This is a genomic window from Novosphingobium silvae (genome assembly GCF_009856825.1).
Lineage (GTDB): Bacteria > Pseudomonadota > Alphaproteobacteria > Sphingomonadales > Sphingomonadaceae > Novosphingobium > Novosphingobium silvae.
The window spans coordinates 1-57,671 of the sequence record NZ_WVTD01000014.1 but is presented as its reverse complement, the minus strand read 5'-3'; the positions used below and the strand labels follow the sequence as shown (position 1 = coordinate 57,671).

The following is a 57,671-nucleotide window of genomic DNA, read 5'->3' as shown; positions in this document are numbered from 1 at the left end:
ACACCGTGCACAAGACTTTCGCGGGCCTGCTCGACGTGCATCAGGCCTGGGGCAACGAGCTTGCGCTGAAAGTGGCCATCGGGCTGGCCGGGTACTTCGAGGGCGTCTTCTCGGCGCTGGACGATGCCCAGATGCAGGAAATGCTCGGCTGCGAGTACGGTGGCCTCAACGAAAGCTATGCCGAGCTCTACGCCCGCACCGGCGACGTGCGCTGGCTCAAGGTGTCGGAGCGCCTGTACGATCGCAGAGTGCTCGATCCGCTCGTCGCGCAGGAGGACAAGCTCGCCAACTTCCACGCCAACACGCAGATCCCCAAGATCATCGGCCTTGCGCGCATCCACGAGCTGACCGGCAAGGAGGCCCCTGGCCGCGCCGCCCGCTTCTTCTGGGACCGCGTGACGAACCATCACAGCTACGTCATCGGCGGCAATGCCGACCGCGAGTACTTCTTCGAGCCCGACCAGATTGCGCTCCACGTCACGGAATCGACCTGCGAGCATTGCAACACCTACAACATGCTCAAGCTGACCCGGAAGCTCTACTCGTGGCAGCCGGACGCGGCGCTGTTCGATTACTACGAGCGCGCGCACCTCAATCACGTGATGTCGGCGCAGAACCCGGCCACCGGCGGCTTCACCTACATGACCCCGCTGATGAGCGGCACCGCGCGCGGCTACTCCGAGCCGGGCGGAGAGGAGTTCTGGTGCTGCGTGGGTTCTGGCATGGAAAGCCACGCCAAGCACGGCGAATCCATCTTCTGGGCCGGTAACGACCCCGCAGGCGGCGACACGCTCTTCGTCAACCTCTACATCCCCGCCACCGCGCAGTGGAAGAAGAAGGGCGTGGGCCTAACGCTCGACACCGAGTATCCCTTCAAGCCGGAAGTGAAGCTCACTCTCGATGCGGTGAAGCAGGGCGCCTTCACGCTTGCCCTGCGTATCCCGGCATGGGCGAACGGCCGCGGAGCCATCACCGTCAACGGCGTGCCCGTGCCCCAGCGCACCGCTAACGGCTATGCCATGATCGAGCGGCGCTGGAAGAAGGGCGACGTGATCGCGCTCAACCTGCCGCTGGACCTGAGGCTCGAAAGCGCGCCGGGCAGCGAGGATCTGGTCGCCGTGGTGCGGGGCCCGATGGTCATGGCCGCCGACCTTGGCCCCGCGGAGATGGAGTGGACCGCAGTGGAGCCTGCGATGGTCGGATCCGACCTCCTTGCCGGTTTCCGCCCGCAGGTCTCCGACCGGCCACGCTATCTGGCGCAGGGGGTTATCCGCCCCGGCAACCTCACCTTCGTTCCGTTCTACAGCCAGTACGACCGTCGCAGCGCGGTATACTTCAAGCGCTTTTCCGAAAGCGGATGGAAGCAGGAGGAGGCCTCCTTCCTTGCCGAGCAGGCCCGTCAGAAGGACATCGCCGCCCGCTCGATCGACGTCATGCATCTTGGCGAGATGCAGCCGGAGCGCGATCACAAGCTGACTTCGGACATCTCGTACCCTGTCTCGTATCGCGGCCGCAACGGACGCGACGCGCGCTCGGGCGGCTTCTTCGAGTTCACGATGAAGGTGAAGCCCGGACCGCTGGTGCTCCAGGCAAGCTACTGGGGCGATGAGCGTCTTCGCAAGTTCGACATCCTGGTCGACGGCACGAAGATCGGCACGCAGACCCTTGATCATGACAAGCCGGGCAAGTTCTTCGATGTCGATTACCCCGTCCCCGAGGCGGTGACACGCGGCAAGAGCACGGTCCAGGTGCGCGTGGTTCCCCATGACCGCAATTCCGCCGGGCCCGTCTTCGGGATGCGCATGGTCACCGCGAAGAAGTAAGCGATCATGAGCCCCGACGACACCGTATCTCTGTCCATAGCGGAAGCGGGCGAACTGGCCCGCACCGTGCTTGGCGCCTGGGGCCTCGCGCCCGACCATGCCTCTGCCGTCGCCGAGACGATGGTGCGCGGCGAACGTGACGGATGCACCTCGCACGGGCTTTACCGCCTGCTCGTGGCCGCCAATTCGGTGGAGCGCGGGGTGGTGGTGCCCGATGCGGTGCCGCAGGTCAGCGAACCCGCGCCGGCGCTGGTGCGGGTGGACGGCCAGGGCGGGTTCGCGCAGCTTCCTTTCGAACAGGGCATGCCGCTGCTGGTGGAGAAGGCGCGCCGCTACGGCATCGCGGCGCTGGCGATCAACAACGCGGTCCACTTCGCCGCGCTCTGGCCCGAGGTCGAGGCGCTGGCCGAGCAGGGGCTTGTCGCGCTCGCCTTCACGCCCAGCCACTCGTGGGTCGCGCCTGAGGGCGGGACGAAGCCGGTGTTCGGCACCAACCCGATCGCCTTCGGATGGCCGCGCCCCGGCAAGTCGCCCTTCGTGTTCGATTTCGCCACCAGCGCCGTCGCGCGCGGAGAGATCGAACTGCACCGCCGCGCCGGCAAGGCCATTCCCGACGACTGGGGCTACGATGCGCAGGGCAATCCCTCGACCGACGCAGCGGCCGTGCTGGCAGGCGCCATGCGCACGTTCGGCGCGCACAAGGGCTCGGCGCTCGCGGCCATGGTGGAACTGGTCGCCGGCCCCCTCATCGGCGACATGACCAGCGCGGAATCGATGGCGGCGGACGAGGGCCGGGGTGGATCGCCCATCGGCGGCGAGCTGATCCTAGCGATCGACCCGGCCGGGTTTCTCGGCGCCGGCGTGGAAGAGCACCTGCGCCGCGCCGAGGCGATGTTCGAGGCCATCGAAGGGCAGGGCGCGCGCCTGCCGGGAACCCGTCGCCTCATTGCCCGCGCCCGCTCGGACGCGGAAGGGCTGCGCATCCCGGCAAAGCTGCACCAGGACATTATGGAAGTTCTCGAAAGGGGAAATGAAGTGAGGAATGCACTCGGACGCGCCGTCCTGCTCGCAGGAGCGGCCATGGTGGCGACACCTTCGCCAGTCATGGCGGCGCCCGCTGCACAGGTGGCGAAGGCTGAAAGTGCGGACGCCGGGTTCGAGAAGATCTCGACCGCCGAGTTCTCCTGGCGACAGAAGCAGACCGCCCCGTGCGAGGACACGCCCAAGGACGCCAAGGTTTCGCTGCCCGACCTCGGCCCCAAGGCGCAGGCCGAGCGGCTCGCCTGCTGGGAAAGCGTGGAGAAGCAGCTTGCCGCGATCCCGCAGGACCAGCTCTCGCCGGCCAACAAGGTGAACTTCGCGGTCTACAAGGGGCAGATCGACGCGCTGCTCGCATCGCAGCGCTACCGCGATTACGAGAAGCCCTTCAACGCGGACACCAGCTTCTGGGGCGATCTCACGGAGTGGGCGCGCAATCCCCTGCGCAACCGCGAGGCTGCGGACGATTACCTCGTCATGCTGCGCGAGATCCCGCGCTACTACGACCAGCAGATCGAGAACATGCGCGCGGGCCTGAAGCGCGGCTTCACCGCGCCCCGCGTGACGCTGGCGGGCCGCGACAAGGGTATCGAGACGGTGGCCCTCGCCAGAACGGCGGAGGAATCGCCTTTCTACGCGCCGCTCAAGGCCCTGCCCTCGACCATTCCCGCCGCCGAGCAGGAGAAGCTGCGCGCCGAGGCCCGCAAGCTCATCGCCGAGGGTGTCACTCCGGCGCACGCCAAGCTCCTGGGCTTCATGCGCGGCGAGTACGAGAAGGGCGCGCGCACGACGCTGGCGGCCTATGACCTGCCGGACGGCAAGGCGTACTACGAGTCCAAGATCCGCGAGTTCGTGACTCTCGACAAGAGCGCAGAGGACATCCACCAGATCGGCCTTTCCGAGATGGCGCGCATCCGCTCGCAGATGCAGGACGTCATGAGCGAGGTGAAGTTCAAGGGCGATCTCAAGGCGTTCCTGCACTTCCTGCGCACCGATCCGCAGTTCTATCCCAAGACGCCGAACGAACTGCTCTACCGCGCGGCCTGGATCGCCAAGACCTTCGACGGCAAGGCCGATGAGTTCTTCGGCCGCATGCCGCGCAGCCGCTTCGCCATCAAGCCGGTGCCCGACGAGATCGCTCCGTTCTACACCGGCGGCCGTGGCGGACCGGGCATTTACCTCGTCAACACCTACGACCTGCCGAGCCGCCCGTTCTATTCGCAGGTGGCGCTGACGCTGCACGAGAGCGCGCCGGGTCATGCGATGCAGATGCCGCTCGCGGCCGAGAACAAGGACCTGCCGGACTTCCGCCGCGAGACCTACCTTTCGGCCTACGGCGAGGGCTGGGCGCTTTACTGCGAGGCGCTGGGCGAGGACATGGGCATGTACGAGACGCCGTACGATCGCTTCGGCATGCTGAGCTACCAGGCCTGGCGCGCCTCGCGCCTCGTCGTGGATACCGGCATCCACGCCATGGGGTGGAGCCGCGAGCAGGCGCAGGCATACCTGCGCGACAACACCGCCCTTTCCGACCACGAGATCGAGACCGAGGTGGACCGCTACATCTCATGGCCGGGACAGGCGCTGTCCTATTACATGGGCCAGCTCGCCTTCGTGAACGGACGCAAGAAGGCCGAGGCAGCGCTTGGGGCCAAGTTCAACATCCGCGCCTTCCATGACGCGGTGTTGGAACTGGGCGGCGTACCGCTGCCGGTGCTGGGAGAACGGATCGACAAGCTGATCGCGGATGGTGGCAAGGGCCCCTACCCGGACGAGGAGTGAGCCGGTGACAAGGCTGGTCTTCCGCCGGAGGATTCGGCCTTTCCTCTGGCAAGTGCATAGCGGAGCCGGGCGGCCAGCCCGGCTCCATTCGTTTGGGGATACGAGAGCAGTTGCAATGACACACATGGATGGATGCATACTTTGCAATTGCCGTAAGTTACCGCATATCGTATACGATATTTTAAATCACAACGTAGGACGGAATATCTAATGGCAATCGGTTGGAAGGGCGTTTTCCCGGCAGTTACCACGCAGCTCCGCGCGGACCTGTCGATCGATCTGGCAGACACCCAGCGTGTCGTCGACGATCTGATCCGCGACGGCGTCACCGGCGTGATCGCACTGGGAACGGTGGGTGAAAACAACTCGCTCGAATATGACGAGAAGGTGCAGGTTCTCTCCGCCATCGTCGAAGTCGTGGACGGCCGCGTTCCCGTCATCACCGGCTGCTCGGAATACGACACGCGCCGCGCCGCGCGTTACGCGCAGGCTGCCGAGAAGGCCGGCGCCGACGGTCTCATGCTGCTGCCTCCGATGGTTTATGTGCCGCAGTCGCACGAGCTGGTGAACCACTTCAAGGGCGTTGCCGAAAGCATGGATCTGCCGATCATGCTCTACAACAACCCGCCCGCCTACCGCACCGTCATCAACAAGGACGTGCTCTCGGCGCTGGTGGACGTGAAGAACATCGTCGCCGTCAAGGAATCCGCTCCCGACACGCGCCGCTTCACCGATTTCCGCAACGAGTTCGGCGATCGCTACGTGCTCTTCGCCGGTCTCGACGACGTCGCGCTCGAAGGCCTGTACCTGGGAGCGCAGGGCTGGGTCTCGGGCCTCACCAACGCCTTCCCGAAGGAATCGGTCGAACTCGTCAACGCCTTCGAGCGGGGCGACCACGCCAAGGCTCTCGAGATCTATCGCTGGTTCATGCCGCTCCTTCACCTCGATGCCGAGCACGACCTCGTGCAGTCGATCAAGCTGGCCGAAGAGGTCATGGGTCGCGGTTCCGAGCGCGTCCTGCCTCCGCGCTACGTGCTCCAGGGCGAGCGCCGCGCCGAGGTGATCGCGATGGTCGAGAAGGCGGCAGCCACCCGGCCGGACCTTACCCCGACGGCCGCCGCCACCCCCGTTCTGGCCTGAAGGAGCGTCGATGCGGCATACGTTCTTCTGCATCGACGGCCATACGGCAGGTAACCCCGTCCGCCTTGTGGCGGGCGGGGCGCCGCTGTTGAAAGGCGCCTCGATGTCCGAGCGGCGGCAGGATTTCCTCGCCCGCTTCGACTGGATCCGCACCGGGCTCTGCTTCGAGCCGCGCGGCCACGACATGATGTCGGGCGGGTTCCTCTATCCGCCTGTCGATCCCGCCAACGACATCGGCATCCTGTTCATAGAGACCAGCGGCTGCCTGCCCATGTGCGGGCACGGCACCATCGGCATGGTCACGTTCGGGCTCGAGCACGGGCTAATCCAGCCTGCGGTGCCGGGCCAGCTCAAGGTGGAAGTGCCCGCCGGCACCATCGAGATCGCCTATGAGACGGACGGTCCCAAGGTCACCTCGGTGCGCATCATCAATGTCCCCGCCTATGTCGCCGCGCGCGGCATCGAGGTGTACGTGGAGGGCATCGGGCCGCTTTCGATCGATGTCAGCTATGGCGGCAACTACTATGCCATCATCGAGCCGCAGGGCGCCTATACCGGCCTCGACGACCTTGGCGCGGCGCGCATAGTCGACCTGTCCGGCCGGGTGCGCGAAGCAGTGCGGGCGAAGTTCGAGCCGGTGCACCCGCTCGATCCCACGATCCGCGGCGTCAGCCATGTGCTCTGGGCCGACAAGCCCGTGCACGAGGGCGCGGACGGGCGCAACGCGGTGTTCTACGGCGACAAGGCGATCGACCGCAGCCCTTGCGGAACCGGCACTTCGGCGCGTCTTGCGCATCTTGCCGCCACCGGCCGCCTGTCCGTCGGGGACCGATTCGTCCACGAGAGCTACATCTGCTCGCGCTTCGTCGGCCGTGTGGAGAAGTCGGTCATGCTGGGCGACGTGCCCGCGATCATCCCCTCGATCGAGGGATCGGCAGTGGCCACGGGCTTCAACACCATCTGGATCGATCGGGAAGACCCGTTCTGGGCGGGCTTCCAGGTCAAGTAACACCCTCCCTGTGCCACCGGGCCGGTCCGACCGCGCCCGGCGGCGCTTTTTTGCTTTCCTGAAGAGGCCTGCCATGTTCCCTGCGCGTCGCCGTTTGCCGCTGTCCGGCGTTCTTGCGGGCCTGTTCCTCCTTGCACCCCCGGCTGCGGTAGCGGCGCCGACGGCGGAAGAGATCGCGCGCTCGGTGCACCTGCGGGCCGACTGGCAGTACCTCACGCGCGAGATCGCCTGGCCCGCCACGTGGAAGCCGGACGGCAAGTCTTTTACCTACCGCAAGACGGTGGAGGGCGGCTTCGCGTTCGAGACGGCGGATGCCGCCACTCTCGCCAAGGCCCCCGCATTCGATCACGCGCGCCTTGCCGCAGCGCTGACGAGCGTCATGGGGAGGCCAGTCCGCCCGCTCGATTTGCCGTTCGCCGAGTTCCGCTATGAAGGCGCGGGCGACGCGATCCTGTTCTGGACGGGTGAGGATGGCTGGCGTTGCACGCTTGTCGACTATGCCTGCGCGCCGCAGGAAAGCCGCCGCCGCCCACGCGGCTTCGGCGTCGTTCGCGACCTTTCGGTTCCTGCCGACAACACCCCCCGCGTCTCGCCAGACGGTCGCCGGGAAGCGCTGGTGGAGGATGACAATCTGATTGTGCGCGCCAAGGGCGGGGGCGAGGCGGTGCGCCTCAGCACCGATGGTTCGCCCGGCGACTTCTACGATCCCGAGACGATTTCCTGGTCCCCCGATGGCCGGCACCTGATGATCTACCGCGTGCGCCCCGGCTACGCGCGAGAGGTGCTGCGCGTGGAGGCGGCGCCCGACGGCCAGATCCAGCCCACGCTGCGGCGCCAGCTCTATCCCAAGCCGGGCGACGCGGTGGACATCGAGCAGCCGGTGCTCTTCGATGTCGACACGGGCCGGCAGACGGTGGTCGACAATGCCCTGTTCCCCAATCCCTACGAGCTTTCCGAGCCGCACTGGCGACCGGACGGGGCGTCCGTCTCCTTCGGCTATGTCGCGCGCGGGTTCCAGAGCGCAAAAGTCATCGCGGTCGATGCCGCGACCGGCAAGGCGCACGCCGCCGTGAGCGAGACCGCGCGCACTTTCGTCTATGCCGACCGCCGCTTCGCGCAGGAGATCGGCAAGTCGGGAGAGGAGATGGTTTGGGCATCCGAGCGGGACGGTTGGAACCACCTCTACCTCGTCGACACTCGCACGGGCCGGGTGAAGAACCGCATCACCACCGGCGACTGGGTGGTGCGCGAAGTGCTGAAGGTGGACGAGGCGAAGCGCCAGATCTGGTTCACCGCCAGCGGGATGGAAGCAGCCAGGGGCGAGGATCCCTACTTCCGCCATGCCTACCGCGTCGATTTCGACGGGCGGAACCTGACGCCGCTGACCCCGGGCAACGGCGACCATGCAGTCAGCCTTTCGCCCGACGCGCAGTTCCTTGTCGATACCTGGTCGCGCGTGGATATGCCGACACTTGGCGTGCTGCGCCGCGCGAGCGACGGTAGCGAGGTGGGTACCGTCACCAGGGGCGACATCTCGCGCCTCACCGCCGCCGGTTTCGGCGCGCCCGAAGTGTTCAAGGCGAAGGGGCGCGACGGGAAGACTGACATCTGGGGTCTCGTCGTGCGCCCGCGCGATTACGATCCGGCGAAGAAGTATCCGGTGATCGAGAACATCTACGCCGGCCCGCACGACAGCTTCGTGCCCAAGCAGTTCTGGCCCTTCGGCTACCATTCGGGCGGCGACAAGGTGATCGGGATGCAGGCGCTCGCCGATCTTGGCTTCATCGTCGTCCAGATCGACGGCATGGGCACGGCCAACCGCTCCAAGGCGTTCCATGACGTCGCGTGGAAGAACCTGCAGGACTCCGGCTTTCCCGACCGCATCCTGTGGCACAAGGCGATGGCCGCCAGGGATCCCGCCTACGACATAGGCCGCGTCGGCATCTACGGCGCGTCGGCGGGTGGGCAAAGTACGCTGAACGCGCTGCTGTTCCATGGCGATTTCTACAAGTCGGGCGTCGCCTACGCCGGCTGCTACGACAATCGCATGGACAAGATCAGCTGGAACGAACAGTGGCTGGGCTGGCCGGTGGACCAGAGCTATGCGGCCGCATCGGGCGTGGACAACGCCGCGAAGCTCAAGGGCGACCTGTTCCTGATCGTGGGTGAGCAGGACAGCAACGTGGACCCGGCCTCCACCATGCAGGTGGCCGACGCGCTCATCAAGGCGGACAAGGACTTCGACCTCCTGGTCGTTCCCGGCGGGGAGCACAGCGTCGGGCGTTCCACCGGTCCCATCGACTACGTGACGCGGCGCCAGTTCGAGTTCTTCGTGCGGACGCTGCAAGGCAAGTGACGACCGCTTTTCGCCGCAGCCCCACCACAAGGGGCCTGACGGCAGGGCGAGGATGATAAAGGGGGAAGACGATGCGCATCACCATACAGGCCAGCATGGCGGCGCTTGCCGTCTCCCTCGTCGCCATCCCGGCGCTGGCACAAGCCGGGGCCCCAGACGGAGCGCAAGCTCCCGCCGCCGAGTGGGAGCAGCCCGAGGTGGTGCGGCAGGGCGCCGAACCCATGCACACCACCTTCGACGGCTTCGAGAGCCGCAGCATGGCTCTTTCGCGCGATGTGGCGAAGTCGCGCTATCACCTTTCGCTGGATGGCGACTGGAAGTTCAGGCTTTCCCAGTCTCCCGAGGCAAGGCCTGCCGACTTCTTCAAGCCGGACTACGATGTCAGCGGTTGGGGAACCATGAAGGTTCCAGGCATCCTGCAGGCCGAAGGACACGGGCGGGCGGTGTTCGTCGGCAGCGGCTATCCCTTCCCGGCGGATCAGCCGCGGATCGACCACTCGCTGAACGAGGTCGGTTCCTACCGCCGCGAGTTCACCGTGCCTCCGCACTTTGCGGGGCGTCGCCTGCTGTTGACCGTCGGCGCTGCGGGAGCGGCCTACTACATCTGGGTGAACGGCCAACGCGTGGGCTACTCGGAGGATTCCAAGCTCCCCGCCGAGTTCGACGTCACCGCCTATGCGCGCCCGGGCAGGAACATCGTCGCCATCGAGCTCTACCGCTTCGCGGACGGCTCCTACCTTGAGGACCAGGATTTCTGGCGCGTCAACGGGATCGAGCGCAGCGTGACGCTCTATGCCGCGCCGCAAACGCACATCCGCGACCTCGTGATCGATGCCGGGCTGAAGAACGACTACCGCGACGGCACGCTGGCGGTGAAGGTCGACCTTGGCGGGAAGCCCGCAGCGATGCGCGTGCGCGCCACCCTGCTCGACGGCAGGCGCGAGGTGCTGACGCGGGAGGAGACCGGGGCCGAGAGCGGGCAGGGCACGCTATCGCTGGCCGCCGAGATCCCTTCCGTCCGCACATGGACGGCGGAGGCGCCGAACCTCTACACGCTTGTGGTCGAACTGCTGGACTGGAACGGCAAGCTGGTGGAAGCGACGAGCCGCCGCATCGGCTTCCGCACCGTGGAGATCACGGGCGGCGAAGTGCGCGTCAACGGCAAGCGCATCATGATCCGCGGCGTCAATCGGCACGAGCATGATCCGCACACTTTCCGCATCGTTTCGGAAGAGACCATGCACCGCGACATCGAGCTGATGAAGGCGGCCAACGTCAACGCCGTTCGCACCAGCCACTATCCCAACGATCCGCGCTGGTACGAACTGGCCGACGAATACGGCCTCTACGTGATGGACGAGGCGAATATTGAGAGCCACGGCTATCTCTACAAGTCGCAAGTGGCGGACAACGATCCCTCCATCCTGCTGGGCAACGATCCCCGCTGGCGTGCCGGGCACCTCGACCGCGTGTCGCGCATGGTGCAGCGTGATCGCAACCATCCCTCGATCATCTTCTGGTCGCTTGGCAACGAGACCGGCATCGGCGACAGCTTCGAGGCGGCGGCGAAATGGGTGAAGCAAAGCGATCCCACCCGGCTCGTCAGCTTCCTTGGCTGGTCGATGAGCAACTGGCGCCACCCGGTGAACAGCTACGTCGACATCTTCGCCCCGATGTATGACGACGCGCCCAAGATGATCGATTACGCGAAGGATGCAGGCTTCACGCAGCCGCTCATCCTGTGCGAATACGCGCATGCCATGGGCAACAGCCTCGGCGACATAGCGGGATACTGGGACGTCATGCGCAGTCATCCCAAGCTGCAGGGCGGCTTCGTGTGGGACTGGGTGGACCAGACCATGCTGCTGAAGGACAAGGAAGGCCGCGAATACTGGGGGCAGGGGATCGACTTCGATCCCGATCCGAAGGCGCCGGGCGTCCATGGCGACGAAAGCCCCGTGGGCGACGGCGTGATCCAGTCCGACCGGACACCCGATCCCGAATACTACGAGCTGGCGCACGTCCAGTCGCCAGTCACTTTCGTGAAGGCCGATAGCGGCTACAGCGTCATCAATCGCCACGATCATCTCGACCTCTCGGGATTCACGCTCGACTGGGCGGTGCTGGAGGACGGCGTGGACGTGGCGCACGGCAGCCTGGCCGCTCCCGCCGTTCCGGCCGGGGCCAGTGCGCCGCTTTCCGTGCCCGTTCCTGCGGGCCGGACCACGCGGGCAGAGCGCATCCTCGTCCTTCGCGCGCGGGCCCGGGCGGGAACGGTGCCCACACAGCCCGCCGGGCACGTGGTGGGATGGGAGCAGTTCGTGCTTGCCCCGGGCGCGGCGCTTGCCGTGCCGCAGGGCGCGGTCACGCCGCAGGAAGGCGAGGGCACGCTGTCCCTGTCCAGTGGCGGGGCCTTGCTGGAGATCGAGCGCGGAACCGGGCTCGTCAGGCGCTACATGCGTGATGACAAACTTCTGCTGACGGGCGGCGCACCCAACTTCTGGCGCGCTCCCACCGACAACGACGTTGGAGCGGGCGTGCCCAAGACCCATGCGATGTGGCAGCACTTCTCCGAAAACCGCCGCGTGGAAGCGGTCGTGCGCGAGGGCAACGCCATCGTCGTGAGGCACGACATGGGCGTGGGCTCGGTCAAGACGGAGACGCGCTGGAGCATGGCCGCCGATGGTACCGTTGGCGTGACCCTGCGCTTCGTCCCCTTGCGCGACACGCTGCCCGACCCGCTTCGCCTGGGTCTTGCATTCGAGACGATGCCCGGCCTCGACCGCGTTGCATGGTACGGCCGCGGCCCGCAGGAGACGTATTCGGATCGCAGGAGCGGCGGCATGATCGCGCGCTGGAGCGGTGCGGTCGCCGAGCAGTTCCACGATTACGCGCGGCCCCAGGAAAGCGGGAACAAGACCGACGTGCGCTGGCTCGAACTGACCGGCTCGCGCCGGACCGGCCTTGCCGGGAGCGGGCTGCGAGTAACCGGCGCACAGCCGCTTTCCGTGAACGCGCTGGCTTTCCCGTACGCCGACCTTGCGCTGAAGCCGCCGGGCAAGGCCCATAGCTCCGACATCCGGCCGCATGGGAACGGCACCCTGCTGGTAGACATGGCTCAGGCAGGCGTGGGGGGCGACACGGGCTGGAACCTCGATGGCCGCGCGCACATGCCCTATCGCATTTCGCTGGAGCCGGTCACCTGGTCCTTCACGCTGGGAGCTCCCTCCGGCAAGTGAGCGCGCCCACACTCGCCAGCGGGCATTCGGCCTGTCCGGCGCACGCGTCGTCGGCGTGAGCACTGCAGCCTTCCACGAAAAACGGCCCACCCCGCGGGCGGGCCGTTTTCGCGTTCATGACTCCAAGCCGGTCAGCCGACGAAAGCGCGCTCGATCACGAAGTCGGCCGGCTTGTTGTTGGAGCCTTCGACGAAGCCCATTCCCTCGAGCATTGCGGCGATGTCCTTGTTCATGGCCATCGAGCCGCAGAGCATGACACGATCTGTCGCGGGATCGAGGCGCGCCTCGCCCGGGATGCCTTGGAACAGGCGGCCGCTGTCGATCAGGGTGTTGATGCGGCCGGTGGTGTGGAACTCCTCGCGCGTGACGGTGGGCACGTAGTGCAGCTGCACCAGCGCCTGGTCCTCCACCAGCGGATCGCCCGCAAGCTGGCTTTCCAGCTCCTCGCGGAAGGCGAGGTCGTCGACGCGGCGGACCGAGTGGACGACCACCACCTGCTCGAAGCACTCGTAGACGTCCGGATCGCGGATGAGCGAGAGGAACGGCGCAAGGCCGGTGCCCGAGCCGAACAGGAACAGGCGCTTGCCCGGCGAAAGCGCATCGGTGACGAGCGTGCCGGTGGGCTTGCGGCCAAGGTAAATCTGGTCGCCGGGCTGGATCAGCTGCAGCTTCGAGGTGAGCGGGCCATCCGGCACCTTAATCGAAAGGAACTCGATTTCCTCGGCCCAGGCCGGGCTGGCGATCGAATAGGCGCGCAGGAGCGGCTTGCCGTTCTCGCCCATCAGGCCGATCATGATGAACTCGCCCGAGCGGAAGCGGAACGAGGCCGGGCGCGTGATCTTGAAGCTGAAGAGATGCTCGTTCCAGTGACGGACGGACAGCACGGTTTCAACGGAAAGGGCGGAGGTGGGCTCAAGTACGGCCGCCTCGGCCTTGACGTCGGTCATCAAACTCTAGTCCTCGATACTATGCGGGGCGATCAGGGCGATCCCGAAGCCGGCAATGGTCATCGCGGCACTGGCGCGGGACATTGCCTGTGAGACCGCCGCTACGGTATCGACCGGCACGATGTGCGCCAGAGTCGCACGTACGTTCTCGCCGCGCCCTATACCGGTGTCACGCCAAAGTGCAAGCAGCATGGCCTCATGTTCGCTGATGCGCGGGCAGGCCAGCGGTGCAAGCATGATGCGCTCGCCCGCCCTGCGGCTGATCAGGGCCATGGCCATGTGGAAGTCGGGAAGAACCTCGCGTGCATTGAACCCCGTGAAGGCCCGGCCCAGCGCATGGGCCGGGCAGTTGCCCTTCGCGGCGGAATGAACCCAGCCCCGCATGGCCCAGAGCAGAAAGCGCCCGGCATTGTCGAGCGCGGTTACCGGGCGGTCGATGAAGTCGTACAAGGGCGCGCTCCTTCACTCATGCGGGTCACATGTTCCGCCGCTGCCATCGGGCCGAGCCGGCTGCGGACTATTGCGAGACATTCGCATTAGTGTGTTCTGCACGGACCGTGCATCCCCGTCAACCCAAGGCGGGCACATCGCGCTTCATCGCTCGAGAGCGTACCGGCGTGGGTGCCGGCGCGCGGACGGTGTGCGGCTTGCCGGACCAGCGCCTTTCCGGCGCTAAAGGAGCTTGTCCAGCGTGATGGGCAGGTCGCGAATACGCTTGCCGGTGGCGTTGTAGACAGCGTTCGCAACCGCGGCGGCGGTGCCGGTGATGCCGATCTCGCCGATGCCGCGCGCGCCCATGGGGGTATGCGGATCGGCGATGTCGGTCCAGATCAGGTCGATGTCCGGCACGTCCATGTGAACGGGGACATGATACTCCGAAAGACTGGCGTTCACGATGCGGCCGTTTCGCTCGTCGAACTGCGTCTCCTCCATGAGGGCCAGTCCGAGCCCCATGATGATCCCCCCACGCAGCTGGCTTGCTGCCGTCTTGGGGTTGAGGATGCGCCCGCAGTCGAACGAGCCGAGGAAGCGGGCGATGCGCACCTCGCCCGTCACGCTGTTGACCCGCGCCTCGCAGAACATGGCCGCGTGGCTGTGCATCGACCAGTGCTGGGTCTCCAGCGGCATCGGCGCTTCTCCCTCGGCGCTGATGGACCCCTTGCCCGCCCGGCTCAGGATCGAGACATAGGTTTCATGCCGGGCCGGGTCGTCGATCCTGCACAGCCCTCCGTCGCGACTGGCGACTTCGTCCGGCTTCAGCCCGGCGAGCGGGGAATCGTTGCCGGCCATCGCGAGCAGTTCCTTTACCAGCGCCCTGTGCGCGGCGATGACCGAAGCGCCGATGGAGGCGGTCTGCTGCGAACCGCCGGCAAGGACGACGCCGGGCAGGGTGGAGTCGCCATAATGGAACGAGACAGCGCCCATCGGCAGGCCAAGCCGCTCGGCGGCGACCTGCGTCTGCGCGGTTGCCGTTCCCATTCCCATCTCGTGCGCGGCGATGTCGATGCTGGCGCGGCCCTCTGCGTTGAGGGTGATGCGCGCCGCGCCGCCGGGCATGCGGTAATAGGGATAGGTCCCCGTCGCGCAGCCCATGCCGACCAGCCACTCGCCATCCCGCACGGTGCCGGGAACAGCGCTGCGCCGGCTCCACCCGAACCGCTCCGCGCCAGTGCGCCAGGCTTCGACCACGTTGCGCGAGGAGAACGGAAGCCCCGAGGTCGGGTCCATTTCGGGTTCGTTGCGGATGCGCAGTTCCACCGGATCGATGTCGAGCGCCTCGGCCAGCTCGTCCATCGCGCACTCCAGCGCGAAAGTGCCCACCGCCTCGCCCGGCGCGCGCATGAAGGTGTTCGCAAGCATGTCGAGCTCCACCACCTGCACATCCAGCTTGAAGGTCTCCGACTCGTACATGCTGCGGGTGGCGACGATGAACGGCTCGGCCATCATGTTGCTGGCGGTCTTCGCTGTGGTGCCGGTATGGACCACGGCCTTGAGCTTGCCCTCGGCATCCGCCGCCAGCGCCACGCGCTGCTCGGTGAGCGCGCGCCCGCCGACGATGCGGTAGACGCCCTCGCGCGAGAGCACCATGCGAACCGGGCGGCCGACCAGCTTCGCCGCCATGGAGGCAAGGACCTGGTGCTGCCACAGGCACTTGCCGCCAAACCCGCCGCCCACGAAAGGAGAGGTGACGACCACCTTGTCCTCCGGAATGCCGAACATCTGGCCAAGCGACCAGGCCGTGTGGGCCACAAGCTGGGAAGCGTCGTGAAGGCGAAGGACCCCGCCGATCCACGCAGCCGTGACGGCATGGAGCTCGATAGCGTTATGGCTGTGGCGCGGCGTGGAGTAGTGGGAATCCACGCGGAACGCAGCGGCGGCCAGCGCCTTTTCGGCGTCGCCGATCTCTTGGTGCAGCGCCTGCCCCATGAACACCGCCGTGCGGGTTCCCGCGTCCTTCGCCGACGCGAAATCGGTCATGGGCGTTTCAAGTTCATAGGAGACGGCGACCAGCGTGGTCGCATGATCGGCCTGCTCCTGCGTGTCGGCAAGCACGACTGCCACCGGCTCGCCATTCCAGCGAACGAAGTCCTCCTGCATGACCGGCAGGTCGTCTCCTCCCGCCGCCTTCTGGTCGGACATGAACACCGGCGGCCGGGCGATGCGCGGGGCGTTGCGGTAGGTCATGACGGCGCGCACGCCGGGCGCTGCCTCAGCCTGCGCGACATTGATGGCTAGGATGCGGCCCTTCGCGATCGTGCTGTAGACCAGCGCGGCGTAGACCATGCCTTCCATCGGGAACTCGGCGGCGAAGGGCGCCGCGCCTGCGACCTTGAGCGGACCGTCGATGCGCGACACCGGCTTGCCCACGTGGCCGTGCCTGACGCGGATCAGGGGATCGGGCTCGCCGCCCGGTATCCAGCTGTCGGGCGCCATCGCCACGGCCTTGCCCATCAGGCCCTGGAGCATTCCCTTGGCGAGGTCCTTGGCGTCCTTGGCGATGCTCATGCGCTGTCTCCCGCCAGTTCCCGAAGTACGGCGACGATGGTGCGCCGGGCCAGTTCGATCTTGAAAGCGTTACCGGGCAGGGGCCGCGCCTCGGCCAGTTCCGCGTCGGCTGCGGCGGCGAAGGCGGCGGCGGTGCCGGATCCGCCACGCAGCACGCTCTCTGCCCTCGTGGCCCGCCACGGCTTGTGGGCAACGCCGCCGAGCGCGATCCGAACGTCGCGGATCTCGCCATCGGCGATATCCAGCACTGCGGCCACCGACACGAGCGCGAAGGCGTAGCTCGACCGGTCGCGAACCTTGCGGTAAGTGGAGCGCAAGGTAGCGGGAAGCGGCGGCAGTTCGATCGCGGTGATAAGCTCCCCCGGCTCGAGGAGCGTGTCCACGTCCGGCCGCTCGCCGGGAAGGCGGTGCAGGTCGGTGACGGGCAAGCTGCGCACGCTGCCATTCCTGCCTTGCAGATGGACCACCGCGTCCAGCGCGGCGAGCGCTACCGCCATGTCGGAGGGATGCACCGCGATGCACGCGGCCGAGGCTCCCAAGATCGCATGGTTGCGATGGAAGCCTTCCAGCGCGTCGCAGCCCTGTCCCGGCTGCCGCTTGTTGCACCGCGATCCGTGATTGTCGTAGAAATAGGCGCAGCGGGTGCGCTGGAGAAGGTTGCCGCCCAAGGTCGCCATGTTGCGGATTTGCGCGCTCGCCCCCGCCACGATCGCGCGGGAGAGGACCGGATAGCGCGTGCGGACCGCCGGGTGTTCCGCAAGCGCAGTGTTGCGAACCGCCGCGCCGATCAGGAGCCCGCCTTCGGGTGTCTCCTCGATCTCGCCCGGCATTGCGGTGACGTCGACAAGCGCATCGGGCTGCTCGATCGTCTCGCGCATCAGATCGACGAGGTTGGTGCCCCCGCCAAGGTAGCGCGCGCCGGGACTTCCGGCCAAGCGAACCGCATCGGCCACATCGACGGCGCGGGAGTAGCGAAAGGGCCTCACTGTGCCGGCTCCGGAAGGAGGACATCGGCCGAGACGATTTCCGCGATGGCGTCGATGATGCCGTTGTGCGTGCCGCAGCGGCACAGGTTTCCGCTCATCCGCTCACGCAGTTCGTCGCGGGTCGGAGCGATGTCAGGCGCGGCGAGATCGGCGGTCACATGGCTGGGCACGCCGCGCCGGATTTCCTGCGCCATGCCGATGGCAGAGCAGATCTGCCCCGGCGTGCAGTATCCGCACTGGAAGCCGTCATGCTCGATGAAGGCCGCTTGCAGCGGGTGAAGGGCGCCTGGCGTGCCCACGCCTTCGATGGTGGTGACGGACCGGCCCTCGAACTGCACCGCCAGGGCAAGGCACGACAGGATCCTCTCCCCATCGACGAGCACGGTGCATGCGCCGCAGGCCCCCTGGTTGCACCCCTTCTTGGTGCCCGGAAGGTGCAGGTGCTCGCGCACTAGGTCGAGGAGGGATACGCGCGCGTCGTGGGGAAGCGACACGGGCGAGCCGTTCACGGTCATGGTCATGGTCATGGGTCAGGCCTCGCATTCGGCGGGCGTCCGGCGCGGTTGCACCCGCATGACACCGCAACTCGCCGCCGCAGGTTTTGTGCCATGCAGCATCCTCCCGCGCGATCAAAAACCGTGCGGGTCCGCAACGAGCGTCATCAGGCGAAGCGCACCTGCGGTCCGGCTCGTTCGAAATGGTCCTCGCGGATGACGCTTGTGGTATAGTCGCGCGAGAGCACGGTGCTCACCGCAACGAAGCTTGCCGTGCCGCGCTCGCGACCGAACCGGATGCGCACGTAGCCCTGGTGCATGTTGTCCGTCCAGACGACCTCGGGCATGTGATCGGCGTAGGCCTTGTCCAGTCTTACCGCCATGTCCGCGCCGAAGCCGCTATCGATGAAGTCGCCCGGGGAGGAGATGCCGGCCGTGCCGAACTCGATCCCGGCAGGCCGCCCGGCCGCGTCGGAAAGGTCGTTCGTCCAGAAGCTGTGGCTGTCGCCCGAGAGGAAGACGAGGTCGCCCGCGCCCGCGCGCCGCGAAAGCGCATAGAACTGCTCGCGCGCCCAGGGGTAGCCGCCCCAGGCGTCCGTATAGTCGGGAAGGCCCCAGCGCCCCCGCCACGCCAGCGAGACGTGCGGATCCGCAGCAAGCCGTGCCAGCTCCTCCTTCGACTTGGCAGCGGCGAGCCGGGGGAAGGGGTCTGCAAGGACGCCCGCTTTGACGAGATCCGGCACGTCCAGGCGGCCGATCACCATGGGGCTGCCGATCACCCGCCAGGGCTGGCCCGCCTTCACCGACCGGGCGAGCGCCGCCTCCAGGTCAGCTTCGAGTTCGGGCGAGATCATCGGCCGGTCCGGCGCGCCAAGGACATCCTTCCTGAAGCGGGCGGCGGAACCATCGTCGACGATAGCCGCCGCGTGGTCGAGATATTCGATCTGCCGGGCGCGGGCGGTGTGGCGGGTCTCCAGCGTATGGATTAGGGCAAGGTCGCCGAAGCTGTACGCGCGCCAGAACTGCACTCGGCTGCGGCCCTTTACCGCCAGCCACTCCGGCTCGCGCACGGGCATCCACTCGAAGTAGGCCTGGATCGAAGCCGCGCGGCGGGCCGCCCAGTCCCCTTCGGTGGCGGGCTGGTGGTTCTGCGCGCCGCCGGTCCAGGGGTTGTTCGCGCTTTCGTGATCGTCCCAGCAGGCAAGCAGGGTGTGCCGGGCGTGCATGGCCATCGACCCCGCATCGATCTTGTACTGCGCATGGCGGGTGCGATAGTCCGAGAGGCTGACGATCTCGTGCGTGGGCGAATGCTCGCGCCCGATCGTGCGGGCCACGGCCTCGCCCCATCCATCCTTGCCGCCATACTCGTAGATGTAGTCGCCTGTGTGCAGGACAAAGTCGACGGCGGGATCCCTGGCGATGGCGTCGTAGGCGTTGAAGAAGCCGAAGGCATAGTTGGAGCACGAGGCCAGCGCGATCCCCAGTGTGTCGAGCCGCCCCTGCGGAAGCGTGCGCGCGCGCCCGACCGGCGAAACCGCCTTGTCCAGCACGAAGCGATAGAAGAACGTGTCCCCCGCCGGGAGGCCGGCCGCAAGGACTTTCACCGTATGGTCGCGGGCGGCGTCGGTGGTGACGGTTCCGGACTTCAGGACCTTGTCGAATGCGGGCGAAGCGGCGAGTTCCCAGCGGACGGTGGCGGGCCCGCTCGCCTCGACGCGCGTCCACAGGACCACGCTGGAGGCGTCGGGATCGCCGCTGGCGACGCCGTGGCGGAATACCGGATTGACGGCCTTCGCCGCCAGCATGGCCGCAGGCACGGCCAGCATCGCGCCCGCTCCGGCCATCCCGGCGAGCAGCGCGCGGCGGGAAACCTGGGTCTTGGGGGAAGTGCCGGTCATGGAAGCGTCCTGTGGTTCTCTGAAGCCGGCACGATCCCGCAGGCCGCCGGTCTCTTGTCCAAAGCTGCTCCTCGCCGGCAGGGCTTTCGCGGCGAGGAGATGAGGGAAGGGGGGCAACCCCGCGCCGGAGCTGTCCCCCTTCCGGTCAGAAGTCCGCCGTCACGCTGAACACCATGGTGCGCGGCGTGCCGAGGAAGGCGTAGTTACCCGAGATGCCGCCGAGGTACTGCTCGTCCGTCAGGTTGGTGACGTTGAGCGCGAACTCGAGTGCTTTCAACGTGTCCGTCAGCGCCTCTCCCTTCACTGCGAGCGAAAGGTCGGTGAGGAAGAAGTTCTGCGACACCCAGTTATTGTCGGCATTGACGAAGCGGTTGCCGGTGTACTTGCCGGTGACGCCCAGAGTAACCGGTCCATAGTTGTACGTGCCCGAAAGCACCCACATGTGCTTGGGAATGCCGGCCACGCGGTTGCCCGCCGTAACGCCCTGTTCCTCGTCCAGCTCGACATTGCCGGTGCCGCGGTATGTCGCGTCGATATAGGTGTAGGCGCCGTAGAGGCTGAGGCCGTCCACCGGACGCACGTTGGCGAGGATCTCGAAGCCTTCGGAGTCGATGCCGCCGGCGTTGAAGAAGCGGCCGTCGCCCTCGGAAAGGTAGTCCGGCCCGGCCGAAGTGTTGCTCGGCACGAAGATGACCTGGTTGGAGAACTTGCTCTTGAACCAGGTGGCCGAGGCATTGAAGATCGGGTTGGTATAGCGAACGCCCGCTTCCCAGTTCTCCGCGGTTTCCGGCTCGATGTCGGCCAGGGCATCGGCGCTGTATTCAAGCAGGGTATCGGAAAGCGCCTTGAAGTTCTCGGAGTAGCCGCCGAACAGGTTGAGGCCCGCGAGCGGTTCGACCTGCACGCCGCCCGACCACAGGACCTTGGACTTGGATTCGGTCTTGAGATTGTCCGTCTCGCCGAACAGGTCCTCGCGGTCGATGTTGTTGATGAATTGCTTGGCGCCGATGTTGGCGCTGACCGGGCCGATCTTCAGCTGCTCCTCGACGTACCACTTGAAGGTGTCCTGCGGGTACTTGCGGTCGTACTGCGTCCAGTAGGGCGCGGCGTCATACGCGGGGCCAACGCGCGTGTCGGTGACCTTGTGCCAGTCGCGCCACTCGCGGCGGTTGGTGTCCTCGTACCAAAGGCCGCCGCGCAGCGTGTTCTCGGCCATGCCGAACTGTGCGTTCCAGGCAGCGTCCAGCGTACCGCCCAGGCGATCCTTGCGGTAGTGCGTGTGGCGGTAGGACTGCTGATAGAGCGAACCCGGCGTGCCGGGCGCAACGGCCTGTCCGGCCGCGTTGGTGGCGAAGTAGGTCGGCGTGCCGGTGCCTGCGGGCAGTGTTGCCCACCATGCCGGCGTGCCCTTGACCGAACCGCCGGAAACCTCGCTCTGCGGCCCGGTGCCGTCCTGGATCACGTCGACGATGTAGGGCGGCGCCCAGTCGCCCCGACCCGCCATGTCGTGGTAGTAGACAGAGGCGCTGAGGTCGATGGTGTCGGCAATGGATGTCTCGCCCTTGAGGTAGGCGAAGAAGTTCTTGCGCTTGGTGTTCCACACCTTGCGATACTGCTGGTCCGCCACCGGCACGCCGGTCCACACGCCCACGAGACCGTCGGTGTTCGGGTTGGCCTCGTACTGCGCTTCGGAATAGATCTGGTCGTAGTTGCTTTCGAACGCATCGTCGTAGTTGACGTAGCCGGTGATCTTCACCGGAGTATCGACGACGAACTTGCCGGAGAAGGTATCACGCCGGTTGTCGGCCGAACCCTCGATCCAGTCGGTCGCCTCCTGGTGCGCGTAGGAAAACCACGCCTTGAACACGCCGCCGACAAGGCCGGTGTCGACGCGGCCATAGTAGCGACGGGCCTCGTAGTCACCGACCGAACCCTGCGCGCGCACGTTGAGCTCGTCCATGGGGTCGGAGGTCACGAAATTGATCGTGCCGCCCAGCGCCTCGTTCGAGCGCGAGGCGATGTCGGCGGTGCCCTGCGACACCTCGACCGTGGCGATGTTCATGGTGTCGACGAAGCGGTTCGCCTTCGAGCCGCCGCCGTACCCCGAGCCGCCGTTGGGCAGACCATCGATGGTGAGGCCGACCTGCTGGGTGTCGAGGTTGGTCTGGTAGCCACGGATCGAGTAGGTGGTCGACCAGTCGTCGAAGCCGAAGGCGTCGCCCTCGTTCACCTGCACGCCGGGAAGAGTACCGATGAGATCGATCGCCGAGGCGATAGGCGACTTGTCGTCCAGCAGCGTCTCGTCGAGCGCGGCGTTGTTGTAGGTCGTGCGCTGGCCAGTAACCACGATGGCTCCGGCGTCGGCGTCGCTGGCGTAGTCCGCGGCCTCGGCGGCCTCCTCGGCGATCGCGGGCGTCGCCGCGACGATGGCGGCAAGGCTTGCGCCAAGGATGCAGAAGCTGCGGATCGAATTGGTGCGCATGGCGCGAAACTCCCTGTTGTTTCTTGTGCGATGCAGCATCTGGATGGTTTTTCTGACGCCTTGCAGACAGTTTTTGGGCACTTCGCTGTAACTTTTGCGACGATCGAACCATCCATTCACGACGGGGACCAGACCCGCCTTCGCAAGCCACTGATCCATTGCGTTTACAAGGCAGTTTCATGTCCGGCGGACGACCGCCAGCACTGCCGTCACAAACCCGAAATTATCGCACAATAGAGCGCCACCCCGTGAACCGGGCATTTTGCGACCGGGAATGGCGGGCGGGAATGCAGAAACCCTTGAGGATTGCCATACCCATTCACAGCCTCGAGCCGGGCGGCGTCGAGCGCGTGGCGCTTGGCCTCGCCACTTGCTGGAGCGCGGCCGGGCACGACGTGACGGTGGTTCTCGGCCGGCGCGGCGGGACGGATTTGTGCAGTGCACCACGTCTCGCCTACTGGAGCATCCCGACGCAGCTCTCGACGCGGCGCTGGCAGACGCCGTGGATGGTCCACTGCCTGTACAGCTTCCTGGTCGAGCAGCGCCCAGATGTCGTGTTCTTCCCCGGGAACACTTATGCGATCGTGGCGGCGGCGATGAAAGTCCTGCTTGGCCAGCACACGCCCGCGATGGTTCTAAAGGTCAGCAACGCGCTCCATCGGCAGGACATGTCGCCGCCGCTGCGTCTGGGATACGGCACCTGGCTGCGCGTGCAGGGACACCTGTTCGACTCCATCGTCGCTCTGTCGGAGCCGATGCGCCGGGAGGCTCGCGATCTCATGCTCGCGGAGCCCCGGCAGGTCAGCGTTATCGCCAATCCCGTGCTCACCCGCGAGCGGCTCTCCCGGCTTCTGACAATTGAGCGTCGTCCGCCTTCCGCATGGGGCATGCGCTATCTGGCGGCCGGCCGACTGGTGCCGCAAAAGGACTTCGCGATGCTGCTGCGCGCCTTCGCGGCGGCGGCCCGGGCGGAGGATCGCCTGACCATCGCAGGCGATGGACCCGAGCGCCCCCGGCTCGAAACGCTGGCCTGGGAGCTGGGCATCGCCGGGCAGGTCGATTTCCGCGGGCACGTCGCCAGCATCGATCCGCACCTGGCGGAGGCGGATGCCCTGGTGCTGAGTTCGCAGTACGAAGGGCTTCCCGGCGTGGTGGTGGAGGCGCTGGCGGCAGGGCTGCCGGTCCTCGCCACGGACTGCTGCGTCAGCATGACCTCGCTGGTCGAGAACGAGCGCACCGGCATCGTGGTCGAACCGGGCTGCGTGAACGCCTTCGCCGCAGGGCTTCGCGCCCTTCGCACCCTGTGCCCCGATCCCGCGCGCGCCCGCGCCACCGCCGCCATCTACGAAGTGGAAAGCGCCGCGGACCGCTACATCGATCTCATGTCGGAAGTCCTTCGCCGCCGCGACCGGGACCGCCGGCAGGACCTAGCCCTGGGCGCGCTCGCGCACCGTGGCTCGATGCGCCGCTTCCAGTGACCTTGACAACCATGGAGACGTCCTTGCCACCATCCGCGGCACTCGGCACCCTAGAGCTTCCGGCCATCCAGCTGAAGCCGCAGGACCGCTCCCACCGGGGGCGCAACGCGATCTTCTCGCTCCTGCTCTCGCTGGCGGTGATCGCGGCGGTCGTCCACGAGACGAGCAGCGTCGAGCTGCGCAGGCTTCCCGCGATGATCCCCGCATCGCCCGGGTTCTGGATCGTCTTCGCAGCGTCCTACCTGATCACCCCGTTCAGCGAGTGGCTGATCTTCCGCAATCTCTGGGGCGTGCCCGCAGCGGGCTTCTTCGCGCTGATCCGCAAGAAGCTCTACAACGAGCTGCTGCTCGGCTATCTCGGGGACGCCTACTTCTACACCTGGGCACGCCGACGCGTGGCGCTTGTCGCAGCGCCGTTCGGAGCGGTCAAGGACACTGCGATCCTCTCGGCGATGACCGGCAACGCGGTCACGGTGCTGCTGCTTGCCATCGTGCTGCCGGTGATGGGGACACGCGCGCTGGGGATCGAAGCGCCGGTGCTGCTACTCTCGCTCGGAGTGATCCTTGCGATCTCGATCGGCGCGATGGCCTTTCGCCGCCGCGTGTTCACGCTTCCGCGCGAGCAGCTCTGGATGATCGGACGCACGCACCTTGCGCGCATCGTGATCTCGACGGTGCTCTCGGCGGTGCTCTGGCATCTCGTCCTGCCGGGAGTGGCGCTGAACTGGTGGTTCTATCTCGCCACCCTGCGGCTGCTGGTATCGCGCCTGCCGCTGATCCCCAACAAGGACCTGCTTTTCGCCGGCATCACCGTTGTCGTGCTGGGCGAGGAACGCGATATCGGCGCGCTCATGGCGCTGATGGCGGGGCTTATCCTGGCAACGCACCTCGTGCTCGGCGCCCTCATCGCCCTTCACGACATCGTCAACAACCTGGAGCGACGCTCGTGATCAGCCTCGTCCCCATGCTTTCCCTCGCCGCCCTGCTGCCTGTCGCGGCAGCGCCTTCGCTGCCTTCCACTCCGGACCTTGGCAAGGCGGAAGGCCGCTGCCGGCCGGGCGAGAGCGGGCCATCCTTCATGGTGGAGGTCAAGGGCCTCAAGGACCGCACCGGCAATCTCAAGCTGGAGGTCTATCCCGCCAACGACAAGGACTTCCTGGCCGACGACAACGTGCTCGTGAGCGAGGGCAAGACCTTCCGCCGTGTCGAGGTGCCGGTGCCTGCCAGCGGTCCGGTGCGACTTTGCGTCCGGGTGCCTGGCCCAGGCTCTTACGGGGTAAGCCTGCTCCACGACCGTGACGGCAACCGCAAGTTCGGATGGAAGGTGGACGGCATCGGCTTTGCGGGAAATCCGAAGCTGGGCTGGAACAAGCCACGCTCCGCGAAGGCGAGCGCGACGGCGGGCAACGGCCCCACGTCGCTCTCGATCGTGATGAACTATCGGAAGGGGCTCGGCGTGGCCCCGCTGGAAACGAAGTGAGGGCTTCATGAGGATCGTCGATGTCTGCGCCTTCTACACGCCCTACGGCGGCGGCGTGCGCACTTACGTCGAGCAGAAACTGCGCATCAGCCAGGCGCTGGGGCACGAGGTCGTCATCGTGGCGCCGGGCGACGAGGATGCGGTGGTCGAACGCGGCGCAGGCGCACGGATCGTCTTCCTGAAGAACCCGCGTTTCCCGCTCGACCGCAAGTACTGGTACTTCTCCTCGGCGACCCAGCTCCACGATACGCTCGACGCGCTGGAGCCCGACTTCGTGGAGGCGACCTCTCCCTGGCGCAGCGCCGGGCTTGTTGCCGACTGGCAGGGCAGCGCGCCGCGCAGCCTCATCATGCACGCCGATCCGCTTTCCGCCTATGCCTATCGCTGGTTCGGGAAAGTCTTCTCGCAGCGCACGATCGACTGGCAGTTCTCGGTCTACTGGGATCACCTGCGCCGCCATGCCGACAGGTTCGACCATGTGGTCTGTGCGAACCCCGACCTTGCACGACGCCTGGCCGAAGGCGGTGTGCCGCGCACCATCTCCATCCCGATGGGCGTGCAGCCCGGACGCTTCTCTCCCGAGAACCGGGACGCGGCGCTTCGCGCGCAGCTGCTCGCCGACTGCGACCTGCCCGAAAGCGCCAGCCTGCTGCTCGGCGTCGGCCGTCTGGCCGCGGAGAAGCGCTGGCCGCTGATCATCGATGCGGTCAACGCCGCTTCGCAGGAGCGCCCGATCGGCCTCGTCATCTTCGGCGAGGGGCGCGAGCGCCGCAACGTGGTCAAGCACATCGCGGGCAACCCCCACGTCCGCCTCTTCACACCGGAGCGCAACGGCGACACCTTCGCGCGGGTTCTCGCCAGCGCCGACGCGCTCGTCCACGGCAGCGAGGCCGAGACCTTCTGCATGGCCGCCGCCGAGGCAAGGGCGAGCGGCATTCCCGTGATCGTCCCTGACGAGGGCGGCGCGGCCGATCACGCCTCGGGCGGGGCAGGCGTCACCTACGCGGCGCGCGATCCCGCGTCCGCCGCGAATGCGATCCTTGCGGTGCTCGCCGGCCCGCCGCACCAGCCACGCCATGCGCGAACGAGCACAGAGCACTTCGCCGAACTCTTCGCGCTCTACGAAAGTGCGCGCGACGACAGGTTGCGAGCGGCCTGAACTCCGTGAAAGCGGCCGGACGGGCGGGCCTTTGGGGTTGCCGTCGTCGCCGTGCGTCCCCTAAGGTCCCGCTTCACAACATGGAGTGAAGTTTTGGAGACAGTCTCGATCGTGCTTTTCCTCCTGCTGGCCGTCGTCGTCAGCGGAGCCGTTGCCAGGATGCTTCCGTTCTCGATACCGACGCCCCTTGTCCAGATCGTGCTGGGCTGCGTCATCGGACTTTCAACCTCGCACCGGGTCGAGCTCAATCCCGAGCTGTTCCTCTTCCTCTTCCTGCCGCCATTGCTGTTCCTCGATGGCTGGCGTATCCCCAAGGACGACCTCCTCAAGGATGCCTCCACCGTCGTCGAACTCGCCCTCGGCCTAGTGCTGACGACCGTGGTGGGCATGGGCTTCCTCATCCACTGGATGATACCTGCCATGCCGCTGGCGGTCGCCTTCGCGCTTGCCGCCGTGGTCTCCCCCACCGACCCCATCGCGGTATCCGCCATCGCCGCGCGCGTGCCGATCCCCAAGCGGCTGATGCACATCCTCGAAGGCGAATCTCTGCTCAACGACGCTTCGGGGCTGGTCTGCCTGCGCTTTGCCGTCGCCGCCGCACTGACGGGGACCTTCTCGGCCGGGGCGGCTGCCGTGAACTTCGCGTGGGTGGCAGGCGCCGGGCTGGTGATCGGGGTCGTCGTCACTCTCGTCGTCACGCGTGCCAAGGCCTGGGTAACGAAGCGTTGGGGAGAGGACACGGGCTCGCAGATCCTCGTCAGCCTGCTGATCCCCTTCGGCTCCTATCTTCTGGCGGAGCACGTCCACGCCTCCGGCATCCTTGCGGCGGTAAGCGCCGGGGTGACGATGACTTACGCCGAGATCTCGCGCCAGGCCCTGGCGATCACCCGCATGCGCCGCAACTCGGTGTGGGACACGGTGCAGTTCACGCTGAACGGCATAATCTTCGTGCTGCTGGGCGAGCAGCTTCCCGGCATCCTCACCGGCGCGAAGCAGACCGTGGCGCTGACGGGCCACGCCTCGCCATGGTGGCTGGGCGTCTACGTCATCGCCATCGTGGCAGGGCTTGCGGGCCTGCGTTTCGCATGGGTGTGGGCATCGCTGAAGCTGACGATCCTGCGCCGCGCGACGCCTGGCATCGGCGGACGCAGCCCGGACTGGCGCCTGATCGCGGCGACATCGGTCGCCGGCGTGCGCGGCGCCATCACTCTGGCCGGTGTTCTCACGCTTCCGCTGGTGCTGAACGACGGCACCCCTTTCCCCGCGCGCGACCTTGCGATCTTCCTTGCGGCAGGCGTCATCGTCGTCTCGCTGGTCCTTGCCAGCATCGGCCTTCCGGTCCTGCTGAAAGGCCTGACGATGCCGCCCGAGCCGCCACGCCACGCAGAGGAGGCGCGCGTGCGCATCGCCACTGCCGAAGCGGCCATCCAGGCGATCGAACGGCACCAGCATGCCCTGGCCGCTGACCGGGTCGATGCCGACATCTATGCCGAGGCCGGAGGCCAGATCATGAACCTCTATCGCGAGCGGGTGGAAGGCCTCAGCGGTTCGGAGACCGCGCTTTCGCGCGCTGCGGACAAGCTGCTGCGCGAATTCCGTCTCGTGGGCGTGCGCGCCGAGCGTGCCGCCCTGGCCCGCCTCCTACGCGGGCGCGAGATCAGCAGCGAGACGGCGCGCAGGCTGACGCGCGAGCTTGACCTTTCCGAAGCGCGCTATCTGGGCTGACCGGGTCGGGAGCGCTTCCCGCTCGAAGCGCTCCTATTTCGGCGGTGCGAGGAGGTTGAGGTCCACCGCATTCCCCATCGCGCGAAGGCCTGCATCGTTGGGGTGCAGATGGTCGCCGGGATCGTACTCGGCCCGCAGGTCCGAAGGCGCGGCGGGGTTCCGCACCGCCGCATCGAAGTCGACGACGCCGTCGAAGATCCGGCCGTTGCGGATGCTGTTGTTGACCGCAAGGCGCGTCTGCTCCTTGGCCGGCGACATGTAACCGGCGTGTAGGGCAGGGGTTAGGGTGCCGCCGATGACCTTGATCCCGAGGGCATGCGCGCGCGCGACGAACTGGCGATAGCCATGGACGAGCTGCTCGGGCGTCACCGCGTCGGCTCCGCGATCGCCGCCCGCGCCGATGTCGTTGATGCCTTCCAGGAAGATGACGTGAGTGACGTTCGGCACGCTTGCAACATCGCGCCAGAAGCGGTCCAGCGCCGAGATTGCGCGGCCTTCGCGAAGCACCCGGTTGCCGCTGATGCCCATGTTGACCACGCCGCAGCGGCGGGCGGGAGGCAGCGCGGCCAGTCGCTCCGCCAGACGGCCCGGCCACCCGCGTGTCTGCGGCGAAAGGGCGAGGAAGCCGTCCGTAATCGAATCGCCGAACGCCACGACGGTGCAGGGCGCCTGCGCCGCGCGTACCGAAACCAGCGACAGATAGGAGCGCGCCTGGATGGGCGTGAACACCGGCTTGCCGGTCGATGCGGGCGCAAAGGCCATTTCGAGGCCGAGATTGGTGCGCCCGGGCCGCGCGGGCGTGGAGAACGTGACGCTCACGATCACGTCCTGCCCGGCGTGGAACGGCGCCGTGACGGGATCGCTGACCAGCGTGTGGCCCCGGGGCATCGCCGCGCCGAGATGGCCGGAGAAGCGGATCGGATGCACAGGGTTGCCGCCGATGTCCGTCCCGAGCGGGCCGGAGGGACTTGCGATGCTTGCTGCCGCTATCGCCAGCGGACGATCGCCCTCGGCATTGCTGAAGGACAGCTGCATCGCATCTCCAGCCTGCGTCAGCCGGACGCGATAGCGGTAGGTGCCGGCGGGCTGTTCCGGATCTTGGGCACTGCTGTCGGCAGGGGCATAGCCCCAGGCCCCGGCCCAAGTCGGTGCAGCGAGAACGGGATGGGCGAAGAGCACGCCGCAGAGCGCGGCAAGACGGGAGAGGTGACGCATCGCACCCTTTTGTCGGACTACTCCGCGCGTTGTCCAGCCTTTCCGCTCCGGCGGGGCAGACCGCGCGCCCGATCCGTCAGGAGATCAGGCGCGGTACCGACATCTGGCGGATGCTGAAGCGCGCATCCGGGTGCTCCACTCCGTCGCGGTGGGCGGCGCGATGCTGGACGACGCCGTTCTTGCCGAAGCCCTCCACCACGGGCCGGTTGGTCTTGCTGGACAGCCAAAGTCGCAGGAGGTGACGCTTGCGCTGGGGCTCGGGGAAGTCCTTGAACTCCGTGCGCGAGTGAAGGGCGGCGTAGTTCGAGAGCCACTGTATGTCGCCGGGGCGGAAGTCCATGGCGATCGCCATCCCCGGTTCGTAGGTGATCTCGTCGAAGAGCCGCAGCACCTCCAGCTGGTCCGGCGTCAGCTTGGGAACGCCCGGATATTCCTGCGCGGTCACGATGTAGAGCGAGCCTGCGTACATCGAGAAGACGCTGTCCTCCACGCTCACCACGGGCGAGGTATAGGTGTCCGCCGGGGCCTCGGCATCCTGTCGGCGCCAGTCCCAGTGAAAGGGCTCGAGCAGCAGGTGGGCAAGATCGGGGCGGCGGCGCAGGATCTCGTTATATATCTCCGCGCCCGAGACGAGGCACGAAAGCCCACCCTCCTTCGCCCCGCGCAGGCACATCAGCGCGACGATGTCCGAACTGTCCGAATGGTAGACCAGCTTGTCGCGCACCTTCGAGGACTTGGCAGTGGGATCGTCCATCGTCTTGTCGCTGGTGGCATAGACGTGGTCGAGCAGGTCGCCCATCTCGTTCTGGCGGATGGGATCGCCCATGTGCAGGCCGAGCACATAGTAGATGGCACAGGAGAGCGCGTCAGAGTAGTGATCCGACCGCAGCCCGCGCACCAGCACGAAACCACGGCCAAAATCGACGTCCCTGCGCCAGGCCTTCACCGCCTCCGCGCAGACCTGGAGCGGGTAATCCTCTGCCTGCACGAAGCGAAGGTCCGGGTCCTCGTCAAGGAAGCGCCGGCCCAGAGCCTCCAGTTCCGCGAGCTGCTGCGCATCCAGCTGGTAGATCCAGTCCTGCCCCTCCATCAGCTTGTCGCCGCGCCACGCTGCGACGGTGAGGACGGGAGAGGGGATTGCGGCGACACTCATGCGGGACCTCCTGTTGCAGGAAGTACCCTAGTCGCCTTCTTCCCATCGCGTCTTGATGCTGGACGCACGCGAATGTGCGATCCCGGCTCAACTTGCCCCGGAAGGTGCTTCCTGCCACGTGCCGCCCAGAGCCCGGAACAGGTCCACCTGCGCAAAGGCGACTTCGCGCGTGGCCGCGGCGGCATAGGCTTCTGCCTGCGCGAGAGTGCGCTGGGCATCCAGAACGTCGAGCGAATCGATCTCGCCCCGGCTCTGGCGCGCCACGCTCACTCTCTCGGCCCGCTGCGCCGCATCGCGCGAGGCGGCGAGGCGTTCCCGGCGAAGAAGAGCGTTGCGGTAGGCGGAGAGCGCCGTTTCCGTTTCGGCAAGGGCGCGAAGGACAGTGCCGTCGAAGGTGGCGAGATCCGCCTTGGCATCCGCCCGTGCTCCGCCGATGCGGGCGCGGATCGCTTCCTGGTTTGGAAAGGCCCACGAGATCATCGGCCCCAGCAGCCAGCGCAGCGGACCGCCGCCGAACACCTCCGTCGCGCCTACGGCCGTGGTGCCGATGGAGCCGCCAAGCGTGATCCGGGGGTAGAGATCCGCCGTGGCCACGCCGATGCGCGCGGTGTCGGCTGCGAGCCGACGCTCCGCGGCCTTCACGTCGGGGCGGCGCGCCAGAAGCGTCCGACCGTCTCCCACGGGAATGGGTCGAAGTACGGTCGGCGTGGAGGTCCTTGCGATCACACCATCGGGGATATCCCGGGGTGTGCGGCCGGTCAGCACGGCAAGGCGGAACAGGGCCGCATCGCGCCGCGCAGCCAGGGTCGGGATCGTCGCGGCCTGCGCCTCGCGAAGCTGGGCGACGCGGATCACGTCGAGCCGCTGGTTGAGCCCGCGCTCGAAACGAGCGGTGATGATCCGCTCCGATCGGGAGAGAAGGTCGAGCGTCCGCTCCGCAACGTCGATCTGCTCACCGGCGCTGATGGCGTCGACATAGGCGCGGACCGTATCGGCCACGATCGTGACGCGGACGGCGTCAGCGTCCTGCCGCGCGGCATCGAGATCGGCACGCGACGCCTCGACGCCCCGGCGGACGCGCCCGAACAGGTCGAGTTCGTAGCCCACCGCCAGTTCCCCATCCACCCGGCGGCCTTCGCGGTCGAAGCCCGGGAGCGTCTGCGCCTCCGAGACCTGGCCGTAGGTGGCCGAGGCGTTGATATTGGTCTGCGGCAGGGCCTGTGAGCGCGAACCGCGCAGCGAAGCGCGGGCCCGTTCGATCCGCGCCAGCGCTACCCTGAGGTCGGTGTTGGCCGTCAGGGCATCGGCGACAAGGCCGTCCAGCATGGTATCGTCGTAAAGACGCCACCATGAACCTTCAGGGCTGGCCGAAGTCACCTCCGCGCCCTGCAAGCCGACGAACGGCGCCTCTGCCGAAGGCGGCGGGGTGGGCGCGATATGGTCGGGGCCGACCGCGCAGCCGGAGAGAGCGGTGGCGGCCAGCAGCGCCGCGAGCGAGTGCTTCATCATCGAGGGATTTCCTTACTCAGCGGGCTGCAGCGCATGGCTGTGGCCCCGCGGTGCCGGACGGCGGCGCAGGCGCTCCGCCAGGTTCCGGCACACGACGTAGAAGGTCGGCGTGAACAGCAGGCCGAACGCGGTGACGCCCGTCATGCCGAAGAACACCGCCGTGCCCAGCGCCTGCCGAAGCTCCGCGCCGGCCCCGCTTGCGATCACCAGCGGCACTGCGCCGAGGATGAAGGCGAAGCTGGTCATCAGGATCGGCCGCAGGCGGGTGCGGGCGGCGTAAACGGCAGCCTCCACCGGGGACATGCCGCGTTCGTCCTCGGCCTGCTTGGCGAACTCGACCACGAGGATCGCGTTCTTGGCCGCCAGCGCGATCAGCACCACGAGGCCGATCTGGGTAAGAATGTTGTTGTCCATACCGCGAAGGTTCACGCCCGCCATGGCCGCGAAGAGGCACATCGGCACGATCAGGATGATGGCAAGGGGCAGGGTCAGGCTCTCGTACTGCGCGGCGAGCACCAAGAAGACGAACAGCACCGCCATGCCGAACACGATCCCGGCGGTATTGCCTGCCGTCGCCTGCTGGTAGGCGATGCCGGTCCATTCGTGGCTGTAGCCGGCCGGCAGCGCCTCGTCCGCGACCTTCTCCATGGTGGAGAGAGCCTGCCCGGTCGAGTAGCCGGGCGCGACGTTGCCGTCGACCTCGATGGCGGGATGCAGGTTGTAGCGCACCACGCGGTAGGGGCCGGTCTTGTCCTCGAAAGTGGCGACTGAACCGATCGGCACCATCGCGCCCGAGTTGGAGCGGGTCTTGAGGTTGGCGATGTCGGGCACGGAACCGCGCTGCGACTGGTCGGCCTGTGCAGTCACGCGGTAGGTGCGGCCAAGCAGGTTGAAGTCGTTCACGAAAGCGGAGCCGAGATAGACCTGCAGCGCCTCGAACACGCGTTCCGGAGGGACGCCGAGGAGGTCGGCCTTTCGGCGGTCCACGTCGGCGAAGACGCGCGGGGTGTTCTGGTCGAACAGCGTGTAGACCTGTTGCAGCCCCTTCGCCTGGTTCGCCTTGGCAAGCATGCCATTCGTTGCCTCGGCAAGCTCGGCGTAGCTGCGTCCTTCGTTGTCCTCCACCATCATGCGGTATCCGCCGGCCGGGACGATGCCGTTGATGGTCGGCGGGGGAAGCAGGTAAATCGTCGCCTTGTCATAGCCGGCGACCGCTTTCTGCGCCTCGGCCATGATGCTGGCGTAAGTGACGCCGAGTTCCTTGCGCTTCTCGAAGGATTCGAAGGGGAAGTAGATTGCGGCGGAATCGGGCGCTGCGGTGCGCGAGGGGCCGTGAAGACCGGCGAACATCACCGCGCCGCGGATGCCCTTGATCGGCAGGAGCCGCTTGGCGATCTCCTGCGTCACCGCGTCCGTACGCTCGAGCGAGGAGCCCGAGGGCAGGAACGCGGCTGCCAGGAAGTAACCCTGGTCCTGCTGCGGGACGAAGCCGGTCGGCGTTGCCCAGAACAGGCCCACGGTCGCTGCGATGAGCGCGCCGTAGATTGCCATCATGCGCGCAGGCAGGCGAACCATCTTGCCAGTGAGCCGGGCATAGCCATCGCTCATGCGGTCGAAACCGTTGTTGAAGCGGTCGGCAGCGCCCTGCATCACGCTACGCCAGCGGGGCGCGTCGTCGGCAACGCGCTCGCGGTGGCGCAGCAGGATGGCGGCAAGCGCAGGCGAGAGGGTGAGCGAAAGGACGAGCGAGATGACGGTCGCGGTCGAGATGGTCACCGCGAACTGCTGGTAGAACGCGCCCGAGATGCCGCCGATGAACAGCGTCGGCACGAAGACCGCGCAGAGCACCAGCACGATGGCGACGAGCGCGCCGGAGACTTCATCCATCGACCTGCGAGAGGCCTCCAGCGGGGAAAGCCCCTCCTCGATGTAACGCTCGACGTTCTCGACCACGACGATCGCGTCGTCGACGACGATGCCGATGGCGAGCACCAGCCCGAATAGCGAGAGGTTGTTGAGCGAGTAGCCGACGGCAGCCAGCATCACGGCCGTACCGACGAGCGAGACGGGAATGGCGATGATCGGGATGATCGCCGCGCGCCAGTTCTGCAGGAACACCAGAATGACGAGGACGACGAGGATCACCGCCTCGAACAGCGTGTGATAAACGGCGTCGATCGATTGTCCGATGAACTCGGTGGGGTTGTAGATCACCGAGTACTCAAGCCCCTTCGGGAACCTGGCAGCGAGGCTGTCCATCTCCGCGCGCACCGCCTGGGCGGATTCGAGCGCGTTGGACCCGGGGCGCTGCAGCACGGCCATGACGACGGTGGGCTTGCCCGAAAGGTAGGTGTTGGTGTTGTAGTCCTGCGCGCCCAGTTCCACGCGGGCGACGTCGCGCACGCGGACCTGATGGCCATCGGGGTCGGTGCGCACGACGATGTCGGCGAACTCCTTGGGATCGGCCAGGCGGCCCTGCAGCTCGACACCGACCTGGTAGGCGTTCCCCTTGTCGAAGGGCGGAGCGCCGATCGCGCCGGCCGAAACCTGCACGTTCTGGTTGCGCAGCGCCGTCACGATCTCGCCTGCGGTAAGGTCCATCGCGGCGGCCCGGCCCGGATCGATCCAGATGCGCATGCCGTAGTCGCGCGCACCGAACATCTGGACATCGCCCACGCCCTCGATGCGTGCGAGCCGGTCCTTGACCTGGGTGAGCGCGTAGTTCGAGAGATAGTCGCGGTCGTAAGTGCCGTCGGGCGACTGCAGGTTCACGACCATCAGGAAGTCGGGCGAGGTCTTGCGTGTCACCACGCCCATGCGCTGCACTTCCTCTGGCAGGCGCGGGGTGGCGACGGCGACGCGGTTCTGGACCAGCACTTGCGCGGCGTCGAGGTCGGTGCCGATCTTGAAGGTGACGGTGATCGTGACCTTGCCATCGCCGGTAGACTGCGAATCCATGTAGAGCATGTCGTCCACACCGTTGATCTCCTGCTCAATGGGAGCGGCCACGGTGTTGGCGACGGTTTCGGCGGAGGCGCCCGGATACTGCGCGCTCACCGTTACGGTGGGGGGTACGATGTCGGGGTACTGGCTGACCGGCAGGCCGATGAAGGCCAGCGCGCCGATCACGGTGATGATCACCGCGATGACGCCCGCAAAGATCGGGCGGTCGATGAAGAAGCGGGAAAAGCGCATGAGATGTGCCTTGTCTGGGCGCACGAGGTCGCTGCGCGGAAGATGATCCCGCGACATGCAAAGCCGGCGCGCCGTGGGCGCGGGTATTGTGGTTTCTTCGGCGTCCGGGACGCCGGGCTAACCCGTCAGTCCCGCTCGGGCGGGAACGACGGGTTACCGGATCAAGGCCTTGTCAGTTCACCAAAGTCGCCTGCGCGGCGGCCTGCGCGGCAGGCTCCCGGGGCGAGGTGGCGGGCTGTTCGGCGGCGATCTTCCCGGCCTTTGTCTGGACCCGGCTGCCCGGAATGGCGGCCTGATAGTTCGAGACCACGACCGCATCCCCGGCTTTCAGGCCGTTGCGGATGATGCGAAGGTTGCCCACGAGGGGACCCGTCTCGACCGGGCGGCTGACGACCATGCCGTCCTTGCCGACGACCATCACCACCTTGCGGGTCTGGTCGGACCGGACCGCCGCGTCGGGCACCAGCATCGCCTTGACCGTTCCGCCGCTGGCAAGTCGCATGTTGCCGAACATGCCGGGGGTCAGGAAGCCGTCGTGATTGTCGAGGCTGGCGCGCACGCGGATCGTGCCGGAACGCGGATCGAGCCCGTTGTCGGTGAAGTCCAGCTTGCCCTTCCAGCGATAGTCCGCCTCGTCCTGAAGCCGCACCTCGACGGCGGTTGCGCCACGGTCCTCGGCGCGATCGCGCTGGGTTTTCAGGAAAAGCTGTTCCGACGCATCGAAGGTGAAATAAATCGGATCGACAGCGTTGATCGTCGTCAGCAGCGTGGCACCGGCGCCGTTGTCACCTGAGACAAGATTGCCGGAGTCGACGCGGCGGTCGGAGACGCGGCCCGAGATCGGCGCGCGAACGGTCGAGAACTCGACGTCCAGCGAGCGGGTACGCACGCGGGCCTGCGCTGCGGCAAGGGCGGCCTCTGCGGCCCGGACGCGGGACCGGCGCTGGTCGACCTCGCTGGCGGCCATCGCCTCATCCCCGGTAAGGCCGGCGACGCGGCTGTAGTCCGACCGGGCCAGTGCAAGCGTCGCATTCGCCGAGGCCACCTCGGCCTGTGCTTCGGCGAGAGCGGCGCGATAAGGGCGCGGATCGACGACGAAAAGCGCCTGCCCGGCCTGCACGTAGTCGCCGTCCTTGAACAGGATCTGGGTGATCGCTCCCGATACGCGCGGGCGCACCTCGACGGTGCGACTGGGCGCGAAACGGCCGACATAATCGTCCCACTGAGTGACTTCGCGCACCAGCGGCTGCGCCGTTTGAACCACGGCGGGCGGGGGCAGGGCACTGGCCGGGTCAGGCGTTGCCAGGAACTTCCAGCCAAGTCCGGCCACCGCGATCAGGGCCAGGGCGCCGACCGCAAGCGGCATTCGGCGGACAGGGCGGGCGCCGGCGGGCGTGGTTCCCGCGTCCCGGGCGTACTCGGACGGGATCTGGAGAGATGTGGCGAGATTCATGCTGCAAGCCTTCGGAATGGCACGCGCGAGCGGCCGATGATGTCGATGACGGCGCCGATCTTGGCTTCGCTGTGGCCGGCCGCGCGGGCCTCTTTCAGCGCTGACGCCGGGAGAGTGTAGCCCTTGTGCCAGGCGTGGACGGCAAGGCGGCGCAGCGCCTCCAGTTCCTCGTTGGCAAGCATGGCGGAAGGAGGCGTCGGGCCGAGGATGAGCCGGGCCAGCCATCCGCGCTTGCGCTGCGGGCGCAGCGTATCCAGCCCGTCGCCCCGAGCCAGAGCCACGACCCTCTGTTCGAGCAAGGTCAGGCCGTGTCGAACTTCTGCCCTGGCATCGGCAGGCGCCATGGCGTTGGACATCACGGGCGAGGGCGCCTGGATCGTAGCGTCGGTGAAGTCGATGAAGGCCATGTCTCTTGCTCCTCCTTAGATGCCCCGGCGCACGCCCCGGGACGGGGGAAGAGCGCGCGCCGGGGCGCCTTCCGGCTCGGGGCAGCCGGAAGATTTCGGGTGCACTCGTCCGTCGCCGGACACGGGTCCGAACGGGCGAATGCCTGTTGCTTTGCGTCAGCCGCTGCCCGCAAGAGCGCACGGCACCGACCGGCGGCGAATGCCGACGTGTCGGAAGGGATGCCGGCCGCCGTCACGAAGAAGGCAGAACCGACGGTGTCTTTCTATACCAAGCGGTATAAATTCATGTGAGGTTTAGGTCAAGCGACTTTCTGTACCGCCCGGTAGATTAGTTCTCGAAACCCGATTTCAAGAGCTGAACGGCGGTTGAACGAGATTTATCAAGCTCGAAAGAACGCTTCGCGCCAGCCTTCAGCGGCTAGGCCAGATGCTGAGGAACGAATCGACGGCGCCCTCGAGTTCGCTGCGGCAGGCGCAATCCTGCGCCTTCACCGAGAGGCCCTGCAAAACGGTCGTCACGCAGCTTGCCATAGCGGCAGGATCGATGCCCTCGGGCAGGTCGCCTTCAGCGCTTGCGCGCTTGAAGCGCTCCACAAGCGCGGCCTCCGACGAGGCACGCCGCGCCGCGACGTGTGCCCGGATCGACTCGACCTCGTTGGTGCAGGCAACGGTGCTGATCACGCCGAGGCACCCGTGCGGGTCGCTGGTTCCGCAATGGGTGGCAAGGGCGCCCCGCAACAGCCGCTCGGCAACGCCGCGCGCAGTCGGCGCTTCGAGCGCCGCGCCGACATAGGCCAGCTTGTCCCGTTCGTAGAGGTCGAGCGCCTTGCGAAACAGCGCCTCCTTGTTGCCGAAGCAGGCGTAGAGGCTGGGCTTGGTGATGCCCATCGCCTCCGTCAGTTCCGCCATCGACGCGCCTTCGTAGCCACGCGTCCAGAACACCCGCAGCGCGGCTGCGAGGGCAACGTCAGGATCGAACTCGCGGGGACGGCCGCGGACTGCAGGAGGGGCCGAGCATTTCATACCGAGCGGTATATAGGTTCGCGCATAGGCCGAGTCCAGTGTGACGATCCTGTCATTTCAGGCAGGTAGCGTCTTGCCGGTCGCAACATCAGGCCGGCAGCATCGTACCGGTCTCGATGAAGCGCTGATGCCACGAGAGAGCTTCGGCCGGCAGAGACGGAGCGTGCTTGCCGAATGAGTCGCGAAGCGCGCGCTCATAATAGTCGCGAAGGGCATCGCGGTACATCGGGTGCGCGCAATTCTCGATCACCAGTTCCGCCCGCTTGCGCGGCGTCAGTCCGCGCATGTCGGCAAGCCCCTGCTCCGTCACCAGCACCGCCACGTCCTGCATGATGTGGTCCACATGCGCAGCCTGCGGGACGATAGCCGAAATCGCGCCTCCCTTGGCGGTGGATGGAGTCATGAAGATCGAGACATAGGCGTTGCGCGCGAAGTCTCCCGAACCGCCGATGCCGTTCTGGATGCGGCTGCCCATCACGCAGGTGGAATTGACGTTGCCGTAGATGTCGGCCTCGATCAGGCCGTTCATGGCGATACAGCCAAGGCGGCGGATCAGTTCGGGGTGGTTGCTGATCTCCTGCGGGCGCAGGATCATGCGATCGCGGTAACGCTCCATCTCGGCGTTGATGCGCAGCGCCGCTTCCGGGCTCAGCGAGAATGCGGTCGCCGAAGCGATCCGCAGGCGGCCCGCATCGATAAGATCGAGCATGCCGTCCTGGATCACTTCCGTGTAGGACGTGAGATCGTGGAAGGGCCCCTCCACCAGCCCGGTCAGCACGGCGTTCGCGATGTTGCCGACGCCCGACTGGATCGGAAGCAGCGAGGCAGGCAAGCGTCCCTTCGAAACCTCGTGGCTGAGGAACTCGATGATGTGGTCCGCGATGGCCAGCGCATTGGCGTCAGGCGCCGTGAAGGGCAGGTTGCGGTCCGGCTTGTCGGTCTCCACGATGGCGACGATCTTGGAAGGGTCGCAGCGCAGCGTCGCCTCGCCGATGCGGTCGTCCGGGCGGACAAGGGGGATCGGCACGCGCGCGGGGGGGAGCGCGGTACCGTAGTAGATGTCGTGCATCCCCTCGAGCGCAGGGTTCTGCCACGAATTCACTTCGAGGATCACCGCCTCGGCGCGGTCGAGCCAGGTCTTGTTGTTGCCCACCGAAGACGAGGGCACCAGCGAGCCATCCGGGCGGATCGCGGTCACCTCCACCACGGCAACGTCAAGCGGGCCGAGGAAGCCCTGCCACGCCATCGGCGCCACCTGGCTAAGGTGCATGTCGAGATAGTCCATCTCGCCCTTGTTGATCCGCTCGCGGGCGATAGGGTCGGAGTTGTAGGGCAGTCGCAGTTCGATGCCGTTCGCCTTGGCAAGGGCTCCGTCGAGTTCGGGCCCTGTCGAGGCGCCGGTCCACACCTTCACGCGCATGGGGCGGCCGGCGGCATGCTCTGCCTCGATCCGCTCGGCCAAAGCCATGGGCACTGCCTTGGGATAACCCGACCCGGTGAACCCGCTCATGCCGACGGTCTGCCCATGGTGGATCAGCGCGGCGGCGGCATCCGCGGACATGATCTTCTGGCGCAGGTCGGCATGGGCGATACGGTCAATCATGGCGTGTCCTCTCGAATGTCGGGCCTTCTCGGGGCCGCACCGGTGTCATTTCGATCCGTGCACGGGTGAAGACAATAGCTCAAATCAGTTCATCACTTGTGCTAATGGCGTTCAGATGAGCGATCTTGTCCGTTCCTTGCGGCTGTTCGTGCGCCTGGCGGAAGAGGGCAGCTTCTCCGCTCTCGCCCGGCGCCAGAACCTGAGCCACACGACCATAGCGCGCGCCATCGACGATCTCGAGGCGCATTTCGGCGTGCGTCTCTTCCAGCGCTCGACCCGCCGCCTTTCGCTCACCGGCGACGGCGAGCGACTGCTGGAGCATGCCGGCACGATTCTCGATCATCTTGCGCAGGCCGAAGCGGACCTCGCCGGCGCCGTGGCGGCGCGCGGGCTGGTGCGGATCGGCGTAACGACGGCTCTGGGCCTTCACTACGCCGAGAGGCTGGAGCGCCTGAGGGTGCGGCACCCGGGCCTTCTCGTCGAGCTGCTCTTTGCCGACTGGCGCGATGCGGCGGACGATGTGGGGCTTGACCTATGGCTGACCGTCGGAAGCAGCAGGACGGCCGGGGCTGTGCCGCTGGGAAAGCTGGCGCGCGTGCTCGTGGCTGCTCCGAGCTATCTGGAGGAACATGGCCTGCCGGTCAACGTGGGCGATCTTTCGCAGCATCAGTGCCTTACCTATGGCTACGCTGCCCGGCCCGAACCCTGGCCGATCGGGAGCGAGAGCATCTCGGTGGCAGGCTTTCTGCGCGCCAATAGCAGCGAGGCCGTGCTGAGGGCGATCCGGGGCGGTCTTGGCATTGGCCTGCTCCCGCGCCTGCAGGCGGAAGAAGATCTCTCTCGCGGGCTCCTCGTCGAGGTCCTGCCCGATGCGGCCATAGAGCCGCTTTCCATCATGGTCGCCCATGGTTTCCAGGGCATGCGCATGCCCATGCGAGCGCGCGTGGCAATGGACTTCCTGGAAGCCGAGTTCCCGGCCTGAAAGGGCTCACCCGCGCCCGAAGCAGAATGGGGCGCCGGCAGCGGCACAGCGCCACGCGCTCTGCGCTGCCGGGATGACTGGCGCTTCACTCATGGCTCCTCTAGGGTGCCCTTCAAGGGAGACGCCTATGGCCGAAATCACCTACCTTGAGGCCATATACCAGGCACAATCCGAAGAGATGGAGCGCGATCCGCGTGTGCTGATCATGGGCGAAGGGGTGCGCGGCAATGTCTGCGGCACCGCCCACGGCCTTGCACAACGCTTCGGGGCCGAGCGCGTGCGAGACACGGTAAGCAGCGAGCGCGGCTTCATCGGCGTGGCGGGCCGCGTGGCGCAGCGGGGCGGGCGGCCCATCGTCGATGCCACGTGCTCGTCGTTTCTTTTCCCGTCGATGGACCAGATTTGCTCCTTCGTCGCCAAGTCCCGCTTCATCTACGGCGGGCAGGCGCTGCTGCCGATGGTGATCCGCTCGTGCCTCTTCTACGGCGACGTCGGCCCGAGCCCGGCGGAGCGCCCCTACCCGATGTTCATGAACATGCCGGGCATCAAGATCATCGCTCCCTCCAGCGCGCATGACATGAAAGGGCTTCTCAAGTCCGCCATCCGCGACGACGAGCCGGTCATGTCCTTCGAGGATTCCAGCTGCTGGATGACATCGTGCGACGTCCCACCCGATCCCGATTTCCTGATTCCTCTCGGCAAGGGCGAGATCCGGCGCAGCGGAACGGATGTGACCGTGATCGCGGTTGCCGGAGCCGTCAGGCTGGCGTTGGAGGCGGCTCGGGCCTTGAGGGAGGACGGCATTTCGGTCGAAGTCGTCGATCCGCGCACGCTGGTTCCGCTCGACCGTGCGTTGATCCTGCGCTCCGTTCGCAAGACCGGCCGGGTGATCTGCGTCGATCCCGCCGAAGAGACGTGCAGCGTCACCAGCGAGATCGCCGCCTTGATCGCCGAAGAAGCCGGGGATGGCCTGCGCGCGCCCATCGTGAGGGTCGCTGCCTTCGAGTCCGGCATGCCTGCCAGCCCTTCCGTGGAGCGATCGCGCCATTCCTCTTCGGCGTGGCGGATCGTGCAGGCGGCGCGAAGCCTGGTCGGCGCCGCCACCGCCCGGCCGGAAGCGGCCTGACACAGACGCTACCTTAAGTCAGGCGCCGATGCTGGTTTGCGCAAGTGTGGCGATGCAACGCCGGGCTTCGTCCCGAAGTTCGGCGTCCAGCGGGGCTTGTGCGTGAGGCAGCAGGACCTGGCAGATCGCGAGCCGCAACTGGGTTTCCAGCGCATCGTCCTCGATCTGGTGCTTTGCCCATAGGATGATCGTGCTGACGGTGCTCATGCAGACCAGGCGCGAGAGGAGGGCGATGTCGCACTCCGACAGAAGGCCGTTCCCCTGCAACCGTTGCAGGGCGTGTCCGGCGTAAGTCTCGTAGATTTCCGGCATGCCCACGAGGCCGGCGTGGGCGACGAGTATCGGCGCGAAGGCCCGCGCGAGGGCAGGTGCCTCGAACGTCTTGTCGGCCAGTGCACGGGGAAGGGCATGGAAAAAGGCCATCCCGCCGCAGTCTTCTGCCATGGCGAGGGTTGCCTGGTGCACGTGCGCGATTGTCTCTTCGCTGCGCTCACGCGCGCTGGACGCGAACAGGCCATCCTTCGAGCCGTAGATGTTGAACAGCGTCCGTTCCGCGACACCTGCGGTCTGCGCGATCATCTTCATCGACAGCGCCTCGCCGCCGTGGCGTGCCAGCATCGAGAAAGTGGCCGCCTGGATCCGCTCGCGGCGAGCCAGCTGGCGCGGGGTTAACGCCCTTGGCGAAACACTGGCTTCCTTGAGAGCGGTAAGTGCGGTCATGGCAAGGGACTTAGGATGAACCGAGCCTCAAGAGCAATCGGCTCTCAGGAAAATTACCTCGAAACCCGCTCAAGTCCGCGGTCGAAGGTGCCGAGATCACTTCTTCTTGCCACTTTTGCGCATACGCGACTTGCGCGTGGCGGCGGCGATCGTGTTGATGGCGTCCTCCGCCGCCAGCTTCTGCCAGCGCATCAGGCGTCCGGCGTCGATTGTTCCATCGGAGAGGGCCGCCTGTACCGCGCAACCCGGTTCCGTTTCATGAGTGCAATCGGCAAAGCGGCAGTCACGTGTCAGGGCGACGATGTCGTCGAAAACCTCGGCAATTCCCGTGTCCACCTCGGCGATCTTGAATTCGCGCATGCCGGGGGTGTCCATCAGCCAACCTCCTCCTGCGAGCCGGTGCATTTCGCGCACGGTGGTGGTGTGGCGCCCTTTGCCGTCGATTTCCCGCACTTCCTGCGTGGCTATGGTGTCCGATCCGCGCAGGGTGTTCACCAGCGTGGACTTACCGACACCGGAAGAACCCAGAAGCGCGACGGTCTGGCCAGGGCCGCAGCAGTCCGCGAGCCGGGAGACGCTGGCGGGATCGCGGGCGTTGACGAGTTCCACCTCAAGACCGGGCTGAAGGGCGCGTGCCGCCCTTGCGAATTCCTCAGCCTCTTCGGCAAGGTCGATCTTGGTGAGCACGACAACCGGCCTGACGCCGACCTCGCGTGCAAGGACGAGATAGCGCTCGAGCCTTGGAACGCTGAAGTCCTGGTTGCAGGAAGTCACGATGAACAAGGTGTCCACGTTCGCGGCGATCAGTTGGGTGCGCCGGTCGTCCCCGGGTGCAGGGCGCTTGAACAGGTTCATTCGTTCCAGAATACGCAAGGGCTCGTGGGTTTCCGGGTCGATGAGCAGCCAGTCGCCCACGGCCGCGCGGTCTTCCTCGTCCCGTTGGCCCGGAATGCCGGCGGGGTCCGGCAGTCGCGAGGAGATAAGCGCATCCAGTCCTTCGCCTGCTATCGTCACCAGCCCGCGGTAGACCGCCATGACCCGCACGGGAACGAAGTGCCGTTCCTCCTCGGGAGACATCTGGGCGGCCTGGAAGGGTGTCCAGCCAAGGTCTGCAAGCGTAGGTGGCGGCAATTCCATGATCTTCCGAAGTGTACCTTTGGCGCAGGCGTTGGCGAGGTGTGGCCGGCTCATACAACCCTGGGGCTGCGATGGATACGGCTTGCACACGCAGACACGCGCCCAAACGGGTTTACATAATGCGCATTATCGAAACCACGCCAGAAGGCAGTCAGGGGGCTTCACCAACAATGCGAATCGGGTTTGTACCTATGCCAAGGCGATTTCGCGCGAAACGCAACGCATTGTTATCAACGCCTTGATTTCGCCGCCGTCTTCTCTGCTCGCCATGCTCGTATAGAAACGCCTCGCCGTGCGCGATGAACAGGTCGTTCATGTGGGCGGTTCGGGGGCATGGACCGGACATCCGGTCGAACTACGTTGAGAAGCGAGATGGCGCACGATTCGGGTTGGGGCCTGGACAGTGATACTGTTCGGGTGCCGGGGGCACAGCAGGAATACTCGTTTTCGCTCAGACTGCGCGTCGATTCGCCGACGCAGTTATGGCAGGCGGCCGCTTTGCGGTGCCTCAGCCAGTCGGACCTCAGTCGGGACGAAGTCGAGGAACTGATCGGTCCGGCGTCGGACCCGTCGGTGACCGATTGCCTCATGCTGCTTGCATTGCCCGAGCGGCTGCCCGGTTGCACACGCCTGGGCACCGCATTGCACCCCGCCGACCTGCCGGTTCCGGCCGCCTTCGTCGGACGCGAGGACACCCTTGCCTTGCAGCCGGATTGCTGAGCCCGGTTCAGCGCTCCTGCGGAGCCGAGATCGCGACGAGCCCGGTGGCGGAAAGGCGAATGCCGTTCACGCCCAGCATGATCCCGGTTCCATCGGTGACCACATCATCGACCACGCCCACAGAGTTGATCGTCGTTTCCATCGCCGCGCCGCTGGCGCTCACCGCCTCGATCGAGAGGGTGTAGGCGCCTGCCGGAGCCTTGGTGCCGTCGGCCTTGGTGCCGTCCCATTCATAGGAACCTTGCCCTTCCGGATCGAGCGTTACCGTCGCCACCTTGTTGCCGAGCGTGTCCTTGATGGTCGCTGTCACGGTCGCGGGGGCGCCATCGACATAGTAGGTCCACCGTGCCGGACCGTCGCCAAGTCCCGCAACCGCCGAATCGAAGCGCGCCTCACGTCCGATGTAGTTGGAAGCCTGCGCCATCTGCTGCGAGAGCAACTGGTTGAGAATGTTGCCCAGCGCGCCGGTCTGCTGAATGGACTGCTCGACCTGTGAATACTGCACAAGCTGCGCCGTATACTCGGAGGTGTCCATCGGATCGAGCGGATCCTGATTGGTCATCTGTGTGGTCAGGAGCTTGAGGAAGAGATTGTAGTCCGTCAGCAAACCGGAGGACGCCGCTGCCGTCTGCGTTGTGGCGGATGTGCCCGATGTACCGCCTATGGCTGTCGTCATGTCTTTTCTGGAGCCTTATGCCATGAGGTCGACACGTCCGCTGCCCGGCAGAGTCGTGTACGTGAGTTCTGCGGCCGCTTCGCCGGGGTCTTGTCCCTGCGCGTGTGAGAAGCGGGCGCCCTGCCCGCCAGGCACATGAGGGCGAGCGTGGCGCTGCTGCTGCTCGGCGCTGCCGCCCGCATCGAAGCGCAGCGACTGCGCGTCCGCTCGCACACCTGCATCGCCCAGAGCGCGATCAAGGTCTGAGCTTTCACGGCGGAGCATGTCCAGCGCCGCCGGACTGTCCGCCGCCACCACCGCGCGCAGCACGCCTCCATGATCGAAACCCAGGCGCACCTCGATCCGGCCAAGATGACGTGGGTCCAGGCGGATGATGAGGTCGCCGGCTCTCTCGTTCTCCTCACGTCCCGCGAGACCCGCGCGTCCAGTGCCGACCGCGCGTGCGATGGTGACACCTATGTCTGTTCCGAAGCGACCCTCTCGCACCGGAACGATCGGCGACGAGCCATCGGGGGCTTGCTGCGGGACGGGCGGCGCTATCGCCGAGGGTTCGGCTACTGCAGCCGGTGCAGCCGGGCTTGCGATGATGGAAGATGCGCTGGCCGGCGGTGCGGCCTCCGTTGGCTTGAACGAAGCCGGTACAGGGACTTCCAGGTTCGTTCCGTCGCGGGCAGCAGGAGCCCCATGGCGCACAGGCGAGGACACCGCTTCCGCTGCAAGCTGCCGTTGGGCCGCTGGGGTAACTGTATCGGCCGAGACGGTTTCGCGAACGGCAAGATCGGAGGTTGGCAGCACGGCGCCGGGCTGACGGGGAGACAGCGCCACGGCCGCCTTCGCCATGACGGGCAGGTGCGTGACAGTCGCCTCCGCCATACCGAACGCCGGGGCAGAAGCGGTAGGCGGCGGCATCTGCGACGGAGGCGAGGCGCTATCCTGCTCGGTCGCCTGCAGAATCTCGGATGAAGGGGTTGTATTGCTCGACTTCGCGCTTCGGCGCTGGGGCAAAGTGGGCCGAACGGCGGCGTCGCTTACGGGCTTCGCACGTGTATCGTGAGGCGCGAGCACGGCAGCTTCCTTCTGCGGCTCGGCAGCGGCGGCGACAGCCTTGGCCGGGTTGGGCAGCGTTGGAGGCGCATGTGCCGTTACCGTCGGTGGCGCAAGCTGTTCGTCGAGGACGGCGATCTCGACAGGCAGCGGCTCCGCAGCTGGGGCGGGCGGCGATGGGGCCGGCTCCGCTGAGGTGGAGCGTACCTGCGGAATGACCGAAAGCTGATCGACAGGCGCGAGTTCTTCAGCGCGCAGGGCCAAAGGCTTTGAAGTCAGCGTTTGCGCCCGGCGAACGGTGCTCGAGGGCACGCCGAAACCCGGGCTTTCCTTAACATCGGCATCGCCGCCATGATCCGCAGGCCGCTGGTGGAGCAGGCCCACCGCCTTCTGCGTGGCGGCGGGTTCGGCGCTGGCCGGGTGTTTGATCGGCTCCACGGATGGATAACGACCGCCCGGCTCTCCTGTCGAGTGCGCCGGGTCCAACGCCGCTGTGACGAGAGCACTGAAGGCGACCTGCCCCTCCCCATGCCCGGCCACAGCCGGAAAGCCCGAGGGTTCGGGCATGCCTGGCAGCGGGAGGACAAGGGGTGCGATCGCCGGAAGATTCATCGAACCTATCATAGAGCGAGGAGGCTCCTAACGGTCGTCACTTGTGCGAACACCTGCAACATCGCGTCATTTCGCCGTGCAGGCGCACCTTACCTGGCGGCGCATTCCCGAGCGAACGACGGCGGAAGAGGTAGCAGCGTTCGGAGCCGCGAGGATGGGCCTAGCCGATCGACCCCAGGCTGCGCAGCCGCGCGCGGGGATGCACTTCGTTCTGCGAGAGGACCACCGTCGCCGGGCGCACCCGTTCGATGATCGAGCGGACGAAGGGGCGCAGCGCGGGACTGGTGAGGAGGCAAGGTATCTCGCCCTGCGCGGCAAGGCGGTCGTAAGTGTCGCGCACGGCCGCGATGAAGGCCTGAAGCTGCGAGGGCGCCATGGCGAGATGCCGCTCGTCGCCCTGCCCGATGATGGCTTCCGCGAATGCTTCGTCCCACGCAAGGCCGAGCGCCACGATCGGGATCGTTCCGTCCAGCGTGTGCTGGGCCGAAATCTGCCGCGCGAGCCGAGCACGCACATGTTCGGTCACGTGCGTGAGGTTGGCCGTCACCGCGCAGGCTTCCGCAATGCCTTCAAGGATGGTCGGCATGTCGCGGATGGAAACGCCTTCGCCCAGCAGGTTCTGCAGGATGCGCTGTACGCCCGAGATGGAGATGCGCGCGGGCACGACTTCGGCGATGAGCTTTGCGGAGTCCTTGTGAACCTCGTCGAGCAGCTTCTGCGTCTCGGCGTAGGAGAGCAGGTCGGCGATGTTGTCCTTGACGATCTCCGTCAGGTGCGTGGTGACGACGGTTCCGCAGTCCACCACCGTGAGCCCGCGAAAGCCGGCCTCCTGGCGCATCTCGCGCTCGATCCAGAGGGCGGGCAGCTTGAACACGGGTTCCTGCGTCGCTTCGCCGCTGAGGCCGATGTCCTGCCCCGAGGCATTGATCACCAGCAGCTTGCCGATCCGCAGTTCGCCCCGTGCGATCTCGGTCTCCTTGATGAAGACGATGTATTCGTTGGGCTGCAACGCCATGTTGTCGAGGATGCGCACGGAAGGCAGCACGAAGCCGTAGTCGACGGCCATCTGCCGGCGCAATGCCCTCACCTGATCGTCGAGCCGGGGCTCGGCACTTGCGTCGTTGATCAGCGGCAGCAGGCCATAGCCGAGTTCGATACGCAGGGCATCGATGGCCAGCGTGCGCGCGATCGGCTCTTCCACGGGAGCTGCCTGACGCGCCTGCTCCGCCGCTTCCTCTACGCGGAGTGCGGCGGCTTGCGCATCGGCCTTTCTGGTCATCGTCCAGGCCAGCCATCCGCATCCGGCCCCCAGCGTCGCGAACGGAACGAAGGGCAGGCCCGGCATTAGCGCAAGCAGGCCCATCAGTGCGCCGGCTATTCCAAAGGCCTTCGGGAAGCGGCCGAGTTGATCGCCAAGCGCCGCGCCCGTCTTCCCGACCACGCCTCCCTTCGAGACGAGCAGGCCCGCAGCGGTGGAGACGATCAAGGCGGGGATCTGGCTGACGAGCCCGTCGCCGACCGTCAGGATCGTGTAGGTCGTGAAAGCCTGCCCGAAAGGCACGCCGTGGATCGCGACGCCCACGATAAGGCCTACGACGATATTGATGCCGGTGATCAGCAGTGCCGCGACCGCATCGCCCTTCACGAACTTCGAAGCACCGTCCATCGCGCCGTAGAAGCCGCTTTCGGCCTCGATGTCGGCACGCCGCTCGCGCGCCTGCGCCTCGGTGATGGTGCCTGCGTTGAGATCGGCATCGATCGCCATCTGCTTGCCGGGCATCGCGTCCAGGCTGAAGCGCGCGGCCACTTCGGCGATGCGGCCCGCGCCCTTGGTAATCACGACGAAGTTGATGACCACCAGGATTGCGAAGATGGTCAGGCCGATCACGGTCTGCCCGCCCATCAGGAACTCGCCGAAGGCCGCGATCACGCCGCCCGCCGCTGTATGTCCCTCATGTCCATGGCCGAGGATGAGCCGCGTGGAGGCAAGGTTCAGGCCAAGGCGCAGCATCGTGGTGATGAGCAGGATGGTCGGGAAGCTCGAGAGCTGGAGCGGCTTCTCGATGAAGAGCGCCGTCATCAGGATCAGGACCGAGGCCGTGATGGAAAGCGCCAGGCCCATGTCGAGCAGCCAGCCCGGCATGGGCAGGATCAGCATGGCGATGATCGCGCCCACGCCAAGCGCCAGCGCCAAGTCGCGCCCGGGACCCATGCGCGAAATAAGAGCGCCTACTTTCGCGGGGATCTGTGGCCGGGTGGGTGCGGTTGCCATGGTTCAGCGCATCTCAGGCCGGAGCTGCGATCTCGCGCGGGAAAGAGCCGCCCGGCGAAGGCGGGACCGCCATGCCGTCCGCCACGAAGGAGCGCAGCTTGTTGCGCATGGTACGAACGGAAATGCCCAGCATCGCCGCCGCGGCGCTGCGGTTGCCACCGCAATGGCGAAGCGTCTGCAGGATCAGCTCGCGCTCGACATCGGCGATGTTGCGGCCGACCAGCGCCGACACGGTCGGCTCCATGTCCGTCACGTCCTTCACCCCTCCTTGCGAACGATCTCGGTGAGCGTGACACCCAGCGTGTTGTCGATCAGGACCACTTCGCCGCGTGCGATCAGCCGGTTGTTGACGAAGATGTCGACCGGTTCGCCGACCCGGCGATCGAGCTCGACCACCATGCCCGGCTTCAGGCGCAGCAGGTCGCCGATATCCATGCGCGAGCGGCCAAGTACGGCCTGCACCTTCACCGGCACGTCGAACACCGCCTGCAGGTCGTCGGGCGTCGGGGGCGTGGCCGGCCGTGGCGGAAGGGTGGCGGAGGCCGCACCCGGCGTGTCCACGTCCTCGGGCAGGTGGGCGGGGGCGAGCTGGCGTGGCTCGATCTCGTCGCTCATTTCAGACCTTTCACGTGTTCATCCACTGTCGGATCACCGAAGCCGATTCGGCCGGGTTGGCGGAAATGGTGTCGCCTATCCGGCGCAGGGCCGAGAGCTTGACCCTGCCATCGACGTGGGCCAGCGCGACCTCCTGATCCAGCAGGGCCTCCGGCTCCGGCTCGGGTTCGAGCTGCGCGTAGGAGACCGAGCCGGTGAGTTCGCGCCCGCGCCGCTCGCCCTCACCTTCCTCGCTCGCGGGCTCGGGGGCGGGCAGGCGCGGCACGCCGGATCCGCGCAGCATGCGAATGGCGAAAAGGACTATGCCGCCCACCAGCAGGATCTTCAGAACGTCCAGGATGCGATCGACGGTCAGGCCGAACGGCAGCCCGCCATCGATCCCGTCGAGATCGCCGGGCGCGGCGAAAGGCATGTTCTCGACCACCACGCTGTCGCCGCGTTCCGCGTCATAGCCGACCGCGTTCTCGACAAGGCGCTTCAATCGTTCCAGTTGCGGCGCGGCAAGCCCCTTCTCGCCGCCATCCACCATGACCGCGACGGTCAGGCGCTTGACCTGGCCGGGCGTGCGTACGGCAACCTTCTGGGTGCGGCTGTTCTGGTAGGTCACGTCCTCCGAAGTCTCGGTCTGCGCCGAGCGGCGGCTGTCGCCCGGGGCTGCGCCGGGCGGGGTCTGGTTATCGGGGAGCTGGGTCGCCACGCTGGCACCCTGCGCGCCGGGCTCGTTCTCGTTGCTCTGGTTGCTGGATTCCACCGTCACCTGATGCTGGATGACCTGCGTATCGGGATCGAAGACCTCCGACTCCTCGCGCACCTGGTCGCGTTCGAGCACGGCGGATACTTCGGCGCGGACCTTCCCGCGTCCCACGAGAGGCTCGACCATCGTCTCGATCTGGTCGCGGAGGCGGGCCTCGACCGCTGCCTGCCGATCCTCGAGATTGCCGGCAGCGCCCTCGCCTTCGCCCGCTCGTGCAAGCAGCGCTCCCGTCTGGTCGACGACCGAGACCGCCTCGGGCGAAAGGTCGGGGACGGCCGACGCGACAAGGTAGCGGATCGCCTGCACAGCCTCTGGCGGCAAGCGCCCGTTCGTTTTCACCGTAACCGAGGCGGAAGCCTTGCGCGGCTCGGTTTCGAACATCGCCCGTTCGGGCATGACGACGTGGACCCGCGCCCTCGCCACCCTGTCGAGGCTCTCGATGGAACGGACGAGTTCGCCTTCGATCGCGCGTGTCTCGTTCAGCTTGGCACGTGAGGACGAGATGCCGAAAGGCTCCTCCTCGTCCAGCACCTCGTAGCCGATCTTCCCGCCCAATTGCTCCGATGCCATGGCCATGCGCAGCTCCGGCAACTTGTCCACCGGAGCCATGATCGCCGATCCGTCCGCCGAGAGCTGGAAGGGAACGCCCTGTCCCTTGAGCTTGTCGGTGATGGTCGCCGCGGCGGAGGGGTCAAGGTCGGTATAGAGATAGCCCATGGCGCTCTGAGGCGTTCGCATGGCCATCCATCCCAGGCCCAGCAGCAGCGCCGCCGCCACCCCGCCCATCAACAAGGCGCGGCGCGTCCCGATCTGCCCGATGAAGTTGCGCAACGCGTCCAAGCCCGGCCCCTGCTGTCTGGTTCAGCGGCGCCGCACCTGCAGCGCACAGGGCATTATAGGATGAGCCTAGGCAAAACTTGCCGGGTGGTGGAAAAATCTGGAAGGAAGTCGCGGCGCGGGGGATTGTCTCTCAGGCGAGCGCCCGCTCGGGCAGCACCGTAGCCAGTTCCGCCATGACAGCGGTCCAGCGTGCGGCGGCATCGACGTTGAGGCCTCCTGCGCTCCACTCGATCCGGGCATCGCCTTGCGCCACCGCCTCATCGTCGATCACCGTCACGCCAAGTGCGCGCCCCGCCTTGGCCTGTCGCGGCTCGAGCAGCCTCTCGATGTCTGAGCGCATGGCCGGATTGGCGTACACCACCAGCGCGGTCGCGCGCGCGACCTGCTCCAGCGCGCGTCCCAGTGCCTCGTCGATCGCACGCGCAGGCGCCGCGTCGATGGCGTGACCGGCCAGCATCTCGGCGGCATGAAGCGCCACCGCCCCCGCCTCGCCGATCATGGCCCTGGTCGCAGCGTCGAAGCGGGCATCGATGTCGTCCAACGCCGCATGCAAGGCATCCGTCGCCGAGAGCATGGCTTCCGCCCGTTCCGCCCGGGCCTGTCGTACGCCGGCCTCGAAGCCGTCCGTCCGCGCGCGGGCAAGCTCGTCGCGATGGTCTGCATGGAGCCGCTCGATGCGTGATTCCAGTTCAAGGACCATCTCACGCAAGTCTGCAGCCGTCGGCTCGGCCGCTGGTGCTGGCACCAGTTCGGGCGTCGGAGCCGGAAGCGGGAATGCTTCCTCCACCAGCGTGAATACCCGGTCGAAGCCGAAGGGCTGTATCGTTGCGCTGCCGTCCATGGTTCTCTTCACCTGCGCGCCGTCAGTAGATCATGGCGTCGTCGCTCTTGGGATCGGCGAGGAGGATTTCGCCCCGGTCCCCGAGCTCCTTGGCAAGGCGCACGAGATTGCCCTGCGCGCTCTCGCATTCGCGCGCGCGGACGGGCCCCATGGCCTGCATGTCGTCACGCATGAGCTTGGCGGCGCGCTCGGTCATGGCGCCGAAGAACAGCTTGCGCATGTCTTCGGGCGCGCCCTTCAGCGCCAGCGCCAGTTCGCGCTTGTTGCAGTTCCTGACGATGACCTGGATGGCGGCGGGCAGCAGGTTGCCCAGATCCTCGAACGTGAACATCAGCCCGCGAATGCGCTCTGCCGCCTCGGGCGCGCGCTCATCCAGCGCGCCGAGCATCGCTTCCTCGGTCGAGCGATCGAGCGCGTTGAACAGTTCGGCCATCGCCTCGTGGGGGTCGCGGCGCTGCGCGCGGGACAGGTTGGTCATGAACTCGGTCTTGAGCGTCTGCTCGACCTGGACGATGACGTCCTTCTGCACCGTCTCCGTCCGCAGCATGCGCATCACCACTTCGGTGCCGAAATCGCGCGGAAGTGCGGCAAGCACACGCGCGGCATGGTCGGGTTTCAGCTTCTGGAGGATGACGGCGACGGTCTGGGGATGCTCGCTCTTGAGGTAGCCTGCGAGCACGCCTTCGCTGACGTTGGACAGCTTGTCCCACATCGTCCGGCCGGAGGGTCCACGGATGTCCTCCATGATGTCCTTCACCCGGTCGGGCGCGAGAACGCCTTCCAGCAGCCGCTCGGTCGTCTCGTAGGAGCCGTGCAGCGTCGTGATGCTGGAAACCTCGCCGGAGAACTGCGACAGCAGGTACTCCACGACCACTGCCGGCACGCGGCCGAGCTGGGAGATGCTGGCCGAAAGCTCCTTGATCTCGTCGTCGTTCAGCTGCTGCCAGATGGGGATGCCGTGCTCCTGCCCCAGTGCCAGCAACAGCGCCGCAGCGCGCTGGAGGCCCGAGTACTTCTTGAGCTCCGGCGGCTCGCCCACCGTGGTCATCATGTTCACTGCGAGATCCCTCGAAAATTCCCGGCGAAAAAAGCCCGACTCCATACCGCTGGCGAAGACTTCCTTCTATTTATAGGAGGAGGGCCTGCGCAAGCGGCTCAGGAGGCACAATTGACGATAAGTCTGAACAATGGGTTGATTGGCCTCTCTGTCCTGGGCGGGACGAGCGCGTACGCATCCTATCTCGGCAATGCCGCGGCTGCGGAAAGCCCCGCTGTCATCGCTGCCAGGAAGGCGTTCACGATACCGGCCACCACCCCGCCCTGGCAAGGCATCGCGGAGCCGAGCGGGGCGACGAGCGCGCAGGTCGCCGCGGTCCGGCGACTTGCGACCATCATCGACCCGCAAGCGGGCAAGGGCCTCGAAGACCTCGCCGATGTACGCACCGCCTTCACGGCCTACAAGGCGCTTGAAAACCTGCGGATCCTTGCCGAGGCGGGAACATCGAAAACCCTGTCGGCAAATGACCGCGCGTCGCTCCAGCAAACCTTTGCCAAGGGCCTGGGAGACCTGCAATCCTGGCTGGGATCTGCCGAGACGGAACTGCTGACGCTCGCTTTCGGCAACACCACCAGCAGCGCCCGCACCGTGGGGGTGGAGACGCGCTACGCAACAGGCACCATGATCGGCGCGGGCGTATCGAAGACCCGTGCCGCGCCTATTGAAGGGCTTTCCGGCAGCGAGGTCTTCCAGCTCACGCTGACGCGCGGGACGGCAAGCGAGGTCGTCACCGTCGACATCGCGCAGGCCGGACAACCACCCACGCTCGATGCCGTCGCCGCAGCCCTGAACGCCGCCATCGGCGCACGATCCGCGACCGATGCGTCGGGCAATCCGGTGCTCGACAGCAAGGGCGAGCCGGTGCCGCAATGGAAGTCGAACTTCACCGTCGAGAAGAACGACGGCAAATGGGGCCTCGTCTTCCATCCGTCAGGAACCGAGAAGGTATCCATCGACCAGATCGATGCAGGGGATGCGCTGATGGTCGCGAGCGGCGTGACCGGGCCCTCCGACCCGACCTCTGCCGACGTCTACCGCATAGAGGATCTCGAGGGCTCCCTTGCCTGGGAACGGCTGAACCGGATCAACGGCATCGACACTGCCGCAACCGTCCGCGCTGAGGCCGCTGCCGCCGCCGCGGATGACGATGCAGGCGGCACCGCAGACCCGACCGTCCACGCAGCGTCCTCTGCCAATGGCATAGTCACGGACGCACAAGGTTACAGCTACGTCGTCGGTACCACCACCGGCGACCTTGGCGCACAACTGGCCGACGGCGCGGAGGACCTGTTCCTCACCAAAGTCGACAGCGAAGGCAATGTCGTGTGGCAGCGCAGCCTGGGCACGGCCGGCAGCGCACAGGGCGCAGCCGTCGCCATCGCGCCCAATGGCGAGATCGTCGTCGCCGGAACAGCCGCCGGCACCTCGGCGGATGGCGACAGTGGGCAGACCGACATGGTCGTCACGCGCTTCACCGCCAAGGGCGAGGAACTATCGAGCACGACGATCCGGCAGGTCGGCAACGAGGCCGCATCCGCACTCACGATCGGTAACGACGGGTCGATCTATGTGGCCGGCCGCGCTTCCACGGGAGGCGGCGATGCCGTTATCGTCAGGCTGGATGCCAGCGGGAAGCTGGCGGAACGCCGCACCATCGACAGCGGCGGGTCGGATTCGATCTCGTCCCTGGCCATCGACAACGAAGGTAACCTTCTCGCCCTCACGAATGAGCGGGGCACAGCCACCCTGCGCCGGATCGCGGCAGGCTCGCTGACGCGTGACCTAGGCTCCGTGGCGCTGGGAATTGCTTCGGTGCGCGCCATTGCGGTGTCCGAAAACGGGCAGATCGCAGTGGTGGGGACCACGTCCGCAAACCTCGAGGGGCCCCTGCGGAACGCCCGCAGCGCAGGTCAGGACGCATTCGTCACCCTGATCGACCCCGACCTGACGCTTGCCGGCACCAGCTATATCTGCACCGCCGAAATCGATCAGGCGGACAGCGTGGCCTTCCTCAACGGCGCGCTTTACGTGGGCGGGCGCACGTCCGGAGCGCTCGACGGGGAAAAGCTGGGCAAGGTCGATGGCTTCGTCGCGCGGATCGATGCCGCCACCGGCGCGGTGCAGACGGTGTCGCAATGGGGCCGCCGCACCTCGTCCGTCGAGCCGGTGCGCATCACCGCCGTTGCCGGAGGCGCGACGGCGCTCGGCGCGATCGGCCTGCATCGCGGCGCCCTCAACCAGCAGACTACAGGCACGCTGGTAGACGAGACGGCGCTGCGCGCGGGAGACAGCTTCAAGATCCGGGTCGATGGCAAGGCCGCGCGGGCCGTCACGATCGAAAGCGGCGAGACGATGGCGAGCCTTGCCCAGAAGATCAGGCGGATCACCGGAACGAACGCGAAGATCTCCACGCCTTTCACGAACGACGCGTCCAGCCTCAGGATCGAGGTGCTCTCGGGCCATACCATCGAACTTCTCTCGGGAATGGACGGCACAGACGCACTGGGCAAGCTCGGCATCGATCCCGTGCGCCTCGTCCCGCCCCGCATCGTGAAGGAAAACGACCCGAAGGTCACGCCTGGCGGACGCTACAACCTGGCGTTGAGCGATGACCTGTCGCTGCTCGACGCCAAGACGGCTGCGGCAGCGCTGGCGAAGATAAAGTCCGCGATCTCGATGACGCAATCGGCCTATCGCTCGCTCTACTGGGATGCCACGAAGGCCTCGCTGGTGGATGGGGCTCTGCCAACCGGCGGCGGCTCTGCCTACCAGCAGGCGCAACTTGCCAACTACCAGACCGCACTCTCGCGCCTCACCGGCGCGTAAGGAAAGATCGATGTCCTCCTCGCTCCCTCCCCTGTTCGACGGCATCGGCCGTGCCATGAAGGCCATGTCCGAGCACCAGCGCGTGATCGCCGAGAACATCGCCAACAGCGAAACCCCGGGCTTCAAGGCGCGCACGCTGGAGGGCCCTGACTTCTCCGCGCTGGTGGACGGGCAGCTTGGCGCATCGGGGCCGCCGCACGTCGCGCGGCCTCGGGTCGAACTGTCGAGCGCCATGGCCGGCCTTGGCGCCCAGGCGCCGCAAGCGGGTTCGCGCATCGTGCTCGACGGCGACACCAGCGAGACCAAGCCGGACGGCAACAACGTCACTCTCGAAGACCAGCTGCTCGCACTTGGCAAGGTCCAGTCGGACTTCGCGGCGGCGACGAACCTCTATCGCAAGCAGATCGGCCTGCTGAAATCGGCCATCGGGCGCGGCTGACCTCGGCCGCGGGAACATTCTCGGGCTCTGCGTGTTCCTCGATCGGCTGAGAACCTGCCTGAAATACAGGAGGGCTTTTCACCTCCTTGCAGCTGATCCCAAAATCAGGTTCGTTCCGGGGAGAATTGCGGGACGGCGGCGATGGAGATCAAAGCCCTTCTTGAGCGGTTTACGCTGTCGATGGCTCGATTTGCACGCACGAAACGAGACGTTTTGATGTGTGCCGCCGATCTTAACGATGTTGAAGTAGGATGAACGGCAGTATCCCGAAAGGTGGCCTCGGAAAATCTGAAGCAGGCGATTGATCCATATCGGTAGAAGCGGCCGCCGATTGCATTGACCCGGGCAAGTGAAGGTGAAAAGCCTTCCACGTACGCCGTTGGAACAGAGATAAGATGAGCGAGATGTTGCCGGAACATGGCCGTGATCATGCCCCTGCACTTATGATGGATGCAGCCATGCCCGAAATCGATTTCCATCGTGCATTGGTATTTCCGAACAACGTGCGCAAGTTTCGCAAGCAGCTGAACATCGGCTCGCTGCTCGAACTGTCGGAGCAGCTTCCCGGCATTACCTACATCCGCCTGTCCAAGATCGAACGCGGCGAGATTTTTGCCCGGGCGGATGAACTGCGCGCGCTCGCTCGCGTACTCGGCGTGGAGCCGGATGCGCTCCTTGTCGATGTGGACGATCCTGCGTTCGACATTGCTGCCTGGGCCGAGCCGCTCCACGGCGCAGCGCCGGTGGACATGGAAGCGGAACGCGGCGCCGTCCTGCTGGCCGCGGCTCTGCGCGTGCGGCGGGCCGCCGATCCAGAACTCACCATTGCCGCGCTGGAGCAGAACTGGGGAATCGCGCCTGTCATCCTGTCACGCCTCGAAAATGCGCTAAAGCCGCTCGATCGCTGGAACGAGGATGTGCGTGCGGCGCTACGCCGCCTCTTCGACCAGCCCAGCGACGCCGCCCTTGTCGCCAGAGTGGAAGCAATGCACGCCGATGGGCAGCTGTCCTCGGTGCTGCCGTTTGTCGCCAACCCGGAAGCACGCCTCGCCAAGTCACGCACGCGGATCGCGGCGCTGCGGTCAGAACTGGCGGGCCCGGCCGAACCGAACCGCGCCCCCTCGACGGGCTGGGAGCCTGTCGCAGAGAACCTCCCCGATGCCGCCTGGCAGCCCGGCGACAAGGCACAGCCCTCGGCCGAGCAGGCCGGGAGGCGCCGGCTCCCGGTGTTCGGCACACCGCTCCTCGGCGGCCGCATTTCGCCGGCGCCGACAGGTTCATGGGTGGAGGCTCCGGCCGGTGCAGGGCCGCGCGCGTATGGCTTGCGGCTGGGGCGCCCCACGCTTGGTGCCGGCCTTCCCGGGCGCTCGACGCTGGTGGTGGACCCCGATCGCTTCGCGTCGGCGGGCG

At 66.7% G+C, this 57,671-nt stretch carries 43 protein-coding genes (1 of these 43 running past the window's edge); 17 read left to right on the top strand and 26 right to left on the bottom strand.

The genetic code is table 11. From position 1 onward, the window contains the following. The 6 genes from GR702_RS16360 to GR702_RS16335 form a co-directional block, all read left to right on the top strand. Nucleotides 1-1,823 carry the 3' portion of a glycoside hydrolase family 127 protein gene (locus tag GR702_RS16360; protein ID WP_237449757.1) on the top strand. 553 nt of this gene lie to the left of the window's left edge, so only the last 1,823 of its 2,376 coding nucleotides appear in the window; its start codon lies beyond the left edge, outside the window; the stop codon is at nucleotides 1,821-1,823. Between the two features lie 6 nt (nucleotides 1,824-1,829). Continuing rightward, nucleotides 1,830-4,643: a DUF885 family protein gene (locus tag GR702_RS22790; protein ID WP_160986855.1), complete on the top strand. Its 2,814-nt coding sequence runs from the start codon at nucleotides 1,830-1,832 to the stop codon at nucleotides 4,641-4,643. Nucleotides 4,644-4,853: 210 nt separating this feature from the next. Beyond that, nucleotides 4,854-5,783, top strand: a complete 930-nt coding sequence (locus GR702_RS16350) for a dihydrodipicolinate synthase family protein (protein WP_160986854.1) — start codon at nucleotides 4,854-4,856, stop codon at nucleotides 5,781-5,783. A gap of 10 nt (nucleotides 5,784-5,793) precedes the next feature. Then, nucleotides 5,794-6,792, top strand: coding sequence for a 4-hydroxyproline epimerase (locus GR702_RS16345; protein WP_160986853.1), 999 nt, complete (start codon nucleotides 5,794-5,796; stop codon nucleotides 6,790-6,792). Between the two features lie 73 nt (nucleotides 6,793-6,865). Next, complete coding sequence (locus tag GR702_RS16340) at nucleotides 6,866-9,148, top strand: DPP IV N-terminal domain-containing protein (protein WP_160986852.1); 2,283 nt, start codon at nucleotides 6,866-6,868, stop codon at nucleotides 9,146-9,148. 71 nt (nucleotides 9,149-9,219) lie between these two features. Further along, nucleotides 9,220-12,387: a glycoside hydrolase family 2 TIM barrel-domain containing protein gene (locus GR702_RS16335; RefSeq protein ID WP_237449756.1), complete on the top strand. Its 3,168-nt coding sequence runs from the start codon at nucleotides 9,220-9,222 to the stop codon at nucleotides 12,385-12,387. Between the two features lie 131 nt (nucleotides 12,388-12,518). Here the strand turns inward: GR702_RS16335 and GR702_RS16330 are convergent, their stop codons facing one another. From GR702_RS16330 to GR702_RS16300, 7 genes are all read right to left on the bottom strand, one after another. After that, nucleotides 12,519-13,334: a ferredoxin--NADP reductase gene (locus GR702_RS16330; RefSeq protein WP_160986851.1), complete on the bottom strand. Its 816-nt coding sequence runs from the start codon at nucleotides 13,332-13,334 to the stop codon at nucleotides 12,519-12,521. Between the two features lie 6 nt (nucleotides 13,335-13,340). Next, a complete protein-coding gene (locus GR702_RS16325; protein WP_160986850.1) occupies nucleotides 13,341-13,784 on the bottom strand; it encodes a hypothetical protein in 444 nt (147 codons plus the stop codon). A 222-nt stretch (nucleotides 13,785-14,006) separates the two neighbouring features. Then, the gene (locus GR702_RS16320) at nucleotides 14,007-16,340 is read right to left on the bottom strand and encodes a xanthine dehydrogenase family protein molybdopterin-binding subunit (RefSeq protein ID WP_160986849.1); all 2,334 of its coding nucleotides are present in this window, start codon (nucleotides 16,338-16,340) and stop codon (nucleotides 14,007-14,009) included. Beyond that, complete coding sequence (locus tag GR702_RS16315) at nucleotides 16,337-17,326, bottom strand: FAD binding domain-containing protein (RefSeq protein WP_160986848.1); 990 nt, start codon at nucleotides 17,324-17,326, stop codon at nucleotides 16,337-16,339. Before GR702_RS16315 ends, GR702_RS16320 begins: the two co-directional genes overlap by 4 nt. Continuing rightward, nucleotides 17,323-17,847: a 2Fe-2S iron-sulfur cluster-binding protein gene (locus tag GR702_RS16310; RefSeq protein WP_160986902.1), complete on the bottom strand. Its 525-nt coding sequence runs from the start codon at nucleotides 17,845-17,847 to the stop codon at nucleotides 17,323-17,325. The genes GR702_RS16315 and GR702_RS16310 overlap by 4 nt, the downstream gene beginning before the upstream one ends. 140 nt (nucleotides 17,848-17,987) lie before the next feature. After that, entirely contained in the window at nucleotides 17,988-19,718 is a 1,731-nt protein-coding gene (locus GR702_RS16305) for an alkaline phosphatase D family protein (protein ID WP_160986847.1), read from the bottom strand. A 145-nt stretch (nucleotides 19,719-19,863) separates the two neighbouring features. After that, complete coding sequence (locus GR702_RS16300) at nucleotides 19,864-22,200, bottom strand: TonB-dependent receptor (protein WP_160986846.1); 2,337 nt, start codon at nucleotides 22,198-22,200, stop codon at nucleotides 19,864-19,866. 287 nt (nucleotides 22,201-22,487) lie between these two features. Between GR702_RS16300 and GR702_RS16295 the strand changes: the two genes are divergently transcribed. The 5 genes from GR702_RS16295 to GR702_RS16275 all read left to right on the top strand — a co-directional run bounded on the left by GR702_RS16295 (nucleotide 22,488) and on the right by GR702_RS16275 (nucleotide 28,042). Then, nucleotides 22,488-23,678 (top strand): glycosyltransferase, encoded by a 1,191-nt coding sequence (locus GR702_RS16295; protein ID WP_160986845.1) that lies wholly within the window; start codon nucleotides 22,488-22,490, stop codon nucleotides 23,676-23,678. 23 nt (nucleotides 23,679-23,701) lie between these two features. After that, a complete protein-coding gene (locus GR702_RS16290) occupies nucleotides 23,702-24,628 on the top strand; it encodes a hypothetical protein (RefSeq protein ID WP_337192629.1) in 927 nt (308 codons plus the stop codon). Between the two features lie 14 nt (nucleotides 24,629-24,642). After that, on the top strand, nucleotides 24,643-25,158 hold the full coding sequence (locus GR702_RS16285) for a DUF2141 domain-containing protein (protein ID WP_160986900.1): 516 nt from the start codon (nucleotides 24,643-24,645) through the stop codon (nucleotides 25,156-25,158). Between the two features lie 7 nt (nucleotides 25,159-25,165). Beyond that, nucleotides 25,166-26,317, top strand: coding sequence for a glycosyltransferase (locus GR702_RS16280; RefSeq protein ID WP_160986844.1), 1,152 nt, complete (start codon nucleotides 25,166-25,168; stop codon nucleotides 26,315-26,317). Between the two features lie 93 nt (nucleotides 26,318-26,410). Further along, entirely contained in the window at nucleotides 26,411-28,042 is a 1,632-nt protein-coding gene (locus GR702_RS16275; protein ID WP_160986843.1) for a Na+/H+ antiporter, read from the top strand. Nucleotides 28,043-28,075: 33 nt separating this feature from the next. Here GR702_RS16275 and GR702_RS16270 read toward each other — a convergent pair whose 3' ends face one another. The 8 genes from GR702_RS16270 to GR702_RS16235 all read right to left on the bottom strand — a co-directional run bounded on the left by GR702_RS16270 (nucleotide 28,076) and on the right by GR702_RS16235 (nucleotide 39,600). Next, entirely contained in the window at nucleotides 28,076-29,257 is a 1,182-nt protein-coding gene (locus GR702_RS16270; RefSeq protein ID WP_160986842.1) for a GDSL-type esterase/lipase family protein, read from the bottom strand. Nucleotides 29,258-29,333: 76 nt separating this feature from the next. Further along, on the bottom strand, nucleotides 29,334-30,410 hold the full coding sequence (locus tag GR702_RS16265) for a TauD/TfdA family dioxygenase (protein WP_160986841.1): 1,077 nt from the start codon (nucleotides 30,408-30,410) through the stop codon (nucleotides 29,334-29,336). A gap of 87 nt (nucleotides 30,411-30,497) precedes the next feature. Then, the gene (locus tag GR702_RS16260) at nucleotides 30,498-31,919 is read right to left on the bottom strand and encodes an efflux transporter outer membrane subunit (protein ID WP_160986840.1); all 1,422 of its coding nucleotides are present in this window, start codon (nucleotides 31,917-31,919) and stop codon (nucleotides 30,498-30,500) included. Between the two features lie 12 nt (nucleotides 31,920-31,931). After that, nucleotides 31,932-35,114 carry an efflux RND transporter permease subunit gene (locus GR702_RS16255; protein ID WP_160986839.1) on the bottom strand — a complete coding sequence of 1,061 codons (3,183 nt, stop codon included), beginning with the start codon at nucleotides 35,112-35,114 and terminating at the stop codon, nucleotides 31,932-31,934. 172 nt (nucleotides 35,115-35,286) lie between these two features. Further along, nucleotides 35,287-36,567, bottom strand: a complete 1,281-nt coding sequence (locus tag GR702_RS16250) for an efflux RND transporter periplasmic adaptor subunit (protein ID WP_160986838.1) — start codon at nucleotides 36,565-36,567, stop codon at nucleotides 35,287-35,289. Further along, the gene (locus GR702_RS16245) at nucleotides 36,564-36,974 is read right to left on the bottom strand and encodes a hypothetical protein (RefSeq protein WP_160986837.1); all 411 of its coding nucleotides are present in this window, start codon (nucleotides 36,972-36,974) and stop codon (nucleotides 36,564-36,566) included. The genes GR702_RS16250 and GR702_RS16245 overlap by 4 nt, the downstream gene beginning before the upstream one ends. Nucleotides 36,975-37,385: 411 nt before the next feature. Beyond that, a complete protein-coding gene (locus tag GR702_RS16240) occupies nucleotides 37,386-37,997 on the bottom strand; it encodes a TetR/AcrR family transcriptional regulator (RefSeq protein WP_160986836.1) in 612 nt (203 codons plus the stop codon). An 88-nt stretch (nucleotides 37,998-38,085) separates the two neighbouring features. Further along, the gene (locus GR702_RS16235; protein WP_160986835.1) at nucleotides 38,086-39,600 is read right to left on the bottom strand and encodes an acetyl-CoA hydrolase/transferase family protein; all 1,515 of its coding nucleotides are present in this window, start codon (nucleotides 39,598-39,600) and stop codon (nucleotides 38,086-38,088) included. A 115-nt stretch (nucleotides 39,601-39,715) separates the two neighbouring features. Here GR702_RS16235 and GR702_RS16230 point away from each other — a divergent pair, with 115 nt between their 5' ends. Further along, the gene (locus tag GR702_RS16230; RefSeq protein ID WP_160986834.1) at nucleotides 39,716-40,582 is read left to right on the top strand and encodes a LysR family transcriptional regulator; all 867 of its coding nucleotides are present in this window, start codon (nucleotides 39,716-39,718) and stop codon (nucleotides 40,580-40,582) included. A gap of 127 nt (nucleotides 40,583-40,709) precedes the next feature. Then, a complete protein-coding gene (locus tag GR702_RS16225; protein WP_160986833.1) occupies nucleotides 40,710-41,708 on the top strand; it encodes an alpha-ketoacid dehydrogenase subunit beta in 999 nt (332 codons plus the stop codon). An 18-nt stretch (nucleotides 41,709-41,726) separates the two neighbouring features. Here GR702_RS16225 and GR702_RS16220 read toward each other — a convergent pair whose 3' ends face one another. The 3 genes from GR702_RS16220 to GR702_RS16210 form a co-directional block, all read right to left on the bottom strand. After that, entirely contained in the window at nucleotides 41,727-42,428 is a 702-nt protein-coding gene (locus GR702_RS16220; RefSeq protein WP_160986832.1) for a TetR/AcrR family transcriptional regulator, read from the bottom strand. 96 nt (nucleotides 42,429-42,524) lie between these two features. Further along, nucleotides 42,525-43,565, bottom strand: coding sequence for a ribosome small subunit-dependent GTPase A (rsgA, locus tag GR702_RS16215; protein ID WP_202408323.1), 1,041 nt, complete (start codon nucleotides 43,563-43,565; stop codon nucleotides 42,525-42,527). A 151-nt stretch (nucleotides 43,566-43,716) separates the two neighbouring features. Beyond that, the gene (locus GR702_RS16210; protein ID WP_160986831.1) at nucleotides 43,717-43,881 is read right to left on the bottom strand and encodes a hypothetical protein; all 165 of its coding nucleotides are present in this window, start codon (nucleotides 43,879-43,881) and stop codon (nucleotides 43,717-43,719) included. A gap of 56 nt (nucleotides 43,882-43,937) precedes the next feature. On the opposite strand from GR702_RS16210, the gene GR702_RS16205 reads away from it, so the two are divergent. Next, the gene (locus tag GR702_RS16205) at nucleotides 43,938-44,285 is read left to right on the top strand and encodes a hypothetical protein (RefSeq protein ID WP_160986830.1); all 348 of its coding nucleotides are present in this window, start codon (nucleotides 43,938-43,940) and stop codon (nucleotides 44,283-44,285) included. A 7-nt stretch (nucleotides 44,286-44,292) separates the two neighbouring features. Here the strand turns inward: GR702_RS16205 and GR702_RS16200 are convergent, their stop codons facing one another. The 8 genes from GR702_RS16200 to GR702_RS16165 all read right to left on the bottom strand — a co-directional run bounded on the left by GR702_RS16200 (nucleotide 44,293) and on the right by GR702_RS16165 (nucleotide 52,990). After that, nucleotides 44,293-44,961 carry a flagellar hook assembly protein FlgD gene (locus tag GR702_RS16200; protein WP_160986829.1) on the bottom strand — a complete coding sequence of 223 codons (669 nt, stop codon included), beginning with the start codon at nucleotides 44,959-44,961 and terminating at the stop codon, nucleotides 44,293-44,295. 15 nt (nucleotides 44,962-44,976) lie between these two features. Further along, nucleotides 44,977-46,629, bottom strand: coding sequence for a flagellar hook-length control protein FliK (locus GR702_RS16195; RefSeq protein ID WP_160986828.1), 1,653 nt, complete (start codon nucleotides 46,627-46,629; stop codon nucleotides 44,977-44,979). A 148-nt stretch (nucleotides 46,630-46,777) separates the two neighbouring features. Continuing rightward, nucleotides 46,778-48,889: a flagellar biosynthesis protein FlhA gene (flhA, locus tag GR702_RS16190; protein ID WP_160986827.1), complete on the bottom strand. Its 2,112-nt coding sequence runs from the start codon at nucleotides 48,887-48,889 to the stop codon at nucleotides 46,778-46,780. Nucleotides 48,890-48,902: 13 nt separating this feature from the next. After that, a complete protein-coding gene (locus tag GR702_RS16185; RefSeq protein ID WP_337192628.1) occupies nucleotides 48,903-49,151 on the bottom strand; it encodes a helix-turn-helix domain-containing protein in 249 nt (82 codons plus the stop codon). Then, nucleotides 49,148-49,504 carry a flagellar motor switch protein FliN gene (gene fliN, locus GR702_RS16180; RefSeq protein WP_160986826.1) on the bottom strand — a complete coding sequence of 119 codons (357 nt, stop codon included), beginning with the start codon at nucleotides 49,502-49,504 and terminating at the stop codon, nucleotides 49,148-49,150. Before fliN ends, GR702_RS16185 begins: the two co-directional genes overlap by 4 nt. A gap of 10 nt (nucleotides 49,505-49,514) precedes the next feature. Then, nucleotides 49,515-51,098, bottom strand: coding sequence for a flagellar basal-body MS-ring/collar protein FliF (fliF, locus tag GR702_RS16175; RefSeq protein ID WP_160986825.1), 1,584 nt, complete (start codon nucleotides 51,096-51,098; stop codon nucleotides 49,515-49,517). 130 nt (nucleotides 51,099-51,228) lie between these two features. Continuing rightward, a complete protein-coding gene (locus GR702_RS16170) occupies nucleotides 51,229-51,939 on the bottom strand; it encodes a FliH/SctL family protein (RefSeq protein ID WP_202408322.1) in 711 nt (236 codons plus the stop codon). 22 nt (nucleotides 51,940-51,961) lie between these two features. Beyond that, on the bottom strand, nucleotides 51,962-52,990 hold the full coding sequence (locus GR702_RS16165) for a flagellar motor switch protein FliG (protein WP_202408327.1): 1,029 nt from the start codon (nucleotides 52,988-52,990) through the stop codon (nucleotides 51,962-51,964). 117 nt (nucleotides 52,991-53,107) lie between these two features. Between GR702_RS16165 and GR702_RS16160 the strand changes: the two genes are divergently transcribed. The 3 genes from GR702_RS16160 to GR702_RS16150 all read left to right on the top strand — a co-directional run. Next, nucleotides 53,108-55,822, top strand: coding sequence for an NHL repeat-containing protein (locus GR702_RS16160; protein ID WP_160986822.1), 2,715 nt, complete (start codon nucleotides 53,108-53,110; stop codon nucleotides 55,820-55,822). Nucleotides 55,823-55,832: 10 nt separating this feature from the next. Then, nucleotides 55,833-56,261, top strand: a complete 429-nt coding sequence (locus tag GR702_RS16155) for a flagellar basal body protein (RefSeq protein ID WP_160986821.1) — start codon at nucleotides 55,833-55,835, stop codon at nucleotides 56,259-56,261. A gap of 458 nt (nucleotides 56,262-56,719) precedes the next feature. Further along, the coding region (locus GR702_RS16150) for a helix-turn-helix domain-containing protein (protein WP_160986820.1) at nucleotides 56,720-57,671 on the top strand (952 nt) is incomplete at its 3' end.

Coding starts and splice junctions, on each gene's coding strand:
- GR702_RS16240 (WP_160986836.1), bottom strand. CDS start 37,997: ATGAAATGCTCGGCCCCTCCTGCAGTCCGCGGCCGTCCCCGCGAGTTC.
- GR702_RS16225 (WP_160986833.1), top strand. CDS start 40,710: ATGGCCGAAATCACCTACCTTGAGGCCATATACCAGGCACAATCCGAA.
- GR702_RS16345 (WP_160986853.1), top strand. CDS start 5,794: ATGCGGCATACGTTCTTCTGCATCGACGGCCATACGGCAGGTAACCCC.
- GR702_RS16300 (WP_160986846.1), bottom strand. CDS start 22,200: ATGCGCACCAATTCGATCCGCAGCTTCTGCATCCTTGGCGCAAGCCTT.
- GR702_RS16285 (WP_160986900.1), top strand. CDS start 24,643: ATGCTTTCCCTCGCCGCCCTGCTGCCTGTCGCGGCAGCGCCTTCGCTG.
- GR702_RS16245 (WP_160986837.1), bottom strand. CDS start 36,974: ATGGCCTTCATCGACTTCACCGACGCTACGATCCAGGCGCCCTCGCCC.
- rsgA (WP_202408323.1), bottom strand. CDS start 43,565: ATGGAATTGCCGCCACCTACGCTTGCAGACCTTGGCTGGACACCCTTC.
- GR702_RS16330 (WP_160986851.1), bottom strand. CDS start 13,334: ATGACCGACGTCAAGGCCGAGGCGGCCGTACTTGAGCCCACCTCCGCC.
- GR702_RS16280 (WP_160986844.1), top strand. CDS start 25,166: ATGAGGATCGTCGATGTCTGCGCCTTCTACACGCCCTACGGCGGCGGC.
- GR702_RS16295 (WP_160986845.1), top strand. CDS start 22,488: ATGCAGAAACCCTTGAGGATTGCCATACCCATTCACAGCCTCGAGCCG.
- GR702_RS16230 (WP_160986834.1), top strand. CDS start 39,716: ATGAGCGATCTTGTCCGTTCCTTGCGGCTGTTCGTGCGCCTGGCGGAA.
- GR702_RS16310 (WP_160986902.1), bottom strand. CDS start 17,847: ATGACCATGACCGTGAACGGCTCGCCCGTGTCGCTTCCCCACGACGCG.
- GR702_RS22790 (WP_160986855.1), top strand. CDS start 1,830: ATGAGCCCCGACGACACCGTATCTCTGTCCATAGCGGAAGCGGGCGAA.
- GR702_RS16265 (WP_160986841.1), bottom strand. CDS start 30,410: ATGAGTGTCGCCGCAATCCCCTCTCCCGTCCTCACCGTCGCAGCGTGG.
- GR702_RS16250 (WP_160986838.1), bottom strand. CDS start 36,567: ATGAATCTCGCCACATCTCTCCAGATCCCGTCCGAGTACGCCCGGGAC.
- GR702_RS16335 (WP_237449756.1), top strand. CDS start 9,220: ATGCGCATCACCATACAGGCCAGCATGGCGGCGCTTGCCGTCTCCCTC.
- GR702_RS16255 (WP_160986839.1), bottom strand. CDS start 35,114: ATGCGCTTTTCCCGCTTCTTCATCGACCGCCCGATCTTTGCGGGCGTC.
- GR702_RS16270 (WP_160986842.1), bottom strand. CDS start 29,257: ATGCGTCACCTCTCCCGTCTTGCCGCGCTCTGCGGCGTGCTCTTCGCC.
- GR702_RS16320 (WP_160986849.1), bottom strand. CDS start 16,340: ATGAGCATCGCCAAGGACGCCAAGGACCTCGCCAAGGGAATGCTCCAG.
- GR702_RS16205 (WP_160986830.1), top strand. CDS start 43,938: ATGGCGCACGATTCGGGTTGGGGCCTGGACAGTGATACTGTTCGGGTG.
- GR702_RS16165 (WP_202408327.1), bottom strand. CDS start 52,990: ATGATGACCACGGTGGGCGAGCCGCCGGAGCTCAAGAAGTACTCGGGC.
- GR702_RS16220 (WP_160986832.1), bottom strand. CDS start 42,428: ATGACCGCACTTACCGCTCTCAAGGAAGCCAGTGTTTCGCCAAGGGCG.
- GR702_RS16170 (WP_202408322.1), bottom strand. CDS start 51,939: ATGGACGGCAGCGCAACGATACAGCCCTTCGGCTTCGACCGGGTATTC.
- GR702_RS16235 (WP_160986835.1), bottom strand. CDS start 39,600: ATGATTGACCGTATCGCCCATGCCGACCTGCGCCAGAAGATCATGTCC.
- GR702_RS16195 (WP_160986828.1), bottom strand. CDS start 46,629: ATGATAGGTTCGATGAATCTTCCGGCGATCGCACCCCTTGTCCTCCCG.
- GR702_RS16200 (WP_160986829.1), bottom strand. CDS start 44,961: ATGACGACAGCCATAGGCGGTACATCGGGCACATCCGCCACAACGCAG.
- flhA (WP_160986827.1), bottom strand. CDS start 48,889: ATGGCAACCGCACCCACCCGGCCACAGATCCCCGCGAAAGTAGGCGCT.
- fliN (WP_160986826.1), bottom strand. CDS start 49,504: ATGAGCGACGAGATCGAGCCACGCCAGCTCGCCCCCGCCCACCTGCCC.
- GR702_RS16305 (WP_160986847.1), bottom strand. CDS start 19,718: ATGACCGGCACTTCCCCCAAGACCCAGGTTTCCCGCCGCGCGCTGCTC.
- GR702_RS16155 (WP_160986821.1), top strand. CDS start 55,833: ATGTCCTCCTCGCTCCCTCCCCTGTTCGACGGCATCGGCCGTGCCATG.
- GR702_RS16210 (WP_160986831.1), bottom strand. CDS start 43,881: ATGAACGACCTGTTCATCGCGCACGGCGAGGCGTTTCTATACGAGCAT.
- GR702_RS16260 (WP_160986840.1), bottom strand. CDS start 31,919: ATGATGAAGCACTCGCTCGCGGCGCTGCTGGCCGCCACCGCTCTCTCC.
- GR702_RS16350 (WP_160986854.1), top strand. CDS start 4,854: ATGGCAATCGGTTGGAAGGGCGTTTTCCCGGCAGTTACCACGCAGCTC.
- GR702_RS16340 (WP_160986852.1), top strand. CDS start 6,866: ATGTTCCCTGCGCGTCGCCGTTTGCCGCTGTCCGGCGTTCTTGCGGGC.